At 57.4% G+C, this 56,239-nt stretch carries 56 protein-coding genes, 3 tRNA genes, 1 other RNA gene and 2 pseudogenes (2 of these 62 running past the window's edge); 16 read left to right on the top strand and 46 right to left on the bottom strand.

Features of this window, described 5'->3' with window-relative positions:
- Positions 1–22, bottom strand: the 5' end (the start) of a protein-coding gene (locus CKALI_RS03810; protein ID WP_156192035.1) for a hypothetical protein. It extends 191 nt beyond the left edge of the window; the window shows 22 of its 213 coding nt (coding positions 1–22); the start codon lies at positions 20–22; its stop codon lies off the left edge, out of view.
- A gap of 127 nt (positions 23–149) precedes the next feature.
- Here CKALI_RS03810 and CKALI_RS03805 point away from each other — a divergent pair, with 127 nt between their 5' ends.
- Positions 150–1,397, top strand: coding sequence for a galactokinase family protein (locus tag CKALI_RS03805; RefSeq protein ID WP_197079755.1), 1,248 nt, complete (start codon positions 150–152; stop codon positions 1,395–1,397).
- Here CKALI_RS03805 and CKALI_RS03800 read toward each other — a convergent pair.
- The 8 genes from CKALI_RS03800 to cobC form a co-directional block, all read right to left on the bottom strand.
- The gene (locus CKALI_RS03800) at positions 1,394–2,797 is read right to left on the bottom strand and encodes an RNB domain-containing ribonuclease (protein ID WP_156192033.1); all 1,404 of its coding nucleotides are present in this window, start codon (positions 2,795–2,797) and stop codon (positions 1,394–1,396) included. The genes CKALI_RS03805 and CKALI_RS03800 overlap by 4 nt on opposite strands.
- Positions 2,798–2,825: 28 nt before the next feature.
- Positions 2,826–3,221, bottom strand: an RNA gene (rnpB, locus tag CKALI_RS03795) — RNase P RNA component class A.
- Between the two features lie 96 nt (positions 3,222–3,317).
- Entirely contained in the window at positions 3,318–3,944 is a 627-nt protein-coding gene (locus CKALI_RS03790; protein WP_156192032.1) for an MBL fold metallo-hydrolase, read from the bottom strand.
- Positions 3,945–3,946: 2 nt separating this feature from the next.
- Positions 3,947–5,053: an S-(hydroxymethyl)mycothiol dehydrogenase gene (locus CKALI_RS03785; RefSeq protein ID WP_156192031.1), complete on the bottom strand. Its 1,107-nt coding sequence runs from the start codon at positions 5,051–5,053 to the stop codon at positions 3,947–3,949.
- A gap of 79 nt (positions 5,054–5,132) precedes the next feature.
- Positions 5,133–6,239, bottom strand: a complete 1,107-nt coding sequence (locus CKALI_RS03780) for a bifunctional RNase H/acid phosphatase (protein WP_156192030.1) — start codon at positions 6,237–6,239, stop codon at positions 5,133–5,135.
- Positions 6,236–6,943 carry a zinc ribbon domain-containing protein gene (locus tag CKALI_RS03775; RefSeq protein ID WP_156192029.1) on the bottom strand — a complete coding sequence of 236 codons (708 nt, stop codon included), beginning with the start codon at positions 6,941–6,943 and terminating at the stop codon, positions 6,236–6,238. Before CKALI_RS03775 ends, CKALI_RS03780 begins: the two co-directional genes overlap by 4 nt.
- 8 nt (positions 6,944–6,951) lie before the next feature.
- Complete coding sequence (locus tag CKALI_RS03770; protein ID WP_156192028.1) at positions 6,952–8,079, bottom strand: Nif3-like dinuclear metal center hexameric protein; 1,128 nt, start codon at positions 8,077–8,079, stop codon at positions 6,952–6,954.
- Entirely contained in the window at positions 8,080–9,093 is a 1,014-nt protein-coding gene (gene cobC / locus CKALI_RS03765) for an Rv2231c family pyridoxal phosphate-dependent protein CobC (protein ID WP_231580525.1), read from the bottom strand.
- Positions 9,094–9,127: 34 nt separating this feature from the next.
- Here cobC and CKALI_RS03760 point away from each other — a divergent pair, with 34 nt between their 5' ends.
- The 3 genes from CKALI_RS03760 to CKALI_RS03750 are packed head-to-tail and all read left to right on the top strand — an operon-like array spanning position 9,128 to position 11,151.
- The gene (locus CKALI_RS03760; protein WP_156192026.1) at positions 9,128–9,781 is read left to right on the top strand and encodes an HAD-IA family hydrolase; all 654 of its coding nucleotides are present in this window, start codon (positions 9,128–9,130) and stop codon (positions 9,779–9,781) included.
- Positions 9,759–10,289 carry a low molecular weight protein-tyrosine-phosphatase gene (locus tag CKALI_RS03755; RefSeq protein ID WP_156192025.1) on the top strand — a complete coding sequence of 177 codons (531 nt, stop codon included), beginning with the start codon at positions 9,759–9,761 and terminating at the stop codon, positions 10,287–10,289. Before CKALI_RS03760 ends, CKALI_RS03755 begins: the two co-directional genes overlap by 23 nt.
- Before the next feature lie 16 nt (positions 10,290–10,305).
- The gene (locus CKALI_RS03750; protein WP_156192024.1) at positions 10,306–11,151 is read left to right on the top strand and encodes an SURF1 family cytochrome oxidase biogenesis protein; all 846 of its coding nucleotides are present in this window, start codon (positions 10,306–10,308) and stop codon (positions 11,149–11,151) included.
- Here the strand turns inward: CKALI_RS03750 and cbiB are convergent.
- Positions 11,065–12,009, bottom strand: coding sequence for an adenosylcobinamide-phosphate synthase CbiB (gene cbiB / locus CKALI_RS03745; protein ID WP_156192023.1), 945 nt, complete (start codon positions 12,007–12,009; stop codon positions 11,065–11,067). The genes CKALI_RS03750 and cbiB overlap by 87 nt on opposite strands.
- A 30-nt stretch (positions 12,010–12,039) precedes the next feature.
- Between cbiB and CKALI_RS03740 the strand changes: the two genes are divergently transcribed.
- Positions 12,040–12,909, top strand: coding sequence for a DUF1963 domain-containing protein (locus tag CKALI_RS03740; protein WP_156192022.1), 870 nt, complete (start codon positions 12,040–12,042; stop codon positions 12,907–12,909).
- A 59-nt stretch (positions 12,910–12,968) separates the two neighbouring features.
- Here CKALI_RS03740 and CKALI_RS03735 read toward each other — a convergent pair.
- Both CKALI_RS03735 and CKALI_RS03730 read right to left on the bottom strand, forming a co-directional pair.
- Positions 12,969–13,041 (bottom strand) — tRNA-Val (locus CKALI_RS03735).
- Positions 13,042–13,118: 77 nt separating this feature from the next.
- Positions 13,119–13,544, bottom strand: coding sequence for a DUF3052 domain-containing protein (locus tag CKALI_RS03730; protein WP_156192021.1), 426 nt, complete (start codon positions 13,542–13,544; stop codon positions 13,119–13,121).
- Between the two features lie 327 nt (positions 13,545–13,871).
- Between CKALI_RS03730 and aceE the strand changes: the two genes are divergently transcribed.
- On the top strand, positions 13,872–16,619 hold the full coding sequence (gene aceE / locus CKALI_RS03725) for a pyruvate dehydrogenase (acetyl-transferring), homodimeric type (RefSeq protein ID WP_156192020.1): 2,748 nt from the start codon (positions 13,872–13,874) through the stop codon (positions 16,617–16,619).
- 67 nt (positions 16,620–16,686) lie between these two features.
- On the opposite strand, the gene CKALI_RS03720 is transcribed toward aceE, so the two are convergent.
- On the bottom strand, positions 16,687–17,631 hold the full coding sequence (locus CKALI_RS03720; RefSeq protein WP_231580548.1) for an alpha/beta fold hydrolase: 945 nt from the start codon (positions 17,629–17,631) through the stop codon (positions 16,687–16,689).
- A 70-nt stretch (positions 17,632–17,701) separates the two neighbouring features.
- Here CKALI_RS03720 and CKALI_RS03715 point away from each other — a divergent pair, with 70 nt between their 5' ends.
- The gene (locus CKALI_RS03715; RefSeq protein WP_156192019.1) at positions 17,702–17,950 is read left to right on the top strand and encodes an acyl carrier protein; all 249 of its coding nucleotides are present in this window, start codon (positions 17,702–17,704) and stop codon (positions 17,948–17,950) included.
- Here CKALI_RS03715 and CKALI_RS03710 read toward each other — a convergent pair.
- The 3 genes from CKALI_RS03710 to CKALI_RS03700 form a co-directional block, all read right to left on the bottom strand.
- Entirely contained in the window at positions 17,947–18,267 is a 321-nt protein-coding gene (locus CKALI_RS03710; protein ID WP_156192018.1) for a hypothetical protein, read from the bottom strand. The two genes, CKALI_RS03715 and CKALI_RS03710, sit on opposite strands and share 4 nt — an antisense overlap.
- A gap of 154 nt (positions 18,268–18,421) precedes the next feature.
- Positions 18,422–19,219: a serine hydrolase domain-containing protein gene (locus CKALI_RS03705; RefSeq protein WP_156192017.1), complete on the bottom strand. Its 798-nt coding sequence runs from the start codon at positions 19,217–19,219 to the stop codon at positions 18,422–18,424.
- A gap of 18 nt (positions 19,220–19,237) precedes the next feature.
- Positions 19,238–20,518, bottom strand: coding sequence for a dicarboxylate/amino acid:cation symporter (locus CKALI_RS03700; protein ID WP_156192016.1), 1,281 nt, complete (start codon positions 20,516–20,518; stop codon positions 19,238–19,240).
- A 608-nt stretch (positions 20,519–21,126) separates the two neighbouring features.
- Here CKALI_RS03700 and CKALI_RS03695 point away from each other — a divergent pair.
- Positions 21,127–21,405 (top strand): hypothetical protein, encoded by a 279-nt coding sequence (locus CKALI_RS03695; RefSeq protein ID WP_156192015.1) that lies wholly within the window; start codon positions 21,127–21,129, stop codon positions 21,403–21,405.
- 242 nt (positions 21,406–21,647) lie between these two features.
- Here the strand turns inward: CKALI_RS03695 and CKALI_RS03690 are convergent, their stop codons facing one another.
- The 5 genes from CKALI_RS03690 to CKALI_RS03670 form a co-directional block, all read right to left on the bottom strand.
- A complete protein-coding gene (locus tag CKALI_RS03690) occupies positions 21,648–22,235 on the bottom strand; it encodes a cytochrome c-type biogenesis protein (RefSeq protein ID WP_156192014.1) in 588 nt (195 codons plus the stop codon).
- 308 nt (positions 22,236–22,543) lie between these two features.
- Positions 22,544–22,804, bottom strand: a complete 261-nt coding sequence (locus tag CKALI_RS03685) for a hypothetical protein (RefSeq protein ID WP_156192013.1) — start codon at positions 22,802–22,804, stop codon at positions 22,544–22,546.
- Between the two features lie 212 nt (positions 22,805–23,016).
- On the bottom strand, positions 23,017–23,214 hold the full coding sequence (locus CKALI_RS03680; protein ID WP_156192012.1) for a hypothetical protein: 198 nt from the start codon (positions 23,212–23,214) through the stop codon (positions 23,017–23,019).
- A 187-nt stretch (positions 23,215–23,401) separates the two neighbouring features.
- Positions 23,402–26,068, bottom strand: coding sequence for a DEAD/DEAH box helicase (locus CKALI_RS03675; RefSeq protein WP_156192011.1), 2,667 nt, complete (start codon positions 26,066–26,068; stop codon positions 23,402–23,404).
- On the bottom strand, positions 26,068–28,191 hold the full coding sequence (locus tag CKALI_RS03670) for a DNA methyltransferase (RefSeq protein WP_231580524.1): 2,124 nt from the start codon (positions 28,189–28,191) through the stop codon (positions 26,068–26,070). Before CKALI_RS03670 ends, CKALI_RS03675 begins: the two co-directional genes overlap by 1 nt.
- Positions 28,192–28,657: 466 nt before the next feature.
- On the opposite strand from CKALI_RS03670, the gene CKALI_RS03665 reads away from it, so the two are divergent.
- Complete coding sequence (locus CKALI_RS03665) at positions 28,658–29,689, top strand: protein NO VEIN domain-containing protein (protein WP_156192010.1); 1,032 nt, start codon at positions 28,658–28,660, stop codon at positions 29,687–29,689.
- Between the two features lie 356 nt (positions 29,690–30,045).
- Here the strand turns inward: CKALI_RS03665 and CKALI_RS03660 are convergent, their stop codons facing one another.
- From CKALI_RS03660 to CKALI_RS03625, 8 genes are all read right to left on the bottom strand, one after another.
- Entirely contained in the window at positions 30,046–32,709 is a 2,664-nt protein-coding gene (locus CKALI_RS03660) for a bifunctional DNA primase/polymerase (RefSeq protein ID WP_156192009.1), read from the bottom strand.
- 243 nt (positions 32,710–32,952) lie between these two features.
- Positions 32,953–33,147 carry a helix-turn-helix domain-containing protein gene (locus CKALI_RS03655; RefSeq protein WP_156192008.1) on the bottom strand — a complete coding sequence of 65 codons (195 nt, stop codon included), beginning with the start codon at positions 33,145–33,147 and terminating at the stop codon, positions 32,953–32,955.
- A 353-nt stretch (positions 33,148–33,500) separates the two neighbouring features.
- Positions 33,501–34,340, bottom strand: coding sequence for a hypothetical protein (locus CKALI_RS03650; protein WP_156192007.1), 840 nt, complete (start codon positions 34,338–34,340; stop codon positions 33,501–33,503).
- 3 nt (positions 34,341–34,343) lie between these two features.
- On the bottom strand, positions 34,344–34,799 hold the full coding sequence (locus tag CKALI_RS03645) for a helix-turn-helix transcriptional regulator (protein WP_156192006.1): 456 nt from the start codon (positions 34,797–34,799) through the stop codon (positions 34,344–34,346).
- Positions 34,800–35,019: 220 nt separating this feature from the next.
- Complete coding sequence (locus tag CKALI_RS03640) at positions 35,020–35,232, bottom strand: helix-turn-helix domain-containing protein (RefSeq protein WP_156192005.1); 213 nt, start codon at positions 35,230–35,232, stop codon at positions 35,020–35,022.
- A gap of 107 nt (positions 35,233–35,339) precedes the next feature.
- Positions 35,340–35,708 (bottom strand): hypothetical protein, encoded by a 369-nt coding sequence (locus CKALI_RS03635; protein ID WP_156192004.1) that lies wholly within the window; start codon positions 35,706–35,708, stop codon positions 35,340–35,342.
- On the bottom strand, positions 35,705–36,895 hold the full coding sequence (locus CKALI_RS03630; RefSeq protein ID WP_156192003.1) for a tyrosine-type recombinase/integrase: 1,191 nt from the start codon (positions 36,893–36,895) through the stop codon (positions 35,705–35,707). Before CKALI_RS03630 ends, CKALI_RS03635 begins: the two co-directional genes overlap by 4 nt.
- A 156-nt stretch (positions 36,896–37,051) precedes the next feature.
- A tRNA-Ile gene (locus tag CKALI_RS03625) sits at positions 37,052–37,125 on the bottom strand.
- A 141-nt stretch (positions 37,126–37,266) separates the two neighbouring features.
- Here CKALI_RS03625 and CKALI_RS03620 point away from each other — a divergent pair.
- A tRNA-Asn gene (locus CKALI_RS03620) sits at positions 37,267–37,339 on the top strand.
- Positions 37,340–37,512: 173 nt separating this feature from the next.
- On the opposite strand, the gene CKALI_RS03615 is transcribed toward CKALI_RS03620, so the two are convergent.
- Both CKALI_RS03615 and CKALI_RS03610 read right to left on the bottom strand, forming a co-directional pair.
- The gene (locus tag CKALI_RS03615) at positions 37,513–38,169 is read right to left on the bottom strand and encodes a CPBP family intramembrane glutamic endopeptidase (RefSeq protein WP_156192002.1); all 657 of its coding nucleotides are present in this window, start codon (positions 38,167–38,169) and stop codon (positions 37,513–37,515) included.
- On the bottom strand, positions 38,147–38,965 hold the full coding sequence (locus CKALI_RS03610) for a cytochrome c biogenesis CcdA family protein (RefSeq protein ID WP_156192001.1): 819 nt from the start codon (positions 38,963–38,965) through the stop codon (positions 38,147–38,149). The genes CKALI_RS03615 and CKALI_RS03610 overlap by 23 nt, the downstream gene beginning before the upstream one ends.
- Positions 38,966–39,044: 79 nt before the next feature.
- Between CKALI_RS03610 and CKALI_RS03605 the strand changes: the two genes are divergently transcribed.
- Positions 39,045–39,287: a hypothetical protein gene (locus tag CKALI_RS03605; protein WP_156192000.1), complete on the top strand. Its 243-nt coding sequence runs from the start codon at positions 39,045–39,047 to the stop codon at positions 39,285–39,287.
- On the opposite strand, the pseudogene CKALI_RS12355 reads toward CKALI_RS03605, so the two are convergent.
- Together CKALI_RS12355 and dnaG are read right to left on the bottom strand one after the other, a co-directional pair.
- Positions 39,288–39,767 (bottom strand): annotated as a pseudogene (locus CKALI_RS12355) (DNA primase); the annotation flags it as partial.
- Positions 39,768–39,827: 60 nt separating this feature from the next.
- Positions 39,828–41,165, bottom strand: a pseudogene (gene dnaG / locus CKALI_RS03600) (DNA primase); the annotation flags it as partial.
- Between the two features lie 38 nt (positions 41,166–41,203).
- Here dnaG and CKALI_RS03595 point away from each other — a divergent pair.
- A complete protein-coding gene (locus CKALI_RS03595; protein ID WP_156191998.1) occupies positions 41,204–41,677 on the top strand; it encodes a ribonuclease domain-containing protein in 474 nt (157 codons plus the stop codon).
- On the top strand, positions 41,667–41,906 hold the full coding sequence (locus CKALI_RS03590) for a hypothetical protein (RefSeq protein ID WP_156191997.1): 240 nt from the start codon (positions 41,667–41,669) through the stop codon (positions 41,904–41,906). Before CKALI_RS03595 ends, CKALI_RS03590 begins: the two co-directional genes overlap by 11 nt.
- Positions 41,907–41,909: 3 nt before the next feature.
- Here CKALI_RS03590 and CKALI_RS03585 read toward each other — a convergent pair whose 3' ends face one another.
- Positions 41,910–43,172 (bottom strand): deoxyguanosinetriphosphate triphosphohydrolase, encoded by a 1,263-nt coding sequence (locus CKALI_RS03585; RefSeq protein WP_156191996.1) that lies wholly within the window; start codon positions 43,170–43,172, stop codon positions 41,910–41,912.
- Positions 43,173–43,243: 71 nt separating this feature from the next.
- Between CKALI_RS03585 and CKALI_RS03580 the strand changes: the two genes are divergently transcribed.
- The gene (locus CKALI_RS03580; RefSeq protein WP_156191995.1) at positions 43,244–45,259 is read left to right on the top strand and encodes a TPM domain-containing protein; all 2,016 of its coding nucleotides are present in this window, start codon (positions 43,244–43,246) and stop codon (positions 45,257–45,259) included.
- A gap of 4 nt (positions 45,260–45,263) precedes the next feature.
- On the opposite strand, the gene CKALI_RS03575 is transcribed toward CKALI_RS03580, so the two are convergent.
- Genes CKALI_RS03575 through CKALI_RS03565 form a run of 3 tightly spaced genes read right to left on the bottom strand, consistent with a single transcriptional unit; the run spans position 45,264 to position 47,616 of the window.
- Positions 45,264–45,713 (bottom strand): hypothetical protein, encoded by a 450-nt coding sequence (locus CKALI_RS03575; RefSeq protein WP_156191994.1) that lies wholly within the window; start codon positions 45,711–45,713, stop codon positions 45,264–45,266.
- Positions 45,714–45,724: 11 nt separating this feature from the next.
- Positions 45,725–46,234: a hypothetical protein gene (locus CKALI_RS03570; protein ID WP_156191993.1), complete on the bottom strand. Its 510-nt coding sequence runs from the start codon at positions 46,232–46,234 to the stop codon at positions 45,725–45,727.
- Between the two features lie 2 nt (positions 46,235–46,236).
- Positions 46,237–47,616, bottom strand: coding sequence for a glycine--tRNA ligase (locus CKALI_RS03565; RefSeq protein ID WP_156191992.1), 1,380 nt, complete (start codon positions 47,614–47,616; stop codon positions 46,237–46,239).
- Between the two features lie 278 nt (positions 47,617–47,894).
- Here CKALI_RS03565 and CKALI_RS03560 point away from each other — a divergent pair, with 278 nt between their 5' ends.
- Positions 47,895–48,221, top strand: a complete 327-nt coding sequence (locus tag CKALI_RS03560) for an ArsR/SmtB family transcription factor (RefSeq protein WP_231580523.1) — start codon at positions 47,895–47,897, stop codon at positions 48,219–48,221.
- Positions 48,222–48,282: 61 nt separating this feature from the next.
- Entirely contained in the window at positions 48,283–48,702 is a 420-nt protein-coding gene (locus tag CKALI_RS03555; protein ID WP_156191991.1) for a Fur family transcriptional regulator, read from the top strand.
- Here CKALI_RS03555 and CKALI_RS03550 read toward each other — a convergent pair.
- The 9 genes in view from CKALI_RS03550 to dnaJ are tightly spaced (at most 39 nt apart) and all read right to left on the bottom strand, a layout consistent with a single transcriptional unit that may run on beyond the window.
- The gene (locus CKALI_RS03550) at positions 48,699–49,763 is read right to left on the bottom strand and encodes a VIT1/CCC1 transporter family protein (protein ID WP_156191990.1); all 1,065 of its coding nucleotides are present in this window, start codon (positions 49,761–49,763) and stop codon (positions 48,699–48,701) included. The genes CKALI_RS03555 and CKALI_RS03550 overlap by 4 nt on opposite strands.
- 1 nt (position 49,764) lies before the next feature.
- On the bottom strand, positions 49,765–50,499 hold the full coding sequence (locus CKALI_RS03545) for an isoprenyl transferase (protein ID WP_156191989.1): 735 nt from the start codon (positions 50,497–50,499) through the stop codon (positions 49,765–49,767).
- Between the two features lies 1 nt (position 50,500).
- Positions 50,501–51,238, bottom strand: a complete 738-nt coding sequence (gene recO, locus CKALI_RS03540) for a DNA repair protein RecO (protein WP_156191988.1) — start codon at positions 51,236–51,238, stop codon at positions 50,501–50,503.
- Positions 51,239–52,159, bottom strand: a complete 921-nt coding sequence (era, locus tag CKALI_RS03535; RefSeq protein ID WP_156191987.1) for a GTPase Era — start codon at positions 52,157–52,159, stop codon at positions 51,239–51,241.
- Positions 52,156–53,451 (bottom strand): hemolysin family protein, encoded by a 1,296-nt coding sequence (locus CKALI_RS03530; RefSeq protein ID WP_156191986.1) that lies wholly within the window; start codon positions 53,449–53,451, stop codon positions 52,156–52,158. The genes era and CKALI_RS03530 overlap by 4 nt, the downstream gene beginning before the upstream one ends.
- A complete protein-coding gene (ybeY, locus tag CKALI_RS03525; RefSeq protein WP_156191985.1) occupies positions 53,451–53,996 on the bottom strand; it encodes an rRNA maturation RNase YbeY in 546 nt (181 codons plus the stop codon). Before ybeY ends, CKALI_RS03530 begins: the two co-directional genes overlap by 1 nt.
- A complete protein-coding gene (locus CKALI_RS03520) occupies positions 53,993–54,982 on the bottom strand; it encodes a PhoH family protein (RefSeq protein WP_197079788.1) in 990 nt (329 codons plus the stop codon). Before CKALI_RS03520 ends, ybeY begins: the two co-directional genes overlap by 4 nt.
- 39 nt (positions 54,983–55,021) lie before the next feature.
- On the bottom strand, positions 55,022–55,777 hold the full coding sequence (locus tag CKALI_RS03515) for a 16S rRNA (uracil(1498)-N(3))-methyltransferase (protein ID WP_156191983.1): 756 nt from the start codon (positions 55,775–55,777) through the stop codon (positions 55,022–55,024).
- A protein-coding gene (dnaJ, locus tag CKALI_RS03510; RefSeq protein ID WP_156191982.1) for a molecular chaperone DnaJ crosses the window boundary here: on the bottom strand, positions 55,774–56,239 show its 3' end. 650 nt of this gene lie beyond the right edge of the window; the window shows 466 of its 1,116 coding nt (coding positions 651–1,116); its start codon lies beyond the right edge, outside the window; its stop codon occupies positions 55,774–55,776. Before dnaJ ends, CKALI_RS03515 begins: the two co-directional genes overlap by 4 nt.

The following is a 56,239-nucleotide window of genomic DNA, read 5'->3' as shown; positions in this document are numbered from 1 at the left end:
ACTTCAGATCTTCCTTATCCATGGTTTCCTCCTTTAGTGTGGGTACCTCCACGCTACTGGAACTTTTCCACCAAAACGGCGCTGAAAAAGGCTGGGTGGGTAAAGTAGATGCGACTGTTATAGAACCCGCTCAAGGAGTCTTGATTTTCATGCCGGTGTGGCTACACCCTGATGCCCAATTAATTGATCGCGTCGCCGAGTTACATCAGCAGTCTTACGATTCCACCGTGCCGAGGACTGCTGTTTCCCCTGCTACGTGGAATTTCTTGGGCGAGCACACCGATCACGTCGGTGGCTTAGTTATCAACGCGACGGCCCCACTACACGTCGCGGTGGCCGCGAGCCCGCGCGAAGATGACACCATCATGGTGACCACGCACGAGCTGGATGTCGACGGTGACGTTCAATCGTTCACCGACAGCGTCACCCTCTATGAGGTGTCCCAGTGCGCCGCGCAATTGCAGCACGGCGGCTCTGATGCCTCACCGTCACTGACGCTCGGTGGCCCTGGAGTTCGCCTCGCAGGTGTCGTCTGGTCGATGGTGAATCGTCAGTACTTGAGTCGTGATACCAAGGGCTTCAACATCACCGTTGTATCGGAGATTCCAGCGCGGGTCGGTTTGGGTGATGAAGTGGCCGCCGAGGTTGCCTTCGCGTCGATCCTTGCCGAAAGCTCCGAACACAAACTTGACGCTCCTCTCAAAGCGCGACTCGCCGAAATCTGCGCCAGCTCTGCGCAACTCTTTTCCGCGGTGCCGTCGTTCCGGGCGCGCTACACCGCGGCGCTGCGCGGGTCTGAGGATGCCTTCAACATCGTGGATTATGCTGACGGTTCTGTCACCCACGCGCCTATGCTTCGCGACGCCACCGACTACGCCAGCTTCCTCGTAGCACTACCCCACGACGAGCCGGTAACCGATATCGCCGAGCGCAAGCGGTTCGTCGACGAGGCTGCGGCTGCATTCGGTGTGGACTACCTGCGCCGACTTCCTGATGCTACGCAGCGCGTGACGCAGTGGCTGACGGCGATGCACAAGGCGAATGAGGCGGACGACTACCCCGGTCTTGAAGAGGCCCACCGCTGGCTTTCCTTCTTCGAGCGGGAGACGGAACGCGCAACTAAAGCATCAATGGTGCTGCGCGCCCGCAAGGCAAAGGAAGCGTTGTCGCTGGTCGGGGATTCACAGCGAGATCTAGAATCCTTGTATCAGGTGGTGCCGGAAAAGGAAACTGCGCTGGCGAACCTGTGTCTTGCGCGGGGCGCTTTGGCAGTACGCAGCGCAGCGGCCCGCCTGGCCGGCGCGGTCATCGTGCACGCTGAGGCCAAGAAGTCTACTAATCTGATCTCCGATTTGGCGGCCGACGGCTTCACCGTGGTCCCCCTGCGCGGCTGCTAGGCGGGCCAGGTAAAGGTTACGGTCCGCTTTTCAATGTCAGCATCTTCCAGACGCACCGTGACCTCGATGGCTTCCTCCGGGCTGCCAGCACAACCGCACAGCATCGGTGGCTCACTGATGAAGATGCGGGACTTATTCTGCTCCGGCATGGACGCGAGCACGATCGCTGGAAAAGTGTCGCCGACATAAGGGGTAAGCACTGTTGCCTCGGTGAGCCGCAGGCATGCACGATCGACATTGCTGGCAAGCGCAGTGGTGCGTCGCATGGATTCCGCGATGTCGTCGAACCGGGAGCTCGCCCATTCCGGCACAGGCGTGCCCGCTGCGATGGCGAGGCAGGTTTCGGTGGCGAATCGGTCCACTAGGCGTCGCAGGGGTGCGGTGACGTGCGCATAGAAACCGCCGACTCCCGCGTGAACGTCGTCTTTCGAAGGAGCACCGGCAAGGACGTCGTAGTCAGCTCCGCGGAGCAGCTTTTGAGCTTCCCGCATCACCGCCATGCCGGGCAGCGTGGTGACATCTAGGCTCGCGATAAACTCACCCACTGGTTGACGACCGGGTTTAAAGTTGAAGCCCAGCGCCTGCGCCTCTATCGCAAATTCCTTGAGAGCTTTAGGCATCGCCGGCCCCAGGGTGCGCAGCACACCAATACCCGCCGCAGCCATCATCTGCCCCGCGACCATGCCCGTGAGTAAAGAAATCTCCGAGTTCCACTCCATAACGTCCAGGCGAGGCTCGAGTTCCAGCTCATAACGACCATCATCGCGTCGGTCAACCCGCTGGCTCGGCAGGCGCAGGTTCACCGCGCTGCGCCTCAGTGCGCTCGCCTGACGCAGCTTGCCGACGTCCGGAAGCAAGCTCACCGATGGGTGCAACCTGCCCGCCTCCAGGTCAGCCTGCACGCCGTCATAGTCGAGGCGGGCCCGACTGCGCACGACGACGCGTTCTACGGACGAATCCGTCACTTCGCCGTTGGCATCGAGGTCGAAGGTCCACAGGACTGCGGGGCGATCGACGTCGGGAAGCAAGCTGGCGCGTCCTTCCGAGATCTCCTCGGGGTGCAGGCGTGCGGGCTCGTCGGGAAGGTAGATCGTTTGGCCGCGTTTGAAGGATTCGGCTTCTAGGGCGGAACCCGGCGCGACGAAAGCTGCAACATCCGCGATCGCGTAAAAGACGCGGTAGCCACCATCGATCTTGGTGATGCACACTGCTTGGTCCAGATCCATCGAACCTACGGGATCGATGGTGACGAATTCGATGTCTCGGCGATCAACTCTGCCCTCCGCAAATCGATCCTGCGCGTTGGCTGCCTCCTCGTGCACCTGGGCGGTGAAATCCGTGGGCACGGAGTATTCTTCGGCGATCGGCCGGAAGTTGAGGGCGGCGGCGTAGAGTTTCATGTTTTCCCATTGTAGGGAAGATGTGGGGCGAACGAGCCAACCTATGAGCCGGATTATGTTCCCTTGCGGGTGGTAATCATCTATCTGGACGCATCGTTGCCCATGCGCCTCAAGCAGCTACCCGTGGGTTATTGGACGAGCAGCCCAACCCACGCAGCCACACCAAGCGGTGCGGCCTCTTGCCTTGCTCCCAGTGGGGTTTACCTGGCCGGCGTAGTCACCTACGTCGCCGGTGCGCTCTTACCGCACCCTTTCACCCTTACCTTCCCGGAAGAAGGCGGTCTACTCTCTGTTGCACTGTTCCCTCAGGTCGCCCTGGGTTGCCGTTAGCAACCACCGTGCTCTGTGGAGTCCGGACTTTCCTCGACGCAGGTCAGCACCTAACAAGGCCGATACATGCAGCCGCGATTACCCAGTCGGCTCGTTCGCGTCTTCCCAGTATACACTGCGGAATTCGGCTCCCGAAACGGACTTTGTCTGAGCTCTACATCCGCCTGCGGGGCCGTTTCCGGCCGTGTAACTAGTGGCCGCGCTTGATCCACTCTTCCAGGTGTGGTGCCTCAGAACCGATGGTGGTGTGGTCGCCGTGTCCGGTGCGCACGATCGCCTCCGCAGGCAATGTCAGGATAGATTTCTGGAGAGAATCGATGATCGTGTCGAAGGAGCTGTATGAGCGTCCCGTCGCTCCGGGTCCGCCCTGGAAGAGGGTGTCGCCCGAGAACAACTCGCCAGCTTCTGGCACGTACAGGCAGCAGGAGCCTGGGCTGTGTCCCGGGGTGTTCAGCACCTGGATGTCAGTGCCGGCAATCTGGAATGTTTGCAGGTTTTCCAGGTTCTCGTGGGCCAGCGAACCGTGGGTCTCCTCCCACAACATCTGATCGCCTGGGTGGACGAAGATCGGTGCGTCCAGCTTTTCGGAGAGTTCGGGAGCCACGGTGATGTGATCGTTGTGGGCGTGGGTGCAGAGGATGCCCTTCACCTTGCGGCCGCCCACTGCTTCAATGATCGGCGCGGCATTGTGAGCTGCGTCGATGACATAGCACTCGGAATCGTCGCCGACGATCCAAATGTTGTTGTCTACTTCCCACTCGCCACCGTCGAGCGCGAAAATTCCGTTGGTTACTACGTGATCAATGCGAAGAGTCATAGCTACAGCACTACCACTGATCGGAGGACCTTGCCGGTCTTCATTGTGTCAAAGGCAGCTTCGACCTCGTCCAATCCGATGCGCTCGGAGACGAAATCACCCAGTGGGAATTGACCCTGCAAGTGCAGGTCAACGTACATCGGGAAGTCTCGCTCAGGGAGGCAGTCACCGTACCAGGAGGACTTCAGGGCGCCGCCGCGACCAAAGACATCGATGGCTGGGACGTCGATACGCGAGGTTGGGTTCGGCACACCAACCAGCACCACGGTTCCGGCGAGGTCACGGGCGTAGAACGCTTGCGTCCACGTCTCCGGGCGGCCGACAGCATCGATGGCCACGTCCACGCCGAAACCGCCGGTGTACTCCCGGATCTGGGCGACGGTGGAATCGGAATCGCCAGTGCCAGTGGCGCCAGAGGAATTGATGGTGTGGGTGGCACCGAATTGGCGAGCCAGCTCGAGCTTGTCATCGGAAAGGTCCACAGCGATGATGGTCGTCGCGCCCGCGAGCTTGGCGCCTGCGATGGCCGCCATGCCGACGCCACCGACACCGAACACCGCTACGGAATCACCCCGGCCGACTTCTCCGGTATTCACTGCAGCGCCGAGTCCTGCCATGACGCCACAGCCGAGCAGTCCGGCCACCGCGGGATCCTCCTCCGGATTGACCTTGGTGCACTGTCCCTCGTGTACCAGGGTCTTTTCTGCGAAAGCACCAATGCCGAGCGCCGGCTTAAGTTCAGTACCATCCTCCAGTGTCATTTTCTGGGAGGCGTTGTGGGTGGCGAAACAGTACTTCGGCTCGCCCTTTCGGCAGGCGCGACACTCACCACACACGGCGCGCCAGTTGAGCACCACAAAGTCGCCCTCGGCGACATGGGTGACGGACTCTCCGACAGTCTCAACGATGCCAGCGGCCTCATGGCCGAGCAGGAACGGGAAGGCATCCTCGATATCGCCGTCTCGGTAGGCGAGGTCGGTGTGGCAGACTCCGCAGGCCTGGATCTTCACCACCACATCGTGCGGCCCCGGTTCCGGAATCACGATGGATACCTTTTCTACCGGGGCTCCCTTGGTGCGGGCGATGATTGCTGAAACGGTCTGAGTCATGAAAAGTCTCCGATTGTGTCGTGGCTAAGGCACCACCACCCTACCGAAGAACCTGGGCGCTGAATTTAGCGCCGGAATGCTACCCGTTGATCAACTTCACTGTGGTCGGACCGTCGGCGTAAAACTCCGCGATCGAAAGGGATGCCAGGTCCAAGTGAATCTTGTTGACAATCGATGTCGGGGCATCGAGCGCGGCCCGCAGCAGGAGTTTGATCGGGGTGACATGGCTGACTACCAGCACGTTTCCTTGGGGGTACTGTTCGCGCAGCTTGTCTAGTGCGCGTTTCACCCTTCGGTTGACCGCCTGGACTGATTCTCCGCCTGGCGCAGCGATGGACGTGTCTGCCAGCCATTTCTGGTGCAGCTCAGCATCCTGCGCGATGACCTCCGCGAAGGTTTTACCTTCCCAGTCACCAAAATCCAGCTCAACCAATTCATCCATGACTTGCACGTCCAACCCCAGCGCATCAGCGCAGAACTGGGCCGTCTGGCGCGCGCGACCAAGCGGCGAGCACACGATCGCGTCGATACCACCACGTGAGGCAATGCGCGCAGCCACCTGCTGGGACATTTCTTCACCGCGCGGGGTCAAGGCTGGGTCAGAGGAACCGCTGTATTGCTTCGCGACGCTCATCGCCGTCTCCCCATGTCGAAGCAGCAGCAAGCGCAGTGGCCGGCTTACTGCCCCGTTCCACTTCGGGTCCGGCTTTGACTCTGCAACGGGCTCCGAAACAGGCTCCGCCTTGGGCTCCGATTCCGATGCCAATATTCCGACTGGGTTGCCCGCCGCGCAGGCATCCATCGCCACGTTGGACAGAGCGTCGGCTTTTTTGTTCTTCTCGCGCGGGATCCAGGTGTAACTGATCGAATCAAATCCGCGGGCGATCTGCTGCGCCTGAAGTGCCAGCTCCTTCATGTCGGGGTGCTTGATTTTCCAGCGCCCTGACATTTGCTCGACCACGAGCTTGGAGTCCAGGTAGACCGCTACTTCGGTAGCTCCCAGCTCAGCGGCTGCTTCCAACCCGCGCAGCAACCCGTGGTACTCGGCTACGTTGTTGGAGGCTTTACCCACCACGTAGGCGATTTCCCGCAGGATTTCGCGCGAGGCGGAGTACACAACTGTGCCGGAGCCAGCGATGCCAGGGTTTCCTCTGGACCCGCCGTCGGCTTCAATGATCAGCTTCATAGGCGCACCAGGAACGTGCCGCAGTCAGGGCAGCGTGGCATCTCGTCGGCAGCGGTCCCACGGATTTCGGACAGCGCAGCAGGTGGGAGCACAATGTGGCAGCCACCGCAGGAACGTCCCCGGAAGCCGGCCGCCCCGACGCCGAAGATGCCGCGCTGATCGTCGTACTCGGCCAGGATCTCGTTAGACAGGTGCCCGCGCAGCTCGGTGACACGTGTGGAGGCGTCCTGCGCGGAATGCGCGTCCTCGGCAGCGGTTGCCGCGCGTGCGGCAGATTCGACTTTGCGCTCGAGGTCGTCGAGAAGCGCGCCTTGGCGATCCACATTTGCGCGCATAGCGGCGATCTCGTCGTGGGCCTCTTTGAGCTCCTGCTGCAGGTCGGACATGCGGCGGGACGTGTTGGCAAGGTCGTGTTCGAGGTCGCGGCGCTGATCGACATCCGTGGCGGCACCGAGGCCCGCTTTGTCGGCATCGAAGCGGCGCTTGAGTTTGCCCATATCGTCCTGGATGCGGCGAATGTCCAGCTCAACGTCGGCAACGTTGAGCTGCGCGGACGCGGCGACTTCGCGTTGCCGGTCGCGTTCCTTCTCCAGCTTCTCCAGCTCGGTGCGTTCCGCAGATCCAGAGGTAAGGCCCAGGTCCAGGGTGCGCTCGAGGTCGGCGAGCTCCAGGAGGAGCTTTTGTTCTGCTTGAGTGATCTTCATGTTCTCTCCTACTGGGCGTGTGCGGACAGGGTCCACGGGTCGGTACGGATGTCGATTATTTCAGTGGCCACGCCGGTCGTCGCCACGATCTCGGCTGCTTGCGCACACCACGGGAATTCGCTGGCCCAGTGTGCAGTGTCGATCACGGCGGGTCCCCCGGCGCGCAGATACTCGTCCACGGGGTGATGACGCAGGTCAGAGGTGACGTACACATCAACGCCCAGCGAGGTGACGGCATCAAGGAAGCTGTCGCCGGAGCCAGAGGATACGGCCACCTTCTGCACCATTTGGTCTGGGTCCCCAGCGGCGCGCACTCCCCACTCCGTGACAGGCAGCGCGTTGGCTACCTGCTGGGTGAACTCACGCAAGGTGATTGGCTCAGGCAGCTCACCGACCCGCCCCAGGCCGCAGGCCGTGGAAAGGTCAGGAAAGGACTCCATGGTGACACAGTCGAACGCCGGTTCTTCATATGGGTGTGAGTCGAGCAGCGCTGCATGAATCTCCCTGCGCGCGGTCACCGGCGCGACGAACTCGACCCGCGTTTCTGCTACTTTTTCCAGCTCGCCCACGCTGCCGATAGTTGGGTTTGCATTGTTGTCAGGCCGGAATTGTCCTTCGCCGCTGAAGGAGAAAGCGCACTCGCTGTAGTCGCCGATGGCACCCGCTCCCGCAGCGAAGATCGCAGCCTTTACGGCTTCCACATCGGCAGTCGGCACCATCACTCCCCACTTGTCGGTGCCGGTGGCAGCCTTCGGCAGAATTGGTCGACCCGGGGTGATCCCGACCAACTCAGCCAATCGATCGTTGACACCTGGTCGCGCAGAATCGGCGTTCGTGTGCGCCGCGAACAGCGCTACTCCCCCAGTGAGCAAGGTGTGGATTACCTTGCCCTTCGGGGTATCGGCGGCCACTGAGGTCACGCCTTTGAGCAGCAGTGGATGGTGCACGACGAGCATCTGCACGCCCATCTCCACCGCCCGCTCAGCCACGGCCTGGGTGCAGTCCAGCGCGAAAGCCACCTTTGTCACGGTTGCCTCTGGAGAGCCGCAGATCAGCCCTACCTTGTCCCAAGATTCCGCTAGGTGCGGCGGGTAGGCCTGGTCCAACACGGCGCGAATATCGCCAACTGTGGTCACTTAAAGCTCCTTCAGCAGTTTTGCCACCTGATTGGCGGGGCGCACCGCCAATCGCCAATAACTCGAATCTAGTCCAGGGAAAGTATCGCATCGTCGGATCGCGATGCCGGCTTCCTTCAGTCGCTGCCGCAACCCCTCCGGATCGTCTCCCGGGGGCCTGACCAGCACATACGGCGCCTGGGTTGCGGACGCAATCTCGAACCCGGCGCGCCCCAGCGCCTCGGTCATGGTGACCCGTTCGGCTGCGATGATGCCCCGCTCTTTTTCCACCTCATCGGCGGCACTCATCGCGATCGCAGCCAGTGCCCGCAACTGCAAGGTGCCCAGCGGCCAGTGCGGACGCCCTTGAGCAAGCTTGGCGACGACCGTGGGATGCGCAATCACATAACCGCAGCGCAGCCCCGCGATGGCCCACGTCTTGGTAAAGCTGCGGAGCACGATGATGTCTTCTTGCTGGGCGGCGAGCTGGGTGAGGGTTTCCGACTCGTCGGAGACATCCAAGAACGCTTCGTCCACCACGAGGATCCGGCCAGCTCCGAGTTCCAGCAGGTCTTCTTTGGCGTGAACCACGCCGGTGGGGTTAGTCGGGTTCCCGATGACCACCATGTCCGCAGTGCCACGATCAACGAGCAAGTCCAGCTCGAACGGTGACGGCAAAATCCGATTGTGCACCGGAATCCCGGACTCTTCGAACACGACGTTGGGTTCGGTAAAACCCGGGTGGATGATGTCGACGCTGGCCGGGCGCAGCTTGGGCAGCAGGGCAAACCCCTCCGATGCGCCGGCAACCAGCAACACCGAGTCTTCGGGCACCTGGTGCAGATCGGCGATAGCTTTCCGGGCTAGCTTTTCATCGGTGGCTGATGGGTACTCGGCGAGGTCACCGATGGCGTCGATAAGCACGCGCTGGAGCCATTCAGGCGGTTTGCTGCCGCGCACGTTGACGGCGAAATCAACCTTGGCACCGATGGCTTCTTCATCGCCGTGGAATCGGTAGGGATCAAAGGCACTCACCCGCTCCACTCTATTGTCTGCCAGACTGGTGTGCGTGAATACACTCCTCATTGACGTCGACGGCACCCTCGTCGATTCCTTCCCTGGCATCCGCGCGAGCTTCATCTACGCCCTTGAGCAGGCCGACTGGCCGATTCCTTCGGAGGAGCGCATCTCCCAGATCGCGGGCCCGCCGATGATCGATACTCTGTTGTCGCTAGGTATGGAGCCGGGTCTCGCCTACATGACCCTGGCGCACTACCTGGACCACTACGGCCACACTGGCTGGAAGATGAGCTCACCATTTGCCGGCATGCACGAGTTTCTTTCCTGGGCTAAGGATCACGGCTACCGACTGTGCACCGCCACATCCAAGGGCGAGTATTTTGCGGAACAAGCCCTGCGGCACCACGGCTTTTGGGATTTCTTTGACTTCATGGGCGCAGCGCAAGAGGACGGGGAACGCAAGTCGAAGGCCGCAGTTATTGCGCACGTGTTGGACTCAATGCAGCTTCGCGGGCAGGAACAGGCTATCCTCATGGTCGGTGACCGTATCCACGACATCGACGGCGCACGAGAATTCGGAATCGGAACAGTGGCCGTTGCCTGGGGATACGGAACTGAATCTGAACGTACTCAGGCCGCTTTTGAGGCGGCCTCCCCAGCCCAGTTAGAGAGCATTGTTGATGAGTGGTCGCACAGCCATTAACTCCTTCGACACCGAACGCACCGAAAGCCTGTACGTCGTCTTTGTTTGCACAGGCAACATTTGTCGCTCCCCTATGGCTGAGGTGATCTTCCGCGACGCCATCGAGGATGCGGGGCTGACCAAGTACGTTCGCGTTCGATCCTGCGGCATTGGTGGCTGGCACATCGGCCAGGGCGCCGACCGTCGCGCCGTGGCTGAGCTGCGTAACGCCGGCCATGACGGCTCGATGCACCGCGCAGCACAGCTCAGCGATAACCACCGCTCGGCAGATCTGTTCGTCGCCCTCGATAACGGCCACGTCTCTGATCTCACCGCGCGCGGAGTTTTCCCCGAGCGAATTCGCTTGCTGCGTTCTTTCGATCCTGCTTCCCCGGAAGAGGCGGACGTGGAGGACCCTTACTACGGCGATCCAGAAGATTTCGCCACCACCCGCACGCAGATCGAGGCCGCTGTGCCAGGCATGCTGGCTTGGGTCAAGACCATGCTCGCGAGCGCATCTGCCCGCTGACTAGACTTGGGTAACTATGAAACCCAAAGTGTGGAAAACCTTCCTGCAACCAGGCTGGATTTTCACGTTCGTCATCATCATTGTCTTCACCTATCTGGCGATTAGCGTGTTGGCGCCGTGGCAGCTCAATAAGAACACCACCGTCAGCCACCGCAATGAGCTGATCGCGAAGCACTTCGACAGCGAACCAGCCCCGTTCGGCCAGGTCTTTGGACCTGGTGGTGAGCTCACACCCGACAACGAGTACCTGCGAGTGCGCATGAGCGGCCACTATCTCCCGGACTCTGAAGTGGTCATGCGCGTGCGTCCCGTGGAATCCGGCCCGGCCTACCACGCACTGACGCCTTTCCAACTGGATACTGGCGAAGTAGTGCTGGTCAACCGAGGCTGGGACCGACCTGACAACGGCAAACTGCCGGCTGATTTCCCAGCCGCCCCTACCGGCGAGGTCACGATCGTCGGCTACGCCCGCGTGGACGAAGCCACCCCGCACATCGCGCCTTCCTCTGAATCCGGCCGAGAGATGGTCACCGGCATCGACACCGAGGAGATCAGCAAACTCACTGGTCAGCCGTTGGCTAAGGACTACGTTCAGCTCGCATCTGATCAGCCCGGGGTTCTCACTGCCTTCCCGCTCCCCCAGCTAGATAACGGCCCGCACCTGTCCTATGGCATCCAGTGGTATGCATTCGGCATCCTTGTTCCTGTCGGACTGGCCTATTTCGTGTATGCGGAGCTGCGGGAGCGGCGTCGAGAAGCTGCCGAGCAGGCCGAGCTAGCGACGGATGAGGCGCCGCAGCGCAGTCGCTATGGGTCGGCGCACCAGGTGAAGTGGCAGCGCGACGACGAAGAGCGCTACTAGCCCTTGGGTGAGCTGTGCGAGCAGCACCGCTTCCCTGATCGTCTGGACGGTCGGCTGTGGCCCTGCGCCGAGGGTCGGTCGGTGTTCCACCCCGTAGCTGTAATGGGTCTCCCCGCCGAGCTGGACGCCCAGCGCCCCGGCCGCCGTGGCTTCCACCGGCCCAGCGTTCGGGCTCGGGTGCTTCGGGGCGTCACGTTTCCACGCGGTTATGGCCTGCCCACCACGGCTTCGCGACGCCGCGACCGCCACATGGGTCGCTGCCGTCAGGCGCGCGGGCAGGTATGCCAGCACGTCATCCAATTTGGCCGCCGCCCACCCAAAGTTCCGGTACCGCTCGCTCTGGTACCCCACCATGGCATCCAGCGTGTTTACGCAGCGATGGAACGCCACAGCTGGTGCCCCACCTAGAGCAGCCCACACGATGGGAGCAATCGCGGCGTCGGAGGTATTTTCCGCAATGGATTCGACAGCGGCACGGGCCATTCCGGCTTCATCCAACTGCTGTGGATCGCGGGAGCACAACCACGGGATCCAGGCCCTCGCAGCATCGGTGTTACCGCTGTCCAAGTCGTTGGCCAGGTTGATCCCTGTCTTCTCCAGTGTGCGCCCGCCCAGGGCGATCCACAGGGTGACTGCGGTGGTGAGGGTGGGAGCTTTCCGATACGCCAGGTAGGTGGCTGCCACCACCGGCGTCACCGTGAGGGCGACGAGACATGCACCAGCTGCCTTGGAATCGCGATAAAGCTTGCTTTCTGCCTGGCTCACGAAAGATCCGAAGTAGGCCACCGGATGATGGCGTTGCGGGTCTCCCACAACCCTGTCGAGGGCGAGACCGGCCAGTATTGCGAGGTTCTGCACGCATCTATCCTATGTCGCTAACTTGGAGTCATGTTTGAAAATGAATCTCAAGCACGCAGTTGCGCAGCAGACTACTTTCCGCCACATGCGATCGACCACGCGATGGCCCAACTCATCCCGGCAATCGGAATTCGGCCTGTTACGGACGATCGAATCGGTGGCACGCGGATTGACGGAGCTCCCGATGTCCCACCACATTTCGAATGGCCACGAGCTGACCTGTCGAAACACCCGAAGCTTGCCCCTTACGACCTTTCTCCTGAGGAACTCCCTGAAGGACCTTCTCCACTGTGGTTCCTCGCCCAAATTGATCTCGCAGAGGCGCACCGGCTGGGCCGCATCGCCGATCAATTGCCTGAGACCGGCCGACTATTGTTCTTTTTTGACCACCTGGCAGGTGCCTACCTCGAAGGTCCGGAAGCAGTACGCGTGGTGTGGGATCAACACGACACCTCCGAACTAGCTCCAGCTAATGTCCCCAAGGAACTGGCCGAGCGAGCGGATCACTTGACCTATCCTGCCAAGCCGAGCGCCCTCTTCGCTGGCGTAACGTTGCCGCAGCGCGGATCTATGTGTCCTGAGACCGAGCCCCTATTTGAACAAATGGATGCCGGCGAACATCCGTTGTCAGAGTTCGAAGAAGAATTTGATCAGTTCTGCGAAGAAGACGGCGCCTTCGTGGAGCCCGAATGGCGCCACCACCAAATCTTGGGCGTTCCGGTGCCGTGTCAGTCAGATCCACGAGGCTATATCGACCATGCCACGCCAGAAGATTGGGTAAACCTCTTGTGCTACGCCAATGTGGAGGATGGCGAAGGAGAGGTGTACTTCCTCATCAGGAAGAAGGACCTCGCCGTCCGGGACTTTTCAAAGGTCTCTGCGGTGTACATGCAGACCTAAGTATCGCGAATGCGCAAAGAAAAATGCTCCGGATCCACTGATCCGGAGCATTTCATCTGTGCGCCCTGACGGGCTCGAACCGCCGACCTGCTGGGTGTAAACCAGCTGCTCTTCCAGCTGAGCTAAAGGCGCATGTTTCGTCGCTGTGCGACTCGAAGAAGATTATCATGATGAAGATATTCTTCAAAATCGCCAGCTAACGGACAGTTTTACTTCTTGCCTGGCTGGACCAAGCAGGAGCCCTGCCAGCTGCCAACACGGGTCGCCGTGGTCTGGATCAGACCAGCAAGCTTCGCCGATTCGGCGATCTCGCCGGCCACGAGGTGGCCTGACTGGCCAGCGCCTGGGGTGAGCAGCCAAATACGACCGTTATCGGAGAGCGGACGAATGGCGTCGACGAGCCCGTCGACCAGGTCACCGTCATCTTCTCGCCACCACAGCAGCACAACGTCGCAGATTTCGTCAGTGTCCTCATCAAGCAGCTCTTCACCAATGCAGTCTTCTACTGCCTCGCTGATGGCTGGGTCACAATCATCATCCCAGCCGAGTTCTTGAACTACTTGACCTGCTTCGATGCCCAACACTTGAGCATAATCCTGGGCGCCTTGCTTGGTCGCGCCCGGAACGTGTGCCACTGTAATTTTCCTCCTGTAACAATGCCCGAATGCAATTGCTCCGGTACATAAACTGATGTCAATGGTCGAAAATACCAGCTCCGTAGCAAAAGCACAGACCAAACGGGGAATTTTAAGGCAACCACACACAACCCAACACAACCAAAAATGATGTGAAATGCGCCCATAACTATTGCAAAGTTTGTAAATTAACCCGCCGTTACCTGCCCAAACCTTGCAGTTATTCACGTCCATACCCCTAAACCCGTATCCTGGAACACAGACCGGCCCCCGTCTCCCGCGGGAAAAGTCGATGCAGAATGAAGCAAACAAAACGTAAGGAATGCCATGGCTGACGCAGCTGAATCAAAATTCGGTGGACATTCACCAGACGACACCAACTTCGCACTCATCCGTGACGGTGTGGCGTCCTACCTGAACGACTCTGACCCTGAAGAGACGCAGGAGTGGATGGACTCACTCGATGGGCTCCTGGAAGAGTCCAACCCAGAGCGCGCCCGCTACCTCATGCTGCGCCTGCTGGAACGCGCCACCGCCAAGCGTGTGGAATTGCCTTCCCTGACTTCCACCGACTACGTCAACACCATTCCGACGTCGCAAGAGCCAGAGTTTCCAGGCGACGAGTCCGTCGAAAAGCGCTACCGCCGCTGGATGCGCTGGAACGCTGCCATCATGGTGCACCGCGCTCAGCGCCCTGGCATTGGCGTCGGTGGCCACATTTCCACCTACGCAGGTGCTGCCCCACTGTACGAAGTAGGCTTCAACCACTTCTTCCGCGGCAAGGACCACCCAGGTGGCGGCGATCAAGTCTTCTTCCAGGGTCACGCTTCGCCAGGCATGTACGCTCGCGCATTCCTCGAAGGTCGCTTGACTGAGGACGACCTTGACGGCTTCCGCCAAGAAGTGTCCCGCCCTCAGGGCGGCATCCCGTCCTACCCACACCCACACGGCATGCCGGAGTTCTGGGAGTTCCCAACCGTGTCCATGGGCCTTGGCCCAATGGATGCCATCTACCAGGCACGCTTCAACCGCTACCTCCACAACCGCGGCATCAAGGACACCTCCCAGCAGCATGTTTGGGCGTTCCTTGGCGACGGCGAAATGGACGAGCCAGAGTCCCGTGGCCTGATCCAGATGGCCGCCCTGAACGGCCTCAATAACCTGACCTTCGTCATCAACTGCAACCTGCAGCGTCTCGACGGCCCGGTTCGTGGCAACACCCAGATCATCCAAGAGCTCGAGTCCTTCTTCCGCGGTGCCGGCTGGTCCGTCATCAAGGTTGTCTGGGGCCGCGAGTGGGATGCCCTGCTGGAAAAGGATCAGGACGGCGCCCTGGTTGAAATCATGAACAACACCCCAGACGGCGACTACCAGACCTTCAAGGCCAACGACGGCGCCTACGTACGCGAGCACTTCTTCGGTCGCGATCCTCGTACCGCCAAGCTGGTTGAGGACATGACCGACGAGGAGATCTGGAACCTGCCTCGCGGTGGCCACGATTACCGCAAGGTCTACGCAGCGTACAAGCGCGCCATGGAAGAAACTGATCGCCCAACCGTGATCCTGGCTCACACCATTAAGGGTTACGGTCTCGGCCACAACTTTGAGGGACGCAACGCGACCCACCAGATGAAGAAGCTGACGCTGGATGATCTCAAGCAGTTCCGCGACAAGCAGCAGATCCCAATCACTGACGAAGAATTGGAGAAGGATCCTTACCTTCCGCCATACTTCCACCCAGGTGCAGACGCGCCGGAGATCAAGTACTTGATTGAGCGTCGCAAGGAGCTCGGTGGCTTCGTACCAGAGCGTCGCGACACCTACGAACCTGTTCAGGCACCGTCGATCGACGAACTTAAGTCCCTGCGCAAGGGCTCCGGCAAGCAACAGGTTGCCACCACCATGGCTGTCGTGCGTACCTTCAAGGAACTCATGCGGGACAAGAACCTGGCTGAGCGTCTGGTTCCAATCATCCCGGATGAGGCGCGTACCTTCGGCATGGACTCCTGGTTCCCAACGCTGAAGATCTACAACCCACACGGCCAGAACTACACGCCTGTGGACCATGACCTCATGCTTTCCTACCGCGAGGCAGTGGACGGTCACATCCTGCACGAGGGCATCAACGAAGCTGGTTCGATGGCATCGTTCATGGCAGCTGGTACCTCCTATGCCACGCACGGCCACGCCATGATTCCGCTGTACATCTTCTACTCAATGTTCGGTTTCCAGCGCACCGGCGACTCCATTTGGGCAGCCGGCGACCAAATGGCCCGCGGTTTCCTCCTCGGTGCCACCGCAGGCCGCACCACCCTCACAGGTGAAGGTCTGCAGCACATGGATGGACACTCCCCTGTACTGGCTAGCACGAACCCAGCCGTTGTGACCTACGACCCAGCGTTCGCGTACGAAATCGCTCACCTGATTCGCGAAGGTATTGACCGCATGTACGGTCCTGGCCGAGGCGAGAACGTGATCTACTACCTCACCATCTACAACGAGCCAGTCTCCCAGCCTGCAGAGCCAGAGAATCTGGATGTCGAAGGCCTGCACAAGGGCATCTACAAGTACGCCGCTGGCGAAAGTTCGGGCCACGAGGCCAACATCCTCGCCTCCGGTATAGGCATGCAGCAGGCACTGCGCGCAGCTGAGATGCTTCGCGACGACTTCGGTGTCAAGGCCAACATCTTCTCTGTCACCTCCTGGAACGAGCTGGCTCGCGAGGGCCAGGCCCGTGATCTAGAGCAGCTGCGTGATCCTGCGGCCCCTGTGGAGCCTGCATTCGTCACCAAGCAGCTGGACGGCGTGTCCGGTCCATTCGTGGCCGTCACCGACTTCGCCACTGCCCTGCCAGAGCAGATCCGCAAGTGGGTACCAGGTGACTACACCGTGCTTGGTGCCGACGGTTTCGGATTCTCCGACACTCGCGCAGCTGCCCGCCGCTACTTCAACATCGACGCTGAGTCCGTCGTTGTCGCTGTGCTGGCAGGCCTGGCACGCGAGGGCAAGATCGACATGTCGGTCGCTGCTGAAGCTGCCAAGAAGTTCAACCTGACGGATCCAACCTCAGTGTAAGAAACTTCGATTAAGGCCCCTTATTGGGACGTTTACCTAGCGTAGACGTGCCAATAAGGGGCGTTTTTCATGCCAGCAATTCATCTAGAGCCTCGTTCACCAGCTCAGGCGCTTCGAGGATGATCATGTGGCCACACTTGTTGGTGTGCCGCAGCTCGGCGCGGGGCCAGAGCTCAAGAATCCGCTCGCTTTGTGAAAGCGGGGTGACGTGGTCGTCGTTGCCCACCAACACGAAACCGGGTAGCTGTGCCAGGCGTTCCGCGGCAGCGACTTCGGAATGTGTTTCGAGGTCGTCGAAGTAGCCGACAAACGTGGACAGCGGAGTGTTGTGGATCATGTCTGCATGGAATTTCACCAGGTTGTACGGCGTGCTAATCCGCTTGAATACCATTGCGGCGAGCGCCGGAGCGAGGAAGTCGGCAACGTCGTCGCGGAACTTTGTCACCACCTCGGGGGTGCCTTCCATGGCGTCGTAGACCTTGTCTGCCAGCTTGGTGGTGAGCAGTCGTGGCGCTCCTTGGGCGGAGAGCGAGTCGATGGACGTGGCAATCAGAATGACGCCGCGGATGCGTTGAAACACGGATTCGGAGCAGCGCCGAATGGTATTGAGCACGACATGTCCGCCGAGGGAATGGCCAACCAAGAGGATTTCTCCGGTCGGAACTAGCTGATCAATGACGGCGAGGACGTCGTCGGCGGAGCCTTCGATGGTGCATTCCTCGGGCGTGACTTCCCCGGTCTGCCCGTGTCCGCGCAGGTCGAGCAGCACGCTGCGCACGTTGGGATGGTTGTCCACCAGGTGTTGCACTTGGAGGAAATAGCATTCGGCGGCCAGGGTGAAGCCGTGGACGAAGACCACGGTAATGGGCGCGTCATCCGGCCCCGCGACGTAGGTTGCTACGGGCACGCTTGTCGACGCCACCTGCCCGCTCTGACACAGCCCTGCCAGACCTGGCGTATCGGAGCTGCTGGGGGTAAGTCCTTGCAGAAAGCGAACGACGAATTGGGGCACAGCCAAGGATATCTACTCTCTATGGGTATTCTTGAATGGTCAACATTTCGTCCGGATGAGGAGTTCTCACATGACTGAGTCTCAGAGTACATTTGCCATGCTTCGCGATATCATCGTCGAGAGCACTGGCTACGATGCTGAGGACATTACCCTCGAGTCGGACATCGTGTCCGACCTGGCCGTGGATTCGCTTTCCATTGTAGAGATTTCAGTGCGCGCCGAGGATGCGTTCGGTGTGCATATCAGCGATGCTGACGCTGCAAAGTTCCGTACTGTCGCCGACGTGGTGGCTTTCATCGACGCCAACAAGACCGACTAATCCACGAGCCTGAGCTCGGCGCTAAATCCCGTTGTGGCGCGGAGCTTGTCGAGGGCGGCGCCGAAGTCAGCAAGTTCGCTGTCCAGTCCCGTAATCACTTGTCGAGTGCTCACGGCGCCAGCTACATCTGCGCTGCGTTCCCAGCGGGTAAACCAGGTGGCCTCGAGCGGGTCGATGCCCGGGATTTCCAACTCGGAAGCGCTTGGAATGTACGCGTACATAAGCTCCTCCACCACTGGCCGGAGCCGGCGTGGGAGGTCGTCGATACGAAGCACCGCAGTGCAAGCAACGGGTGCGAGGTTAATAAACGTAGTCACGTGGTGTCCTTCAAGAAAGTGTTTGTGCGTTAAGACGAGAACGTCTTCCCCAACGGACTCGCGCAACAACTTGAAGCAACACCCGCATTGTTGCGCACCACACTTCACACCGGCAACCCTCAAGCTAGGGTTGACTCCCCCATTTATTGAAGCTTTAGTTCAGGGTTAACCAGAGCTTTTCGTTAAACTCCGACCACAACGGCTTGGCCCAATCACCGAACAGACGGTTGGTCAGCACCACACATGCTTGGCCGGTCACAGGGTGTGCCCACAGGAAAGTTCCTGCTTGACCGAAGTGTCCGACTAGGTCCTCCGGCATCGAAGGCCCAGTCCAGTGTGGAGATTTCTTCCCCTTGATTTCAAAACCGAGTCCCCACGGGCAAGGTACCTGTCGGCCATAGCCCGGCACGATGCCCGCTAGGTCCGGGTAATGAACACTGCAGGCGTCGTGAAGCGTCGTGGCGCTAATGAGGCGCGGTTCGAGGAGCTCGGCTGCGAATTTCTGCAGGTCTCGCACCGTAGAGCGCGCGCCGTGGCCCGCCCACTCGTGAAACTCCGTCGCGTCCATGCCGAGCGGTTCAAACACTGCCTCGCGCAGGTAGTCAGGAAATGGGATGCCTGCGAGCTTTTCGACGCCATCGGCAAGGATTTCAAATCCCGATGAAGAGTAGATTCGCCGATCCTCCGGGGCGCGCTCGGACTCGCGGGTCGCAAACCCAACGCCCGATGCATGGGCCAGGAGGTGTTCCACGGTGGCAGGCCCCATGGGGGTGTCGAGCTCAAAGACGCCTTCTTCCAGCGCGACCAGGAAGCCATAGGCGCTGAGCAGCTTGGTGACGCTGGCGAGCTCGTACACACGATCAATGTCACCGAAAGTCTCGTTGGACACGCCAACAAGGCCGGCAGAAACGTTGTCTACCGGCCACTGTTCCAAATCCGAAAGAAAACTCATGGTTTCCAGCTTAGAGGGTTAGCGAGCTGTCGCTGCCGAATCCTCGAACACTGCCCGCTCCCAGATGCCCTCACGCTTGGATACGATCAGAGGCACCAGCGCCTGACCAGTGACGTTGACTGCCGTGCGTCCCATGTCAATGATCGGATCCACTGCGAGCAGCAGGCCAACACCCTCCAGTGGCAGACCCAAGGTCGACAGCGTCAACGTGAGCATCACCGTGGCACCCGTAGTACCGGCAGTAGCAGCAGAGCCAATCACCGATACGAAAGCGATGAGGAGATAGTCCGTGGCGTGCAGCGGGATCCCGTAGAACTGGGACACAAAGATCGCAGCGATCGCCGGGTAGATCGAGGCGCAACCATCCATCTTTGTCGTGGCGCCGAGTGGCACGGCAAAGGAAGCATAAGCGCGTGGGACGCCGAGGGCCTGTTCAGTGACGCGTTGCGTGACCGGCATGACACCCATCGATGAGCGAGTAACGAAGCCAAGCGAGGTCACAGGCCAAACCTTGCGGAAGAACTGAACGATATTTATGCCGTGTGCCTTGAGAATAACCGGGTAGATCACGCCGATGACCAGCACGAGACCCAAGTAGATGGCGAAGACGAACTTGCCTAGAGATCCGATCGCATCCCAACCGTAAACCGCCACTGCCTTGCCGATCAGCGCTGCGGTACCAATCGGTGCCAGGCGAATGATCCACCACAGCACCTTCTGCACGATCTCCAGCACGCTTGCGGCTAGTTCCAACGCAGGTTCTGCCTTCTTCCCCACCTGAATAGCAGCGATGCCGAATACAATGGAGATCAGCAGCAGCTGCAGCACGTTGAAGTTGACGCTCGCAGCGCCACTCTCCTTCACCGTAACCCCCAAACCCATGATGTTGTTCGGGACCAAACCTTGCACGAACGCCCACCAAGAGCCCACAGTGCTCGGAGCCTTAGCTGCGGAGGCGTCCACCGTAGAACCCTGACCTGGGTTCACCAGTAGGCCGACGCCGATACCCGCTACAACGGAAGCGAACGCGGTGATCGCAAACCACAGGATGGTGCGCCACGCCAAGCGCGCCGCATTGGTCACCTGACGCAGGTTGGCGATCGAAGTTACTACAGCGGTAACGATGAGGGGCGGAATAAGGACCTTCAGCAGGCTGACATAAGCACTACCGACCTCAGTGAGAGCTGTAGTGAGCCAATTGCCTTCGCTCATGCCACGCGCAACGAACCCCAGCCCCAAGCCGATGACCAGGCCGTAACCGATCTGTGCCCCAAAACTTGTCCAGCGATTTTTAGCCATTGTAGACCTATCTGTCTATATTCTGTTTATTGAACGGAATTGAAGAATACGCAGGTCTACACTGTTTGACAAATCTCTCAATATACCACTTAGTCTATTATTGATGGGTAAAGAAAAAGTCCAGGCATTCCTACCTGGACTTTTCCGCCGCGTGGGGCCAGCGGGGCCCCATAGAAATTAACTCCGATGCTGGTAGTAGCGTTTTTGTTACTGTCTTCACATTTGATACGCAATTACAACGCAAAAACATACCAAAATGCCCCCGCGTCGGTGACTGCGAGGGCGAACTATGCCACCATTTTACCGCACAATCTGAAAACATGCGTTGACCTGCGGTTTTACAATTCGCCGGCAATGTTTGCCCAGCTCAGAGCCTGTTTTTAGGCAAAACCGTGAAAACCGAGCCTTTCTAAGGCGTTGAAGATCCTCAGGCAACCTACTAGACCCCTCCGAGCTGTTAGGCGCTTAGCCGATGCGCTGACCTACGCGCGTCGTACATACAGGATCACGATAGCTTCTTTTCCATCTTTCCAAAGTGGTAATAGACATCACTTTGTAGCGAATTGATTAGTTTTCTAGTTCTTCGGATGTAACAATTAGGTAACCTCGTGATGGATCAACAACGAAAGGGGAGCAAAATGATTTGCCCAAAGTGTGGAAGTGAAAACGTCAATATCGAACTTGTCCAAACGGGCGGACGCACCGCTCGCCACGGCACCGGCCTTGGTGGAAACTTCAATAATATGATGCGTGGAACAACGGCATTAATGACTTTCGGGACATCAAACCTGGTCTGGAAAAAGTCTCAGGGTACCCAGAAGGAAAAGATTAAGACCCAGAAGATGTGTCTCTGTCAGGGCTGTGGCAACACCTGGAAGATTAAGTAGTATTTCGAGCTCCGACCAAACATTTGCACATTGCCCCAGTGGCACGATTTTCGGCCAGTGCCCTGGGGCATGCATGACGTAAATTAAGCGTTGGTTAACCGGGTTAATGTTCGATTAACTATACTTAAGCCCGTTTTCCTCAACTGTCGCACGCGAAAAAGTGCAGCACCGAAGGACTGCGCGCGTGGGGGTGGGTAGGTGTCCCCCCCAGGGGTGCCAGAGACCGGGGGTCATGCACGGAGCTACCTGAGTCCGTCAATATAGGCAAGCACCTTTTCAGGTATCTGCACATTAAAGTCCGCATGTCCAGTTGAAACCACGAGTGAGAGTTGACGCGCGTTGACATTGCAGCGTTTCAAAGTTTCAATTAGCACTTCATCTTTCAGCAAGTAGGTCACTCGTTCACCAGGTGCCAGTGATTGCGGAAGCTCACAACCATACATAAATGAACTGGAATCAAAGTGAATGAACTTCTTAATCCCAGCTTGTCGATAAGGAAACTTTAATACATTGATCGTAGTTGTGAGCCGTCCCGCATTTTCGATTATTACCCCAACAGCATCGACCGAGTCATTTCGATCTGAAATAAATCCGGCACTAAGTCTAACCTTTAGCCTTGCCCCGCTGTTGCGCCACGAAATGATATTCCAGAGCAACGACAGACCGGCGACCAACAGAGCAAAGATAGAGATCCATAGCGACCAGTTAGTCCCCTGCTCAACCGCTGGTTGCTGAACAGGAACGAAAACCGGACTCGGAGTCTGCGTCACGGTTAGGGTCTCCGTGACGGTCTGCGTCACCGTGGTTGCTGCTTGAGCGAGAGTTATCACTTCTTCATTATCTCACTTAAACCTAAACCCACACTAAAGCAGTTTGTTGGATAATTCCGTAACATCCGTAAGACACTTACGGAATTACGGAAGTGGCCACTTTTAAGGACATAACCCCAGGTAAAAGGGGGTAAATCCACATCCGTAACTATTACGGAAGTCAACACCGCTGACTTACGGAAGTCAACCCTTCCACATCCGCACATCCGTAATATTACGGAAGTGGTATAACCCCAGGTAGATATATATATATATTTACCCCCACTTCCGTAACTCCGTAAGACACTCCCCAGAGTTACGGATGTCGATTACGGAAGTGACCACATCACCTTACGGTTGTCGTAAGATTTCTCAAGATCAAGATCCCGCGATGCTTTCTCTATTGCGCTCTCAGAGAATTTGCCGTTAGAGACCTTTAGGATCTCCTTCTTGAGCGTTGCGTCGTGTTCCTTGAGATAGTCCCTCAGCCAACCCTTAGCCGTCTCCTTCTCCCCGCTGGAATGGAACTTATTGCGCTGCTGGATCTCATCGGCGGTGAACTCCGAGCGGGAGCCAAGGGCGAACACCATAGCCGTGCCGGTGTTGCCATCATCGGCGGTGAACCGTTTTCTACGAGATCGAAGTTATACGCGGGCATGAACTTACCCAGGTTGTTCTTCGCCTGCGAGAGCACCCACTGGCCGGTCTCCTTGTCGTGGGCGGGCACTGCAATGCCACACCTGATTCGTGCTGCATGGGTAGTAGGCGGGGAGTCCACGTGGATAGTTCTCAGGTCGTAGAGTTACTTCTCCTTCGGAGGTATCTTTGAGATCAACCAGTCTGGGTACTTCGCCTCCAACTGAGGCACTTCAAAGTTTCTTTCATTGATACTCCACACTCTCACCACATGATCGGGATTCACCCATTCAGTATCGCTGAAGAAACCATGGCTCATGAAACGAAGCTTGAACAGCTTGCCTTCTGCTTTGGCTTCCTGCATAGGCTCCAAGATCTTGTGATCCAAATCAAATCTCGTGCGGGTTCCGAGAGGGTAAACCGTACCGTCACTGAGCTGCATCATATAGAACGGGTCACTAAAAAAATGCCATATTGGCTCCTTAAATAACGGTGTTTAGCTTTCATTTAGCTATTGGAATAAGCACCGAATACTAGGTTGAGTTTCCACGCTAAGTCGCGTACTTAAAGGATAGTCCTTCGTCTCGATAGAGTTCCTCCGCTGATTGCGCATTACGAATTGCGTCCCTCACCGTTTGTTTGGTTAAGTCGATTCCTCGGATATCCCCCTGCCCCAGATCCGTTAATGCTTCGACACGCCACCACGCTCCCGGGTCAATCTCATAGAATCTGACCAATCCGTGCAGCTTCGGCAGCGCATCAGCCAAGTGGTGACTATGCGGATCCACGATGCTCGCCCGGACTGCACCGCCCACCTCAGAAAAGAATAGGAAATCCGGATGCAAACTCGACCAATCGCCAACCGCATTACGGTAACCGATCGTAAACGATCCAGCACCTGATGAACGGTTCCGCAGCCACGCTACGCTCTCCTGCCGAGCCATTTCAGTTTCAACCACGGTGTTTTCCAAGTCGTTCAGAATTGCTGGATACAAATTGCGCTCATCGACGAGCACATGCCCCTCAAACAGCGGAATTGCAACTGGCTCCCCGACCGTTTTGCCGAAAGAATCAACCTGCGACATCATAGTTTCAGCCTGAGCATTGGCAGGCTTGCGCAGCACCATTCGCGTTGGCACATCAGTCTTTTCGAAAATCTCCTCATACTTGGCAAGTCGAGTCTCCGGGAGAATCTTCATTTCCACCCGGAACTGTTCCTGCCACTGATGAATAATCTCCGTAGCCTTACCCAATACCGCATCCCGAGTTTTCTCTACTCGAGCAAGAGCCGCGATACGCACCTGCGCTTCCTGGAATACCTCCACTAGATCACGACCACTGGCATCCTGCTGTTTTCGATAGCTGACGTACTTAGTGACTAACTCAGGGCTAAATGTCCGACCAGCCTTCTTTGCTGCCTCCCGAACGACGTTCGCATCGGCGCGATATGTGACCTCCTCGCCATGCTCTGCTGAGCGAACCTTCGTTTTCGAGTTTTCGTTCGCGATGCCTAGTCGGAATTGCAGATACTCAGCCTCCAAGTTCCAAATATCGTGCTCCACGTCCTTGACGAGATCTTCGTTATCCGCGTACTGATAATCCAAAGCTAGGCAGAGCGACTTGAAGGCTGTCTTTTTCGGATCTTCCACAATGCCATCGACGCCTAACTCATATGCCAGCTCTTGGAGGAGACGAATCGGATTCGAGGTGCCCTTCGGCACCGCATCAGTCGGCAAGGACTCAAAACACTCCCACACCCGATCGGCCACTTCACCTTCGATGGGATGGAGATCAACGGGGTTAATGAGCACCCTTCGCAGTTTCTCTGTTGTGGGATCGGATTCATCAAACGAGGTTCCACCATAAGCAACCTTGTTCGCCACCGCCACCGCGTTTGACCGGTCGAAGTACGGCAAGATACACAACGTCGAATTCAAAAAATCATTGCCGTCAATGCTCCGAGCCAAGGGCGTGCGCAGCATACGACCCAACAACTGCGTGATGTGCACCAAATCCTTAGCTGGCCTAAACGAGACCATCACTTCAGCACGTGGACAATCCCAACCCGTGGAAATCGCTTCCTTAGCAAAAACAACACGGATCTCGCGGGTGTCTTGGATACGCTCCGGCTCCACATAGTCAACGAGCACGCCCAAGGCAGGAATCGACCTCTTGTCACCCAACACATGAGCAAATGCACCCACCCCCAGCGCAGGCCAGGTATCCATAATAATGCTCATATACTGCTCAATCTGCAGATCAGTAACCTTGTTGGGCACCTGCACCACCATCAACGGGTCAACCGGCTTTTCATCCGGTTGGGACGCCACATAGCCACCCCAAGCATGATCAAACTGCATCAGCGACTTCGTACCCGAGCGCAGCAAGATTTCTTCGTAAACACCGTCTTCAGTCGGGATATGCAACGTAATGGTGTCCTTGACAAGACCCGATGCCTGCACCTTGTACGGATCCACCTCCACCGAGACAGCCACTCGCCCCGGAGACTGTGCAATAACGTCGTTAAATCGCTTGATAGTTGCAGAGATACCCAAAACAATCGGCATCGCGGGAGTTGCCTCCGCCAACGCGGTAGCAGGCGCACCCTTCATGAGGGTTTGCACGATAGTCGAACGTTCCTCCGAAGCCTTCTTCGTACTACTCATGCCACGGTGAGCCTCATCAATAATCAAATACACGGTCGTATCCGGGTCATCGATCGTGTTTCCGATCACCCGCCACAAATCCACCTCGCCGGAATCCGGTGCGGGCATCGAACCGAGCATCTGCTGTTGCGGATCAGCCACACGGTAGCGTTGCCGGGCAAGAGTCGAATTCTTACCGAGTTTCTGGACATTAAGGAAATACACTCTACCGCGTCGCAGCTTTGGTTCTCTAAAGCTGGTGGTGATGTTCTCCGTGAGTGCATCAAGTTCGCTAGAGGCTTGCATAATGCGCCATCGAGACTGCTCGTTCAGATCCTCCGAGTCGGAAACCCAGAGGAACACTGCGGAAGGGTCGGCTGGCTCATCGCCGGTACCTTTTAGGATTGCTTCGATCACGCTGGCTGCGATGACCGTTTTACCAGCACCCGTGATAGCTGCAAGTCCTACAGCGCCGACAGTGCCGTTCCTCCGATAGTTATCTGCAAAATCACTCAAGTGCTTAACGAGCTTTGTGGAGGCGTCTGCTTGGTAGTCCTTCAGGATGTAGCGCATTACTGGATCGCCCCCGCAGTGTTGATCTCGAAGTTGGACAAATATGACTCGTACAGTCGCACGGACTGCACACCGGATGGTAGGTCACGGCTGATGCGCTCGAAAGCTTGCGTGTCATCGGTGACGATGTACACCAGTTTTGCCACCGGAGTACCCGCAAGTGCGTCAATCAATTGTTTAGCCGTATCGGTGTCGAACACGATGCCGTAGGTGTCAGCTATTGCCCACCCAGCATCCGAAACCTGGCTAATGACAGGGCCGGTTTGCCCTGACTTCAGCCACAATAAGGGTGCGATTCTCTCGAAAGCTTCACCGTAGTGCACCATCGTCGGCTGCTCATATGTCATGGTGTAATACACCGCGTTAGCCTCAAAACCTTCGCTCATAGGAAACTCGTCCGTGAACTTGTAGTCACCCTTAATTGGATCACCGTCCGGAGTGCGTCCAGTGATCGCCGCTGTAACGCGAGGTTTAGTGACATAGTCGCAAATTCCGCATTCTTCCCATTCAGGATCTCCTGGTCGATAGCCAAGCGCTCGCAACTTCTCTTGTTCATCTGCACTGACCTCATTGTTTGTAATCATGATGGTCCTTCGACGGCCCCCATCTTGTTTATTTAGTCGCATTACTGCATGCGCGGTCGTCCCTGAGCCAGAAAAGAAGTCAAGCACAGTTGCATTGGGTTTGCTCTTGATAAAAAAGCGAAGCGCGTCCTCGACGGCATATAGTGACTTGGGATATGGAAAAGACCGCCTTGGCAGAGTCTCTTTCACAATTTCAGTTCCATATCGTTGAGCATCATGACTCTTAAAATTCCAATGAGTCGTGGGCATTTTGTCTTTTCCAGTCGGGTAATAAGCTATAACGCTCCCATTCTCGGCTCGACCCGAGATGATAGCTTTTCCGATTGCGAGATCTCGAACAATTCCTCCAGTGAGATAAGAGATGACATATCGTTGAGGTTCCTTTGGTTTTCGCTTTCCAGCTCGAAGGTGTCCTTCGGCCAGTCTCACTCGCGCTACGTCAGGTGTAATCCCCCAGTTCATTTCAGTGCCATCTGGACGAATTGGAAACACTGCTGTGCACCCTTCGACCTGAGGTGCGTTAGAAATATCCATATCCTCAGGAAGTGGCTCTCCGATACAGGCGATATTGCCCGAATCGTCGTTTACATAGATTGGATAAAACTGGTTTGGCCCGCATGCACCCTTGCCTTTCTTACCGCGAGCACCAGCTAAGCTTGAGCGCCGTAGGGTATCCCATACCACAGGAACATTCTCGACTTCTCGCTCCATGGGCAGCAACTTTGAATTCCCGAGTTGCACAAAATAAAGATATTCATCAGTTCTAGAGAAGTCAGCGGCTCGACCCGCCCCAGCTGGGTTAATTACTGTCGACACCATTTGAATGCGAGCTCCGGAGAAAAGCTGTTCTAGCAATAGACCAAGTCTCAAGAATTCTTTTTCGTCTATTGAACAAATCAAAACAGAATCTTCCGGATTTAACAGTTCTTTTGCCAAAAGCAGACGTTTTTCCATCATAGATAGCCATTTTGAATGCCTGTACTGGTCTTCGGCTTCCACGTAATCGTTGTTATATTTCCAATCTTTCGCGCCGGTATTATACGGAGGATCAATATAGACCGCGTCAATGGCATGACGATGTGAAAACGTGAGCATCTGCAATGCGTGGAAATTCTCAGCGTTAATAACCGCATGATATGGGTCCGAAACACTTCCATTTTCCACACGACCAGTTTCTACAAGCCCAGGGAAAATCGGGTCACGAAATTCCGCTACCGCGACGAGATCGTCGATAGCTTCACTGCGGGTTTCTGGCTCTCGGCCGAGCAGTTCTGTACTCCAGTCGCGACCGTTCGGCAAGACCTCTCCAAGTTCGGCAACTCCGGAGTCAATCGAAACTACTTGCCACAGCCTCTTGTCTGCTAAAGGAGTAACACTTCCACGCGGGGAGAGAATGTGCACTTTGGAACCGACCCGCACTTTTAGCGAAGGCAGCTCAACCGACTCTGGCTGATGACGTTCGAAAACGAGGCCGAAATTGCGCCGGTCCGCGAGATGTGCGATTTCCTTCTTGAGGTCTTGCCCCAGCTGCGGGTGCATTGTCGAAATCTGGGCGATTACCTCGTTTAGCCTGGACAAATACTTGCTCCGTCTGTGATTTATTAGCGTTTCATCCATTATGCGTTATCCAGACTTTGGAACAGGCACCGCATCGCCGGGATCAGCTCAGCGCTGCAACAACCTTCTGATGAGTTTGCCGAGCATTTGACGATTCAGCGAAGGCGCGTCTCAGGTTACCCAGTCGATTGACCTGCACATCGCCACTCAGGTGCGCAATTCCGCACCATCTGGGATACCGCCACAAAAGAATTCGACTAGTAGTGCATAGATGAGGAGGCCCTCTAGCCACCACTGTCATCAGCGATATGAAACTTCGGATACCCCAGAAATCTGAATACCCCACCCAGGTCTGGATGGTTGCTCACACCGACTGATCGAAGATTTTCAGATACTCTTAAGTTGCGTTAAGCCATAGAAAAGAACCGATACTTTGGGAGCACCCACCATGCCTCGCTTGTTCATCATCAACGCACCTTCAGCGAAGAACTCATCCGAAGACCGACGTAAGCTCAAAGATGTTGAGTTCGCGCTCAAGAATTCAACCTGGGGATCCCGAGTGCCATACACGAATCCCAAGAATGATGTCCGCGAAAAAGACATCCTCCTTGTCGGGTTAGGGTATTTCAATCCGGCAGGATCGACGAGTCCACGACAAGATGACAGCGCTCATGTCACAGCTGGTTTCCAAAAGTTCTTGATGTGCCGAGTGACATCGGATCCTCGCCAATCGAAGGCACCATTGTGGCCTGATGAGGTAAGCCAGAATTCCATCAACTACGTTACTCAGCTACCGTTTGAATTAATTGCCGACGGTGGTCAGCTTATGAATGCAGACTTCTCCAGCGAGTATGTCAACGCTGTCAAGGTTTCCCGCAATAGTTCCCTTCCAACGCTCGTCAACCTCTCTGATGCGGAAGCTAATCACATCGCCTCCGTTGTTGGCACAGAGAGCTGGGAGCACTTGATCGGACATCAGAAAGACACACCAGATATCGATGCCCTTTTCCCGCCAGAAGATGAGGATGCGAACGAGGATGACATCGAAACCTCAGCTGGACGTGAATCAGACCCAAAGGTGCGCCGGGCAATTGAACTTCGAGCAGTCCTACTCGCCCGCCAGTATTACGAGTCTCAAGGATGGACTGTTCGTGAGGAGGGCAAACCGTTCGACCTTGAATGCACAAGGGACAACGACTCACCCCTCCTCGTTGAAGTGAAGGGCAAGCGAGCAACCTCGCCCGGCAAAATCATCGTCACGCGCAACGAAATCAAGAGTGCACGGGGGAATCGTCAGGATCTGTTCATTGTCACGGCAATCTCAATCGAACGATCCGACGCAGATATCGTCGCGTCGGGCGGGGTGTGCAACCTCTTCAGTAACTGGACGCCACGGGACGAGGATCTCGAAGCCACCACGTTCGACTACACAATCCCGTGGAATAGCGCAGTCGAAGTTGACATCAACGAGCCATCGTAAGGCGAGTTGGACATAACTGCCTTTCTCCTGCCGAGGAGGACATGAAGCGGACAGCAGATAGACACCCACTAATTGTCCACCTCACACCCAACTTGAGCTGCACTTATGCGCCAATAGACAAGAAGGACAGCAATTTAGAGAAACACTCTTTCCTCCAAACTCTCCCATGGAAGGGAACCTCTAATCCCCTTTCTCCAAGACTTTTCGAGAAAAAGGTTGTCTTGCTTGTCCATTGAATGATTTTCCCAGCTCAGGAGGGGCAAGGGGTGGACACTTAGCAATTGTCCGCACCCGCTACCGAGAGTTGGATAATCCCTGTTCCAATGGATTTTTGAGTGGACACCCCTTAAGTGTCCCTAGATGTCCGCTCCCGATAAGTACTCAAAATCTGCCTCCGTCAAGGCGACCTCATCCAGATATTTTTTCCATTCGGCGCGAGTAAAGCCAGGAAACATTTCGTCGTAGATCTGCTCATCAGCCTCGCGCGAACGAAGACCCCAGTACGCGCTTACTTTCTTCCCCTCAATGATTGGACGACGTTTGCCTCCGCCGAGATCTTTGACTGCCTCTTCAATCTCGCTAAGCGAAATCCCCTTCAGATCCTGGTTCAAAGTACGCAGCGCGTCCCTCACTAACGTCGTAGGAACAACATCATCCCGGTTTGAAGTAAAGACATACTCCTCGGTTAACGCAGAACGCAACGGATTAGATGTCGCCATGAACTCGTCGATCTTGCTGACAATGCCCCTCGGGTACTCCGACTCTCTAAACTGAACCTTTTGAGAATCGAGGTAGCCTTTACGCAGCCACCTCAACATAGCCGCGATATTGACAGGCTGCACCATCCATGACTGGCCATGCCATCTGCGACTAATCTTCTGCATTTCGTGTGCGACATCCACATCATCAGCCTCAAACGGGATCACCAACAGTCGATCTCGCAAAGCCTCATCCGCTCCTGTGATTGTTGGCGCGTGATTGGTCTGCATCACCAGCGTGGTCCCATGGTGGGTTTCCGCCTGCATATACTTGTCCGCACTAGTCACCGGATCGTTGCCAGCAATCTCCTTCAATGCGGAGGCGTCACCCACTGTTCGCGAGCTCAACTCAGAAATGAACCCAATGGTCGAGCGGATCACCTGCACCTTTTCAGTGTTGGTCACTTCGCGAGAAGAAATCGCCTCTAGCGAGCCTGTGGCGCCATAATCACCCAGCCAATTGAGGAAAGCGTTCGCCAGAGTGCCCTTACCTCTGCCCTTTGCACCCCACCACACCAACAGCACGCGCTTGGGATTGTCTTTATACAGCGCATACCCCATCGCCATTTGCAACCACTGACGATACTCAGGATTCGGAATAACTACCTCTATGAGGTGATCAAAGTCGCTTTCGACACCTTGATTCAGTTGCTTCACGCCTTCAGTAAGTTGCTCAAAGGAGAAGCCCAACTGATTAGTGAGGAAATCTTTGCTAGTCCGACGCCGGACGCGGAAAACACCATCGGCCATCTCTAAAACATGCGTATTACCACGCAACGCACGAACACCTGGCTCAGCGTTAAACTCCGAAAAGTCCATCTTTCTCGGAATCGCAGCCAATGCCATTTTCGCCAGCCTCGTGATGTTGGTCGCGTTACCCATATAGGACTGCAGCATGTGTGCCTTCTTCATCGCAGCCTCGTAGTATTTGGCAGCATCCTCATCGTCAATATCGGGCACCGGGAGAGTCGCAGCCCATTTGCCGACGAGTTCGGGCACGACATCGTTATATAAGTTTACGAGATCACCTTCGCCTACCACCACACCCGCCACTGGGTCGTAAATGGCTTCGTCTTTTTTCCCATCAGGTTTCCGGATAATGCGGATGACCAATTCTGGTTTTGTCAGAGCGAGTAACTGCGCTGCTTGAAGATCCATGCCGCGCGTGAACTGAACGATATCTCCAACTGCTGCGATCGAAGTCTCGGAGGCCACGTAGACGACCTCTGCTCCGGAAAGGGTCGAGGCGTCGAGCCCCTTAAGCAACGCTGTCTTCTCAAGATACGTCTTCCGCCCCTTCTCAATCTCTGAGCGAACCTTATTCACCTCTCCAGTGATGGCACGCTGAAATTCGCCTTCCGTGGCATTGTGCGACTTAGGACGGTTGAAGAACTCACTACGTAAGATCTCGAGAGCCTTATTTAGGCCTGACTCACCTTCAAACACTGCGAGACGAATAGCCCAACGAGTCACTGCCACCATAGCGTCATGGCTATTATTGCTCTCCCAGATCTCCGAGGAGAATTTCTTCGGTTCGTCGCCGGTTAGCTCCGAGGTGAAGATGTCTCCGAGATCTCCGTCAAATTCAGGGGCGGAAGCCGTCAGCCACTGCATCGCCTTGCTGGTGCCGTATGACTCACCAGATTGAAGCTCAGGGTCACTGGCAATACCAGCGACCAGGTAATCAAACAGGGCGGAAGGCAGAGCCTGCGCCTTATCCAGTGAGAAGGTGGTCTCTTCGTCGCTGGTGCCTTTGTAGCACTTGTATTCCTTGCCATCCACGACGGAGCCGGGCGCGATCCCATATCTGTGACCCTTCTGGATAACGTCAACGTCAGCGCCACAGGAACGCTGGAATTTCTGTCCTGCTGTCACGGTGAAGTAGTAGTGACCGGAAGGATTATCGGAGTCTCTGCGAGAGACACGAATGGTCGAGTTGAGTACTTGGTCAGCGTCGAGTTTTAGCTCCCCACACACCCGCTTGAAGCTCTCATAGCCTTGCTTGCCGTCGTACTGGTCGATGTCGAGGATCAGTATCTCTTGCTCAGTTTCGGGAATCTGTTGCACTCTCACGCCGGTATTGCTGCCAGCGGGCGCGTCCTCCCAAAACTCCTTGATCTGCTCGAGGGTCAGGTCAGGGATGTTGCCGGTCGCATTCTTCACGGGCGGGTACTTTCGGCCTGCTGGTAGTGGAAACAGTGCTAGACCATTCTTAAGATGGGTAGTGACATCGGTCTCATTCTGTGCTAAAGTAGAGCTCATAGGTTATAGAACCTTCTTTCTGTGATTGTGTTGCTTGATTGACCCCTTCGTTTTGTGAGGCCCCCGGATCGTGCCGGGGGTTTTCGCTTGCTCTGGCCATCTGTCAAGACACCTGCTGCCGCTCACAGATAGCGTCGTCCAGATCGAACAAGTACTTTGCTAACGACCCGTTGGGAAACTCGTCTTGTGGGCGGTCCTGCTCGAGCAAGTATTTTTCAAACGAGCTCTTATCGAAAACCGGCATCAGGCGCTCACCTGCTCTTCACTCTGAGCGTCGAGCCACTGCTGAATGTGCTCAGGCTGGAAACGAATTTCCCGACCAATGCGGGTGATCTGCGGGCAACGGTTTTGTGAAATCCACTTATAAACGGTCTTAGGTTTTACCTGTACATAATCGGCAAACTGGGCCACGTTCAGCGGTCGAACCAAGCTGTTCATTCTCTTACCCCTTTCTTATCTTATAGGAATTGATGACACCTACTCTACCACTTTACTACCCCACGTCAAGGGTTTTTCTTGCAGTGGCGCATTGTTGCTGGTAAAATGGGCAATACTGACAGACCAAGCGGTCTATACGCTAAGCAAACTGCCAGTATTCATTTGAACGTTCAAATGCTTCACACCTGAAGTGATGACGTGCATGACAATTCACGATCCGGCCATAAGACTTTTCTGACAAAAGACCAGAACACCCTCATGGCCGGTTTTTCGTGCCCAGCTACTCCGTCGAGCAGTTATCGCGCCGGGGTTGACCTCATGGGCCAACAAGAAAATTCAACGCTGCAAATGAGCTATCTCTGCACGGCATCCGCTGGCGGAGTGACCGTCACCCACGACGTACCGCCAAGTACAGAGCCGGTCCCATAACCCCAGCCCTGGGAGCGGAGATAACGCTCGCTGGCTGCAACCTCATGCATCCCAGGGCCCAGCTCAAACTTAAGCTCTCCGTTGGGCTGCACCTGGGCCTGGTCGAGATAGCGAGCGTTAGGCAGAATCCGCTTCAGGGCATCCAGCGGAGTCGCTGCTGGCTTTGCTGCTGGCTTGGGGGCCTGCACATCGAATGCGACTAGCCGACTACCGTAGGCGCTGCGATCAACAAGACCGCTTGTTACATCTTCGACACGAAAGCCCGCCTTAGCGAGGATCTTCATCTGTCGCTGTAGCTCATATCTGTCAGCCTGCGATGCATCCGGGCGGATCGTTACCCGCATTGCGGAGCCCTGCATGTCATGGTTATCGAACAGCTGAGACGGCACAACGTCCTGGGCACTCAGAGCATTCATAGCCTGGGCGTAAACGGTGGCCTGCTGTGGCTCTGGCTTTGCCGTCCAGCGATCCGGCATGTTATAGACACCTTGGACAATTTGCGTGCTGCCATTATCGAGCTGGCGGTAGGTGATCTTGAGTCCCAGCTCTCTTGCATAGTCGCGGACCTTGGATGCGACATGCAGCGGAAATTGGGTAATTTCCGGCTCCGCCTTGGCTGCTGCTGCCTTGATAGCGTCGAAATCCACGCGGACCTGTTGAGCTTCCATGTCAACCGTGAAATGCTGCTCCGCTAGGGCCTTGACCTCTTGGCTCTTCATCGCGTCGAGGATCATATTTTCGATCTGTGTTTTGGTGTAGCGCATGTTCTACTTCATCTCCCTAATTAGCGTGTACGTCTCATACTGGTCGTGCTGCGGAAAGATCTCCCAGCCCTTTTCTCGCAACCGCTCAAAGTCGCGATACGTCTTAATAACCTCTTCCGGGTCTTCACCGCCGAGCGAGATCTCCGCGAATCCGTGCATGTCGATAGCGTCATTCCAGAGCTTGGAGCGATCCTCCCCCAGCTCCGCGCGGATAGCCTGAACCTTGGGCCCCGCGACAAACTGCACATCTCCACTGCCGTCGTTCAAGGGCACGAAATATGTTCCGAAATTGGAAATTACTTCTTCGGTTCCGTTCATGAACGCCTGCACAGCAGAGAGTCTGTAACGCACTTGACCCTCCAACTTGACGTGAGCTGGGCCTTTGCCATCTTTTCGCCACGAATACAGCGTCTGCTCCGTGACGTTGAGCAGGTCCGATACTTGTTTACATGTCAACATTTTATTGACTGTTGTACTGGTCACTTCTTACCTCCTATGTGATGTGGATTACTTCCAGGTGTATCGTACCATACCCCCTATTGACAGGCATTGATTAGTAATGTATGGCCTAAGTTTTCCCAGTTCGGGAACGTGCAAGAAATGAGAAAATCGACGCCAAAGATAACGTTTTAATAACGTTCATTGGCGTCGATTATGGGGCGGTTTTCGCGCGATGGCATTACATGGCTGCACCCATCGGGTACATGGCGGACTCAATTTCTGAGATCTTGAGACGAATTGGGCCACGACAACGGCCACCAATTCGGTATGCGGGGATCTGTTTTTGGGCAATCATCCGCCGTAGCAATTTATCTGAGACGGCAAAATGTTTGGATGCATGTTGCAGGGTCACATACGGTTCATTGTCGGCATGAGAAAAGCCAGTGGACATAGTTCACTCCTTCAAGTGAGCCGTCCTACTGGCTTAAATATTTTGGTCTCGTTTGACCGGGAATCTATTGGGTTATGCCCTCAAGATAGACAGAGCTGTACAGAATGTCAAGGCTTGCCGAAAAGTTTGTCTAGCGCGTCCTGTGGAATCGGTTCAACGGCCATCGCTCCCGCGTGTTGCATGGCCTGGCTGCCAGGGTAGACAGATCTCACGTCTTCTTGGCTCAGGTTGACGTTTTTAGGGTCGCTGTCAGTCCATCGCAACAGCCCCTTAATGTGCCCACACGAGACAGCTACCGGAACTGTCGGGTCACTCTCTAGCTGCCAGGCGTGCCCGTCATGGAAGGCTAGAGCCGGGATATTGTCGCCGGGCGCGCCTTCCACTTCGAGGATCACCACAAAACCGACAACACACCCACGCTTGCAACGGTACGTTGTTCGGGCGATCTTTCGGAGTTGCTTCTTATCCAGGGTCATATGAGTTTGTCCAATGCCTTAGCTGCCTGCACTTCGTATTCCTCTTCCGCGCGTACATACTCCATCAACTGCTCCACGGTCTCATGACCCATGAGCTGCCTAGCGTCTTCAAAAGGAATACCGGCCTTCTTAACAAGCATCGTGCCATAGAAGCGCCTGCAATCGTGGGGCGTGATCTCAGGCCTACCCGCTGCTTCTTTCGCGGTTGCAAAACGGCTTCTGAACGTCGTGTCCATCATCTGTTTTCCGGTCTCAGTGGTGATTACTAGCGCATCTTCTTCCGGGCCCATGTACTGCTTTGCGTGCGCGCGCAATTCCTTAGCGATCTTCGGCGGTAGCGTAACCGACCTGTTACCCGCGTCGGTCTTCGGCGTATCAATCGTAATCATCACCTGTTTCTTAGTCGCTTCGTCTTTCACCCGCTGCGCATTGCGAGAGATGTTGACGACAACCGCCCCCCGCCCGTTTAGCCCTTCGATATCGCTTCGGCGTAGTTCCAAAAGCTCTCCTAATCGGAGTCCAGCCCAGAGCATGAGTTGAACCCCAATCTTCAATCGTGGGGAGATGTTGGCTGCCAACAGTTTTGCTTGCGCGTCGCTAATCCTCTTGCGCTTGCGTAGATCTGGCTTCGGCAACTTCGTAGCGCCGGGAATCTTTACCGGGCTTTCCGAGATGTACTTCTTCGTTTCGACGGCAAAGCGGAACGCGGTAGACAGTCGCTTGTACGCCTGCACATTCGTGTTCTTCTGGCTCTTCCATGCGGGCACCGATTGAACCTGAGACCACCAATCGCGGATTCTGTCTTTATCGACTTCAACCACGGGCACATTAGCGAGAGAGTCAAAGCCTGGGAACGAATCGCACAGCACCCGCGCTTGTAGCTTTCGGGCGTGACTCTGTTTAGTGGACTCTTTCAGGTCGGCTTCACTCAGCCATTCTTCGCAGAGTTGCCGAACCGTCACCTTCGAGTTTTCTTTCTCCCTGGCTTCGGCTTCGGGATCTACCCAAGTTCCGTTGTCGATCTTTCGACGGACATCTGAGAGCCAGCCTTCGGCATCAATGATGGCTCCGAAAGTGTTCGGGGCTTTGTACACGATCCCGTCATGCTGGTAGCTCGCGAGGAACCGCCCGCTTGCTTCGCGGATGCGTCCCCATGATCTACGGGTGCGAGCCTTCTTCCTAGCCATGTTGCAATCTCCTAATTGCGCTACGCAATTACAACGCAATAACGCACGCTATTTTTGGGAATTTTCGGGCAATACCGTCCAATGCTCATGTTAGTGTTTTCGCTGGTAGAAAGAAGAAAACCCCTACTCACCGGGGGTGGTGAGTAAGGGTGACTGTGGGGCCAGCGGGGCTCGAACCCGCGACCAATGGATTATGAGTCCACGGCTCTAACCGACTGAGCTATAGCCCCCAGCTCACATGAGTATATCCACCCGGGTTTGTGGCAGAAAAATCGACCCCAAAATATCCGTTTACCTGCCGATTTGATTTCAATCAAGGCCCGCCTATATAGTTAGTTCTCGTTGCGAGGGCACCGCCCAGAACAACATATTCCTCCATAGCTCAGTTGGCAGAGCATGCGACTGTTAATCGCAGGGTCACTGGTTCGAGCCCAGTTGGAGGAGCAATTAAACCCGCTGCATGCAGCGGGTTTTTTCGTTTTCCCCACCGTGTGATGGTCCGAAATGCCACGTTTATGGCACGCATTGCGGGTGAAGAAAGAATTGGTTTGCCCTGTTTGCGTAACCGCGCGTCGACTAGAGCTCTACACCCGCACTCCATCACGGCATAGGGGCTCTCACGCCAGCATGAATCCCACACCGATCGCGTTACTTGCCATGTGGACGAGTATCGGAGCAAGAATTGTGCCAGTACGCCGATACAGCATGGTCATAACCAGGCTGTAGACAACAAACCCGGGTGCATGCCACAGCTGCGAGGGATCGCCGTGAACAAGCCATCCCACTCCCACGTGTTGGAAAGCGAAGCAGAGCGCGGTACCCACGTGCCCCACCGCCACATGAATACCGGAGAGCAGCCGGAATATACCGAAGCGGTAGAGCATTTCCTCAACTACTGGGCCAATTACGACGACGGCAAAACCCATTGCGAAAGGATGGTCCAGAAGCTGACCGCGAATAGACTCAGTGTTGGAATTGGTCGCTGCCCCGACGCTATTCGTTACTTGAAACCACAGCACCTCGAATGCGAAAGACACGAAGAGTCCAAGCAGGATGAACCCCCATAGTTTCCAACCACCCGAGCGAAGCCGCGAGACTGAGTTTCGAACAATCGCGGCAAGCGCTACTACCGCCATCAGGTATAGCAGTGGCCCAGGTACCACCGGCAATCCCAGGCCGTCGAGTGTTTGCCCCGCCATGTAGCACAAGCCAGCGCAAGCACTGACAAGGATTAACAAGCTTTTCGCTGGCTCAATCTCTCGTGCTTCGGACATACTTCCATACTGCCACCACCAGAGCGATGACCAATGCCCCCAAGAGCAGCGGAAGCTCGTTGCCAGCCATGAGTCCGTGCGCCCACTGCTGCGCCTCCAACTGCTTATCGACGGACATCAGCGCTGGCATACCTGTCAGCCCCTCCGTCTTGATGAACAGCAAGCCAATGAGGATGAAAAAGACTCCAGAGGCCATGGAGATCGTATTCAACGTCAGCCCCAAGAACTTCACGTCGCGGCCGCGGAGCCAACGGGCGTCGCCAAGCTGGCGCGAATCCCACGCCCAGGCGAGGAAAAACAGCGGCACCGTCATGCCCAACGCATACATTGCCATGATCAGGCCGCCGTAAAGAGAACTGGTGGAGAGCATTGCCGTGGTGAGTACAGCGCCGAGAAGCGGTCCAGCGCAGAATCCCGCGAATCCGTAGACGGCGCCGAGCGCGAACACCGCTAGCCACGAAGTGCCACGTACTCGATTATTCAGGCGTGACAGGAGTGGAATGTTGAAGCCACGGCCAAAGAAGGAAATCAGACCGAACAACACCATCGCCAGGCCACCGACCAGGATGAGGGTCGAGCGGTGGGACATCAACAGCTGTCCGAACCAGCCGACTCCGATTCCCAACGGAACCATCACCGCGCTCAGTCCGAGGAAGAAGGCAAGGGTGCGCGCAACGAGCTGCCGCTTGGAGCTGAACGCATAGGCAAAGAACGCCGGTAGCAACAATGCGGAACATGGACTGAGTAGCGAAAACACACCAGCTATGAACGCGCCGAACACTCCTACCGAAACCATGCATCTCACCATAGATCAAGTCACCCAGGTACAGTAGGTAACCACCAGTCCGCGATAACCGAAGGTGCTCGAAACACACATGATCCAGTTGATTGTTGGTGCAGCAGCCGGCTACGTCCTCGGAACCAAGGCAGGGCGTCGCCGCTTTGAACAGATCAAGAAGGGGTATGAGTTCGCAGTGAACTCCCCCGCCTCACAGGCAGCTATGACCGCCACCCGACGGGCGCTCGCTAACAAGCTCGATCCCGAGCCACGCATGAAGGAAGTTAAGAACCTGCGTCGCGAGGACGGCAGCAACGTCCTTGAGCCGGATCACGACTAATTATCGAAACGCCCGCGCTAGCAATTCCCGGCGAGCCTGCTCTAGCGCCAACAAGTCGGCGAACAGCGCGTTGTAGGCCTCTTCATCATCAGACGGTCGCATGCGCTGGAGCTGGCCCTTCAGCCGGGCAATTTGGTTGCCAACGCGGACTTCTTGTAGCCGAGACAAGACGCTGTCGGTGTATTTCTCCAGTTCCTCTTCTTCGCAGTTGATTTGCTCGACCGCCAGCTCGGACAGCAGCGATCGCCCCAGCAAATCGAGGTGTTCGGCGATGTTGGGCAGCCATTCGAAGCCCTGACTGGTGCCGGCAGCAGCGCCGCCGGTGGCCAGGATCGCTGCGTGTACCGCGCGGTAGGACTCCGCGGTGAAGCACTCGGTGGCGAGACCATCAAAGTAGTCACCGGCGAGCATCGGATACTGCAGCGCAAGTTTGAGAGTTTCCCGTTCAGGCCATAGGGATGGTTCCTTCGGATCCGGGAGGCCTGCCCGCGGGTCCGCAACTGGCTCGGCAGCGGCGCGGCCACGCGATGGCGACGCGGACTTCGGTTTACGCGTCTCTTCTGCAACCTTGCGCACGATCTCGGCTGGGTCCGCCCAACCGATCCAGCCGGCGAGCTGACGTGCGTACTCGTTGCGCAGGGTGGCATCCCGAATATCGGCGATGACCGGCACCGCCCGGCGCAGAGCCTGCAAGCGACCTTCCACGGTGTCCAAGTTGTACTCGGCGATCAGCGCGCGAATCACGAACTCGAACATTGGAATCCGGGAAGCAACCAGGTCCCGGACAGCGGCGTCACCACGGGCCAACCGCAGATCGCATGGGTCCATGCTCTCGGGGGCCACGGCCACGAAGGACTGTCCGGTGAATTTCTGGTCGCCTTCGAAGGCGCGCATGGCTGCCTTTTGCCCAGCTTCGTCGCCGTCGAAGGTATAGATGAGTTCGCCACGGAAGTAGCTGTCATCGAGCATGAGACGACGAAGCATCTGCAGGTGGTCTTCGCCGAAGGCAGTGCCACAGGAAGCAACGGCGGTGGTGACGCCAGCGGCGTGCATCGCCATCACGTCGGTGTAGCCTTCCACGACCACGGCCTGGTGCCCAGCAGCGATGTGCTTCTTCGCCTGATCCAGGCCGAACAGCACTTTCGACTTGTTGTACAACAAGGTATCGCGCGTGTTCATGTACTTGCCGAGCTTGTCGTCGTCGAAAAGCTTGCGAGCACCGAAACCGATCACGTCGCCAGAAGTGTTTTTGATCGGCCACAGCAGGCGGCGGTGGAACTGGTCGATGGGCCCGCGTTTGCCCATTTTGGACAGCCCCGCTGCCTCGAGTTCCTCAAAGGTAAAGCCCTTGCGCAGCATGTACTTGGTCATGGTGTCCCAGCCCGCCGGCGCGTAACCGCAACCAAACTGGTGGGCATGTTCGGCGGAAAAGCCCCGCTGGGTGAGGAAGTCGCGGGCTGGTGCCGCCTCGGGGGTTTCCAACTGGGCGCGGTAATACTCATGCGCGTGCCGGTTAGCCAAGATGAGTCGCTGCCGAGTGCCGGGCTCTTCCCTACGGCCTGATCCCCCGCCCTCGTAGTTGATCCGGTATCCGATTTTATCGGCGCAGATCTCGACGGCTTCCGGGAATGTAATGTGTTCCATCTTCATCAGGAAGGAGAACACGTCGCCACCCTCACCAGAGGAGAAGCAGTGGAAATATCCGCGGTTGGGGCGGACGTGAAAAGACGGAGTCTTTTCGTCCTTGAACGGTGACAGTCCCTTGAGCGAATCCGCACCTGCAGGCTTGAGCTGCACATATTCGCCGACGATCTCCTCAATGAGGGTTCGTTCGCGAATCGCTTCGATGTCGCTTTGGGGGATCCTGCCTTTGGCCATGACATACACCTTAGTTGCTATCTGACATGATGGTTCCTATGGCATCTCAACCTAAAGCCCTCGCCGGAGTGGGTGGCGTTCTTGTCGTACTGGCCGCCGCCTTCTTCGGGTTTGACCTGGGCCCGGGCCAGTCCAAGGACCCCCAGCCGACGACTGCAGCTACCGCGAAGCCGACGGCCCAGAATAAGCCGTCCGCGAAGAGCAAACCGAAGGACGGCCAGTGCCCCGTCGATACGCTCCCGAATCAGGTGGATCCGGTCATTGACGGCATTCTCGCTGGCCAGAAGCCGAAGTACCCGGAGAACGACGGCGTGCGCTTCGGTAACTACGAGGGCCGCCTGCCCAAACAGGACCGCAATTACTACCGCGAGTACACCGTGGACACCCCTGGCCTGAACCACCGCGGTGAGCGACGCATCATCGTCGGCGGCGGTTCCAAGACCGACCCCGACGTCTGGTACTACACCGACAATCACTACGAGAGTTTCTGCGAGATCCCCGATGCCGAATAGCACGCTACTTATCGACGCCCGCCGCGCGTCAACCCTTCCCGAGGCCTATGCCCTGATCGCCGGAAACCACCAGCCGACTCCACGGAATTTAGACGGTTTTGCCGACTACCTGCGAGAAGTCCAAGTGAAAGCCCTGGTGCTCAGGGGCTGCCGACTCCAGATTCGCGACTACACCTCGCTCGCTAATGTGTGCCGTGACCAGGGCGTGAAGATCTCTACCCTGGGCTGACAGTTACGAAAAGAACACCGACACCTCGGCCGAGTTCTTCGCCACTCTCTCCAGCCGAGTTTCCGTCATGGACGCGATCTGGTCAATGATCACGCGTTGGCGGGCAGCATCAGAGTCGGCCATGGCGTACCACGATTGGAACAGCGGATCTAGGGTGCCGGGAGCGCCCAGGCAGAGATAGTCATACACCCGATTGATGCGTTCACGCTGGCGGTCTTGGCGCGCCAAGTGCCCTGGATCGTCCATGACATAGAGGACTGCGATGGTCTTCAGCAGCTTGACTTCGTTGATCGCGGATTCCGGAACAATCAGATCACCGTACTGCCGACCAATTACTTCGTTACCAGCCCGCGTCGAAGCCACGGTGATGCCCACATACCGGCCGACCAGCTCGGATGTCATCGCTTTCAACGAGACGAGGGCAGACAGTGACGCATCGTATTCCGACGAAGCGCGAACGACGGCTAGTTGGCGTAGTCGGTCGGCGGCGTCGATAAGCGCCTCGGGCTCTCCACCAAAGGCGCGAGCACCTTTTTCGGCCAGGGCGGCGAGTTCGACCAAATCCCACAGGACGGACAAATCGATGCGACCGGAGACGATGCCGTCTTCGACATCGTGCACTGAATAGGCGATGTCATCGGACCAGTCCATCACCTGGGCTTCGATGGGTTTACGCAGGTCGTCGTGGCCGTCGCGCAGCCAGTCCAGCAGCTCCCGGTCTTCCTCGTAAGCACCATACTTTCGGGGATTGTGCTCGCGCGTCCACGGGTACTTACACGCGGCATCAAGGGAGGCGCGGGTGAGGTTGAGCCCCAGACTTTCCGTTCCCGACATGATCTTCGGTTCGAGACGACTGAGGATGCGCAGAGTTTGGGCATTGCCTTCAAATCCGCCGCACAGGTCGGCCAACTGATTGAGGGCGACCTCCCCGTTGTGCCCATAGGGCGGATGGCCGATGTCGTGCGAGAGCGCTGCGAGTTCACACAGGTCCTGATCGAGGCCGAGTCCCCCGCCGATGCCACGAGAAATCTGGGCGACTTCCAAAGAATGCGTCAGCCTGGTGCGCGGGGTATCGCCGTCGCGAGGACCAACAACCTGAGTTTTATCGGCGAGGCGTCGCAACGCCGCGGAGTGCAGCACTCGTGCGCGGTCACGGGAGAACGCGCCGCGGTGTTCGGGCTCGGAGCCAGGCATGGAGCTGCCCTTACTCGGCTCGACAAAGCGCCGCTCGACATCCGCCGCCGAGTATTCATACTGCGTAGTCACGGGTTCGATTGTGCCTGCTTTCCAGCACAATCAGTGCGCACCTCGCCGTGAGACAGGTAACCTTATGCAGTATGAACGGCCTTCGTAAATTCAGCGCTTTGTCCCTGTGCACCATCGGTCTCGGATTGGGCTGCGCCGGCCCCGCGTTTGCGGCCGAGCAGTTCGTCGCTCAGGCACCCGTGACTTACACCAAGACGGTGACGGATTCCGCCGACATCATCACGCCTGCGCAGGAGGCGGAGTTGGAGGCCAAAATCAAGCAGGTCCAGAAGGACACCCAGAAGAAGGTCTATGTGGTGTTCGCGAAGGACTTCGCCGGTATGACGGGTGATCAGTGGGCTACCCAGGCGCTCAAGAAGAATGAGGGCCCCAACGTGGTGGTCTTTGGTGTCTCCCCATCGACGAGAGACTACGGCATTTCCTACGGTGGCAGCTTTAGTTCTTCTGATCAGCAGCGCATTGACAAGGCCGCCTACGACAAGTTGGTGGATGAGGACTACAACGGCGCTGCCTTGGCGCTTGTCGACGCCGTTGATGCCAAAGCCAGCGGTGGCGGCGGCGCCATGGACAGCAGCGATATGGGCTGGTTGGGCGGTGGCGCTGCAGCTCTCGGTGGCCTAGGCATCGGCGCGTATGCGCTGAGTAAGCGCAAACGCAAGCAGACCAATACCGCCATGGTGGAGGACGCGCGCGCGATCGATCCGAAGAATGTGGGCGCGCTGCACTCCCTGCCCACTGAGGTATTGGAAGAACGAGCCCGTGAGGAACTGGTGAGCACCGACGAGTCGATTCGCCGTGGCCGCGAGGAACTGGATCTGGCGATCTCCGAATTCGGTGCGGAACGCGCCCGCCCGTTCACCAAGGCAATGAATAACTCCACGTCAACGCTGCAGCGCGCATTTGGGCTGAAGCAGAAGCTGGATGATTCGATTCCGGAGTCTGAGGCGGATCGACGCGCCATGCTGGTGGACATCATTTCTTCTTGTGGCCAGGCCGATGATGCTTTGGACAAGGAAGCTGCCGACTTTGCGGAAATGCGCAACCTGCTGATCAACGCCGATTCCAAGGTAGACGAGCTCACCCGCACGACTATTGACCTGCGTACTCGAATTCCTCGTTCGGTGGAGATTCTCGAGGGACTGAAAGGTCGCTATGATTCCACCGTCATCGCCGGTATTTCGGACAACGTCGAACTTGCTACCGCTGCGCTCGGCGAGGCGGAGAAATCCTTGGAGTCCGCACGCGCTGTAGTCCATCTCCCTGCCGGTGAACAGGGCCGACTCATCGAGGACATTCGACGGGCGGAAAACGCCACCCAGAAGGCAGACCAGCTCCTCTCCGGCATTGAGCACGCCGAGGAGAACATCGCTGTGGCCCGGGACCGCTTCCCTGCCCTGGTGCAGGAGGTTAACGCGGAGATCGCTGAAGCAGCTCAGCTCGAGCGTCAGGCAGCGAGCCAAGGTACGCAAGCCGATTGGGATGCGTTGCGGCGGGTGATTTCGGAGGCTCAGTCGGTGCTGCAAAGCTCCCAAAGTGCTGCGAACACCGACCCACTCGGGGCCTACAATGCCCTCGTTGAAGCTGACACGCACGTCGACGAGCAACTGGACAAGGTGCGCGCCTCCGCCGCTGATCAAGCGCGCACCCTTCAAGTCTTTGACAACACGCTGCGTTCAGCAAACAGCGCAATCCAGGCCGCCGAGGACTTGATTTCGACCCGAGGAAAGGTTGTCGGCGCGCAGGCACGCACGCAGCTTGCCGACGCCAAGAACCTCCAAGCCCAGGCACTAAATATTCGCACTTCCCGCACTCGCGAGGGCATCGAGTTTGCTCGTAAGTCCCTCACTGCCGCGCAGCGCGCCTCAAAATCGGCGCAAAACGACGTTGATGATTACCGCCGCAGGCACCAATCCAGTGGCGGATCCAACATGGGTGGCATCGTCACCGGCATGTTGATTAACGAAATGCTCAGTGGTGGCGGCGGCTGGGGCGGTGGCTTCGGCGGCGGCGGTGGCTTTGGTGGTGGCGGCGGTTTCGGTGGTGGCGGCGGCTTTGGAGGGGGCGGCGTCTCCGGCGGCAAGTTTTAGCCGGCTACACCCGTGGCCTGCGCACCGGAGAATCGACGAGGACGCAGGCCCAGCTCAGAAACACAGCATGCATATCCGGCAGTGTATCTGCTAGATCGGTGCCCACCATTTCGACTTTGCCGCTGATCATGGGGCGCACGTACGCCAGCGGACCCGACGCCCCTCTGATACAGCGTTCCTTCCGCCACACTGAGGTGCGTTCCAGGATGTAGGACGCGTTTCCGCAGGATGCGATCAGGGTACTGACGGTGAAGCCGCGTTGGCTCACCGTGAAGACTTCCCCATTAGTGGACGTCGCCCGAGCCCGGAAATGCAAGGGCCCGGGCGAACACTCGATCAGGAGCCTATCCCCGTCTACATCAATGACATCTGAGCGCACCGTCGCCAACAGCCGACCGGGCGAGTCAAACAACTCGTTTCCGATCCACGTCCAGCGAGGAGGCACGTCCGACATCGGTTCTCCGACTAGTTAAAGAAAACGAAAATGATGAACGGTGTCAGGATAAGCAGAATCAGCGTCAACATCCAGGTGGAAGAGACAAGTCGCTGCTCAAGGGCGATGCGGGACAGCCACGCGAGGAACACTTTCTGCTCCTCGCTGAGCTTGGCATCATCCTCGAATTCCACGGCTACATGGCGAACGCCACTGTTGGCACCGGTGAACTGACCGAGCTTCACGTCGTTTTCATCAATGATCCAGTCGGACTTTTGTTCATTGATGAAGTCGATGCTGCGCTCACCCACCTGTGCCACGAACCGCTTGGACTTCTTGAAGCCCTTTTCAGCCTCAGCCGACCAGGTCACCTCGCCATTGCTGGCGGAGGCGACGGTGTCATTCAAGGTGAAAGACCACTCTTGGCCGTCGATAAGCGCGGTTGAGCTGTCGTCTTTTATCTTGAAGTCGACGATCTTCTCACCATCTTCGGACAGGGAGATGACACCATTCTTGCGCTGGCCCCACTGCATCTCAGTCATGATTAGCAGCCCACGAGGCGTGCGGCGAGGTAAGCCTGCAGCTCGGAAACGGGAACGCGCTCCTGGCTCATGGTGTCGCGCTCGCGAACGGTGACAGCCTGGTCCTCGAGGGTGTCGAAGTCGACGGTGACACAGAACGGCGTACCGATCTCATCCTGACGGCGGTAACGACGACCGATCGCACCGGAGGTGTCGAAGTCGATGTTCCACAGCTGGCGGAGCTCCTTCGCGATCTCCTGCGCAGGGCCCGTCAGCTCTTCCTTCTTGGACAGCGGCAGCACCGCAACCTTGATTGGTGACAAGCGACGATCCAGCTTCAGAACCACGCGCTTATCGACGCCACCCTTGGCGTTAGGAGCCTCATCCTCGGTGTAGGCATCGATGAGGAATGCCATGAGGGAACGGGTCAGGCCGAAGGAAGGCTCGATCACATACGGATGGTACTTCTCGCCAGTGACCTGGTCGAAGTACTTCATGTCGTCCACGGAGTGCTCAGTGTGCTGGGACAGGTCGTAATCCGTGCGGTTGGCGACGCCCATGAGCTCGCCCCACTCGTTGCCACCGAAACCAAAGCGGTATTCGAAGTCGATGGTGCGATCGGAGTAGTGCGCGCGATCATCGGAAGGAACATCGAACTGACGAAGGTTCTCTGGATTGATGCCGAGGTCGATGAACCAGTTCCAGCACGCGTCGACCCATTCGTCGAACTTCGCTTCCACCTCAGATGGGTGTACGAAGTACTCGATCTCCATCTGTTCGAACTCGCGGGTACGGAAAATGAAGTTACCCGGGGTGATCTCGTTGCGGAAAGCCTTACCCATCTGGCCGATGCCGAATGGTGGCTTCATGCGAGCGGTGGTGGCAACGTTCTTGAAGTTGATGAAGATGCCCTGGGCAGTCTCCGGACGCAGGTAGGCCAAGCCTTCCTTGTCGTCTACCGCACCGAGGTAGGTCTTCATCAGACCGGAGAACATCTTTGGCTCGGTCCAGTTGCCTGGCTGGCCGGTTTCTGGGTCATTGATATCAGCCAGACCATTTGCTGGTGGGTGTCCGTGCTTTGCTTCATACGCTTCGATGAGGTGATCAGCGCGGTACCTCTTATGGGTGTGAAGTGACTCAACCAGTGGGTCGGTGAAGGTCTCAACGTGGCCGGAAGCTTCCCAGACCTGGCGGGGTAAAATGATGGAGGAATCCAGACCCACGACGTCATCGCGGCCTTGCACAAAGGTGCGCCACCACTGACGCTTGATGTTCTCCTTGAGCTCAACGCCAAGCGGACCGTAGTCCCAAGCAGAACGGGTACCGCCGTAAATCTCACCACATGGGTAGACCAAACCACGACGTTTTGCCAGGCTAACTACGGAATCGATTACTGAAGCCACGACACTCCTTGAGTGATCATCGTTCGCAGATCATCCGCCAGACCCTCGGTTCGCCATATTCCGGAGTGAACTGGCAATACCCGAGCCGCCCAGGGCTGCGACACAAAATAAGGTTTGACTCGACTGGCTGCCGAGCTTGACTTGTGCCCTCAAGTGTAACGAAGTGTGCCCAATGTCCCTCAACTAGGCCTTGACCAGCAGTTCCAAGGTGGGTTTAACTGGATACATAAGGCATTTTTTGCATATTTGACCTGGGCATAGTCAGGAAGTGAACCGCCGTGAACACGAAGGTCGAGACGCTCCTCGATCTTGATCGAGATTTCGCCGGAGCCGAAAAGATCATCCGCGCATTGGACTCGCAATTGAGGATGAAAATCCTCTACCTCCTCAAACCACAACCTCGTTGCGTTCATGAGTTAGTTGAGTACCTAGGCTCCAGCCAACCTCTGATCAGCCAGCATCTCAAAGTGCTGCGCAGCGCGGGGCTCGTCAGCAACGAACGTCGAGGCCGGGAAATGTACTATTCCCTCACTGAAATGGACGTTATCCCCATTTTGGAAGCTACGTTTGCGCGAGTTCGCGTATCTGACAGCGAAAAGTTGTAGACGTGGTAACTTAATTTTTGATAGGCACAATTGTTTAGGTCCGAAAGGCACTCGGTTCACGATGTCACCTCGAAGTGATTCACCAATACCCAAGCTTGGGCAACGAAGCACCCGCCAACGCGCAGCGGTCATCGAGGTCCTTCGTGATATCGATACCTTCTCTTCTGCCAAGGAAATCCACCAGGCGCTCACCGAACGCGAAGCGAAGGTGGGACTCACCACCGTTTACCGCACGCTTCAGTCGCTTGCCGATATCGACGCCGTGGATGTCCTCCACATGTCCGGTGGTGAAACGCTGTACCGCCACTGCGAATCCGACCACCATCACCACCACCTGGTGTGCACCAAATGTGGCACCACGGTAGAAATCGCCGGAAACGAAGTGGAAACGTGGGCCGACAAGGTTGCCAAAGACCACGGATTCCAGCTGGTGGGTCACACCGCCGAAATCTTCGGTCTGTGCAAAAACTGCGCAGCCTAAGTTACTGAAACTCCAAACACCCAGCCAAGACCATAGGTAATGGCTGCGGCTCCGAGTCCGATGGCCACTTGGCGCAACGCGCGCAAGAATGGCGGGGCTCCAGACAGCACACCGACCACGCCGCCTGTGATCATGAGCGCCAGTCCGACGAGCACGCACGCGATGACGGCAGCAACTGCAGTGGACAGCCCGAACAAGAACGGGATGATCGGAATCAGCGCGCCAGAGGCGAAGAACAGGAACGAAGAAATCGCGGCTGCCGTGCCACTTCCCACCACTTCCCCCTTGTCGTGGGTAGTGTCCAGCACAGCGGAGGCCGATGGGTGATGGATCGAGCGAATCACCAACTGTGCCCGTTTCTCTGCCTCGTCAATTGCTATGCCCCGGGCGCGGTACACCAGCGCCAATTCATTTGCGTCGACATCGAGGGCAGGGATCGCGGAGGTAGCGTCGGGATTCGGCTTGGAGGCGTCGAGAAGCTCGCGCTGAGATGACACCGAAACATACTCACCAGCACCCATGGACAGCGCACCAGCGAGCAAACCGGACACGCCGGTGAGCAGTACAAAGTGGTTGGAAACGCCGGATCCGACGATGCCCAGCACCAGTGCAAGATTGGACACCAGCCCGTCATTCATGCCAAAGACGGCGGCGCGAAAATTGCCCGACATTTGCTCGCGACCACGTTCGGCAAGACCTCGGACTACTTCGGCGTGGATGCGCTCGTCGGCATCCATTTGCTTCGTCGCATCGGCGTCGGTGGCATACGGGCTGCGGGATTCCGCAGACTGCATGAGTGCAAGGGCGAATACGGAACCGAAGTACCGGGCAAGAAAGCCATGCGCCACGGTGGAAAAGTCCGGGCGGGCCTTTTCATTGGCATGCTCACCGAGCAGCGAACGCCAATGATCTTGGTGACGGGACTCCGCCTCGGCCAGAGATAGGAGGATCTCCCGCTCTTCGCCCTCCTTGCGTTTGGCGATGTGCCGGTACACCGCAGCTTCAGCCCGTTCGTTGGCAAGGTAGCGCTGCCAACGCTTGATCTGCTGCTTATTAGGCACGCTACTTCACTCCTCCAAAGCGACGATCGCGCTGGGCGTACTCGAGGACTGCGTCGTACAGATCCTGCGGGGTGAAGTCTGGAAACAGCTTGTCCTGGTACACCATTTCGGCGTAGGCCGACTGCCAGATAAGGAAGTTGGAGGTGCGCTTCTCACCGGAAGGGCGCAGAAACAGGTCCACGTCCGGCATATCTGGCTCGTCCAAGAAGTTGGGGAAGGACTTCTCGGTAATGTCTTCGGGACGCAGCTGGCCTGCCGCTGCCCGGCGTGCGATCTCTCGAGTCGCGTCGACGATCTCAGCACGACCACCGTAGTTCACACACATGGCCAGTGTCATGCGAGTGTTGTCCTTCGTTAGTTCCTCGGCGGCCTCGAGCTCCTTGATCACCGCGCGCCATAGACGGGGACGGCGGCCCACCCAACGTACGCGCACGCCCTTCTCGTTCAGAGTGTCACGCTGACGGCGCAGTACATCGCGGTTGAAGCCCATAAGGAAGCGGACTTCATCAGTGCTGCGGCGCCAGTTCTCCGTAGAGAAGGCATAGGCAGACAGGTATGGGATTTCCATCTCGAGGCAGGCGTCAATGACATCCATGAGAACTGCCTCGCCGCGCTTATGGCCTTCGGTACGCTTCATCCCCCGCTGTTCGGCCCAGCGGCCGTTTCCATCCATCACTAGTGCGATGTGGTTGGGGCGAAACTCGTGCGGAATATTTGGTGCAGTCACTTGATCTATCTTAGTGGTTCCAGCCGGAGTCCACGAAGTTTAGCGACTTCACGCTGCGCTCCAGGTGCCACTGAAGATGAGCACGGGTCAGTTGATGAGCTGCCCCCAGTAGGTCAGAAAACTCAGCGTCGTGGGAGGCCGTCTCAACAGCATCCCAAGCATCATGCATAAACCACCACATCAGGCGCAACGCCTCAGTGGGGGGTGTGGCGCAGCCAGACAGGTGGCAATTTTCACACAACGCTCCCCCAGCTCCTGGGTGAAACGCGTAGTGTGGGCCCGGCGCACCGCAGTGGGCACAGTCAAACAGGCTGGGTGCCCATCCGGCAATATCCATAGCCTGCAGCAAGAAGGCATCCAACACCGCAGTGGGATGCGAGGCGTTTTGTATCCGGCGCAAGGCAGTCACAGTGAGCTCGAACAGTTCACCTTCGTGGTAGCTGAGCTGTTCGGCAGCCTCCAAAATTGCGCTGGCCGCGGTGTAATGCTCGTAGCTTTCGATAATGCCGGAGCCAAAGTACTCCACGGTGTCCGCGCCGGTGAGAGTATCCAGGTTCCGGCCGGGGTACAGCTGCACGTCGAGGAGCACGAAAGGTTGCACGCGGGATCCGAAGCGCGATTTCGCCCGCCGCACGCCCTTTGCGACGCCCCTGACCAGCCCACGTGGCGTGAGCAGCACCACGATTCGGTCGGCTTCCCCGAAGTCATAGGTGCGCACCACGAGGGCGCGCTCACGGTAGGACTGCATCTAGAATCCGAGGCGCCCCAAGGCCTTCGGGTCGGACTGCCAATCCTTCAGCACCTTGATGCGCAGGTCGAGGAACACTTTCTGGCCGATTAGCTTCATGATTTCCTGGCGAGAGTTGTGGATGATGCGTCCCATGCGGCGATTGTCTTTGCCCATGAGGATGGTCTTCTGTCCAGGGCGTTCCACATAAATGACGGCATGGATATCCAGCACGCCCTCACGTTCTTCGCTCGGCAGGATCTCGTCAATCTCCACTGCGACGGAGTGCGGCAGCTCCTCCTTGAGGCCGGAGAGCGCCGCTTCACGGATGAGTTCGGACATCCGCTTTTCGGTGTCGTCGTCGGTGATGTGATCGTCCGGATAGTACTTGGGTCCCTCAGGGAGTTGGGCGGCCATGACGTCGACGAGCACGTCGATCTGCTCGGACTCCTTGGCAGAGACCGGCACGACCTCGCACTCGCCACCGAGTAATTCATGCAAGGCCATGAGCTGAGCGCCGACTTCATCACGCTTGACCTTGTCAATCTTGGTCACTACGCCCATGACCGTGGTCTTGGGAGCAGCTTGGCGCACGGCATCGAGGATCCAGCGATCACCCGGGCCGATCTTCTCGTCGGCGGGGATGACCAAGCAAATCAGGTCAACGTCGGAGTAGGTTTCCTTGACCATTTCATTGAGACGCTCACCCAGCAAGGTGCGTGGTCGGTGCAGGCCCGGTGTGTCCACCACAATGATCTGCGCATTGTCTCGGTGTACGAGTCCGCGAATGGGATGGCGGGTGGTTTCCGGTTGGTTGGCAGTGATGGCGATCTTCTCGCCTACCAGCGCGTTGGTCAGGGTCGATTTACCGGTGTTCGGCCGGCCTACGAAGCTAACGAAGCCGGAGCGGAAGCCATCTTCGGTAAATCCAAGTTCTGTCATGAAACGAGTGTATCAACCACATCGACAATCGCCGATGTCACGCGCATGCGACCTCGACGATCTCGGCTGCCCTCGGTGGTCAATTTCAGTCCCGCGACCTCTACCTGGGCACCCGGCAGGGGAACTCGGCCGAGTTCGTAAGCAATGAGGCCACCGACAGTGTCAACTTGTTCGGAGAACTCCTCAAAGTCCACCTCCACGTCGAGTTCTTCATCGATGAGTTGAGCCAGGTCATCCAGAGAAAGTCGCGACACAACCCGGAATTGGTGCTCCCCAAGCCGCTCCACCGGGGCGACCTCGGTGTGGTCGTATTCGTCGGCAATCTCGCCGACAATTTCTTCCAGAATGTCCTCGATGGACACCAGGCCGGCGATGCCACCGTATTCGTCAACCAGCATGGCAATGTGATTGCGGTGCAGCTGCATGTCATGGAGCAGGCTATCCAGTGACTTAGAGTCCGGCACGAAAGTAGCGCCCCGCATCACCTCGTCCACTCGCACGGACTTGCCACCATCGGGCAGATGGTAGGTCTTTTGCACCAGATCTTTCAGGTACACCACGCCCACGATGTCATCAACGTTCTCGCCGATCACAGGAATACGAGAGTGGCCCGAGCGTACACACAGCGCAGTAGCTTGACCTGCGGTCTTATCCCGTTCGATCCAAATCATCTCCGGGCGCGGCACCATGACAGAACGCGCGGTGGTGGACGCAAGGTCGAAGACATTTTGGATCATCCGGCGCTCTTCGACTTCCACCACGCCATGTTCCTGCGCGATGTCCACCATTTCTCGCAGTTCGATTTCAGTGGCGTATGGGCCATCGCGGAAACCAGAGCCAGGCGCAAGTCGGTTACCCAACCAAATGAGCACCTTCGGGATTGGCCCCAACACGTAGGACATCGAGGTTAGAAATATCGACGAATTGAGCGAGACCGTATACGGATTCTGACGGCCAGCAGTGCGCGAAAACACACCGATGACGGCGAAAGTCACCAAGGTTAGCGCCACTACAGCCACGGTGATGGCCAACGGCCGGGAATCGAAAAACTCGATGCACAGTGTCACGGTGAAGACCGCGGCGACGGCGTCGAGAAGCGTGCGGAGCAGCACGAGCAGGTTAATGTGCTCGGCGCGCTTTGTCACAACCTTGAGCAGGGCTTCCGCGCCCGGTCGTTCCTCTTTGACCAGTTCTTCCACCCGCGCGCGCGAAATGGAAGAGACGGCTGATTCAACCGTCGTGAGTGCGCCCGAGATAACGAGCGCGAGGAGCAGCAGTATCGCGCTCGTCATCAGCCCAATTGCTCCCGATCTGCAGCACTTGGGAAGGCACCTGGGCCGCTCGGCTTAGGCTGATACGTGACGCCGCGCTTCTGGACATCCTCATACCAGTCAGCCAGCAGCTCATTTTGCAGAGAGAACATCTCTTGCTCCTCTGCTGGGGTGACATGGTCGTATCCGAGCAGATGCAAGCAGCCATGGACGGTGAGTAGGCACAGCTCGTGGCCCAAATCATGGCCCGCGCGCTCGGCCTGATCCTTGGCAAATTCTGGGCAGAGCACGATGTCTCCGAGCATGGCCGGCCCCATCGGAGCAGCATCGGGACGACCAGAGCCTGGGGTGAGCTCGTCCATGGGGAAGCTCATCACGTCGGTCGGACCTTCGAGGTCCAGCCAGCGCAGATGCAGGTCCGCGATCGTGTCCAAGTCGACGATGTGAATGCTCATCTCCGCAGCTGAATGCACATCCATGCGAGTCAGGGCGTAGGAGGCGACGTCAATGAGCATTTCCTCGTTGACTCCGTCGTAGCCCGATTCGTTGAAAACCTCGATGCTCATAGGAAGTCCTCTCCACGCTGTGCTTCGTAATCATCGTATGCGTCCACAATACGTCCAACCAATGAGTGCCGGACTACGTCTTCGCTGCGAAGTTCTGCGAAATGAACATCCTCCACCCCGCGAAGGATGTCACGCACCACGCGCAGGCCGGACTTTTGGCCACCCGGCAAGTCCACCTGCGTGGTATCGCCCGTGACCACCATCTTCGATCCGAAGCCGAGACGGGTCAAAAACATCTTCATCTGCGCCGGTGTCGTGTTCTGAGCCTCGTCCAGAATGATAAAAGAATCGCTCAAGGTGCGGCCACGCATGTACGCCAGCGGCGCAACCTCGACGATCCCGGACTCCATCAGCTTCGGGATCATCTCCGGTTCCACCATATCGCGCAGCGCATCATGCAGCGGACGCAGATAAGGGTCAATCTTTTCGTTCAAAGTGCCTGGTAGGAAGCCAAGCTTCTCCCCTGCTTCCACAGCAGGACGAGTCAGGATGATACGGCTGACTTGACGGGCGTGCAGCGCCTGCACTGCCTTTGCCATGGCCAGATAGGTCTTACCCGAACCGGCCGGACCGAGCCCAAACACGATCGTATTCTCATCAATCGCATCCACATACTGCTTTTGGCCCAGCGTCTTAGGCCGAATGACTTTGCCCTTGCGCGCGATAATGTCGGCAGCCAACACCTCCCGCACCGACTTCGGCGCGTCCTGGGTGACAATGCTAACTGCGTTTTTCACGGTATCGGTGCTGATCACATGACCGCGCCGAGCGATGGCCTGCAATTCATCCAGCACCTTCTTCACCCGCGCAACCTCGTGATCTGGACCGGTAAGGGTCATCTCGGTCCCACGAACAAAAATGTCCACCGGGATGAGGTTTTCCAGCACTCGCAAGTTGTCATCGGCGATGCCTAGGACCGTGCTCGCGTGGGTTTCATCCAACACGTAACCTTGCGTGATGATGTCTTCGCGCTTGTAGATCGCCAAATTATGCCTTTTCTTCGCGGACTGCCAATGCGTCACACTCTACCAACGTGCCAGCGCGCCATGCGCAGCCAGTGTCACGAGCCCGGCGCTCGCCGTACGTAGCACCTCCGGCCCGAGCAATGCGGTCACGGCTCCGGCTTCCTGGAATTTCACTACCTCGTCCGGCGCTAGACCGCCTTCGGGGCCCACGACGAACAGCACCTCGTTGTCGCCAAACTCCAGCGAGGTAAAGGGTACCGCGGACTCTTCGTGCAGTAGTACGGCCAGTCCGCCGCGAGCAGTCAGCTCCGCAATCCGCTCTATAACCGCGCCGGTTTCAGCCAACCCAGTGATTTCTGGAATGTGCATGCGACGGGACTGCTTCGATGCTGACACTGCCATTGACCGCCACTTCGCCACCGCCTTGTCGGCCTTTGCGCCCCACTTCGCGATCGACCGCGCTGCCTGCCACGGCACGATCACATCCACGCCACCTTGCGTCATGAGGTCCACCGCGAGTTCGGAGCGCTCCGATTTTGGCAGCGCCTGCACGATCGTCACCGCCGGGCGCGCCGGAAAAGACACGCGCTTATCGACGTCAAAGGTCACCGCACTCTTGGTGGTCGCGGTCGCGATCACTTCGATTCCGGAGCCGTGGCCGTCGATAAGCAGCATGCGCTCCCCGACCTCGATCCGCTTGACGGTGGCGGCGTGCTTACCTTCGGCCCCGTCAAGGACACCAGAATCCGCAGGCAGCTCGGGGCGACCTCCTGCGAGGACGGTGTCCAGATCGTAGACGAAGGTGGGCAGACTCATCGGCGGAAGCGGTTCTTCAATCGGCCGAAGACAGAGTCGTCCTCATCTTCGCTGTGGATCTCGGAGGAATCACTGCGGTGATCGCGCAGCTTTTCCAGGGTCTCGCGGGTGTGGCTATCCAGGTTGGTCGGGATCTGGACGTCCACGTGGGCGATGAGGTCACCGTGGGTAGCTTCGGCGCGCAGGATCGGCATGCCAGCGCCGGTGACGCGCAGTTGCTGTCCTGGCTGGGAACCCGCAGGCACCGTGATGGTCAGTGGCTTGCCGTCGAGGCTGTCGAGGGACAGCTCGGTGCCGAGGGCTGCGTCGAGCATTGGCACCTTGGCGGTGACGTGCAGGTTGTCACCTTCGCGAATGAACATTGGGTGCGGGGAGACGGAGATCTCGACGTACAGGTCGCCTGCTGGTCCGCCACCTGGGCCAACTTCGCCGCGACCGGCCATGCGAATGCGCATGCCGTCG

Origin of the sequence: Corynebacterium kalinowskii (assembly GCF_009734385.1) — a bacterium.
Classification (GTDB): Bacteria; Actinomycetota; Actinomycetes; order Mycobacteriales; family Mycobacteriaceae; genus Corynebacterium; species Corynebacterium kalinowskii.
This window is presented reverse-complemented; position numbering and strand designations above follow the sequence as displayed.

Excerpts from the sequence above, each read along its gene's own strand:
- CKALI_RS03605 (WP_156192000.1), top strand. The coding sequence starts at position 39,045 with ATGATCCAGTTGATTGTTGGTGCAGCAGCCGGCTACGTCCTCGGAACC.
- CKALI_RS03610 (WP_156192001.1), bottom strand. The coding sequence starts at position 38,965 with ATGGTTTCGGTAGGAGTGTTCGGCGCGTTCATAGCTGGTGTGTTTTCG.
- CKALI_RS03595 (WP_156191998.1), top strand. The coding sequence starts at position 41,204 with ATGGCATCTCAACCTAAAGCCCTCGCCGGAGTGGGTGGCGTTCTTGTC.
- CKALI_RS03590 (WP_156191997.1), top strand. The coding sequence starts at position 41,667 with ATGCCGAATAGCACGCTACTTATCGACGCCCGCCGCGCGTCAACCCTT.
- CKALI_RS03575 (WP_156191994.1), bottom strand. The coding sequence starts at position 45,713 with ATGTCGGACGTGCCTCCTCGCTGGACGTGGATCGGAAACGAGTTGTTT.
- CKALI_RS03675 (WP_156192011.1), bottom strand. The coding sequence starts at position 26,068 with ATGCGCTACATCCTGAAGGACTACCAAGCAGACGCCTCCACAAAGCTC.
- CKALI_RS03790 (WP_156192032.1), bottom strand. The coding sequence starts at position 3,944 with ATGACTCTTCGCATTGATCACGTAGTAACCAACGGAATTTTCGCGCTC.
- CKALI_RS03740 (WP_156192022.1), top strand. The coding sequence starts at position 12,040 with ATGTTTGAAAATGAATCTCAAGCACGCAGTTGCGCAGCAGACTACTTT.
- CKALI_RS03805 (WP_197079755.1), top strand. The coding sequence starts at position 150 with ATGCCGGTGTGGCTACACCCTGATGCCCAATTAATTGATCGCGTCGCC.
- CKALI_RS03615 (WP_156192002.1), bottom strand. The coding sequence starts at position 38,169 with ATGTCCGAAGCACGAGAGATTGAGCCAGCGAAAAGCTTGTTAATCCTT.
- CKALI_RS03715 (WP_156192019.1), top strand. The coding sequence starts at position 17,702 with ATGACTGAGTCTCAGAGTACATTTGCCATGCTTCGCGATATCATCGTC.
- CKALI_RS03755 (WP_156192025.1), top strand. The coding sequence starts at position 9,759 with ATGAGTGGTCGCACAGCCATTAACTCCTTCGACACCGAACGCACCGAA.
- recO (WP_156191988.1), bottom strand. The coding sequence starts at position 51,238 with ATGCAGTCCTACCGTGAGCGCGCCCTCGTGGTGCGCACCTATGACTTC.
- CKALI_RS03650 (WP_156192007.1), bottom strand. The coding sequence starts at position 34,340 with ATGCGCTACACCAAAACACAGATCGAAAATATGATCCTCGACGCGATG.
- CKALI_RS03530 (WP_156191986.1), bottom strand. The coding sequence starts at position 53,451 with ATGACGAGCGCGATACTGCTGCTCCTCGCGCTCGTTATCTCGGGCGCA.
- CKALI_RS03555 (WP_156191991.1), top strand. The coding sequence starts at position 48,283 with ATGTCACCTCGAAGTGATTCACCAATACCCAAGCTTGGGCAACGAAGC.
- CKALI_RS03670 (WP_231580524.1), bottom strand. The coding sequence starts at position 28,191 with ATGCACCCGCAGCTGGGGCAAGACCTCAAGAAGGAAATCGCACATCTC.
- CKALI_RS03785 (WP_156192031.1), bottom strand. The coding sequence starts at position 5,053 with ATGACTCAGACCGTTTCAGCAATCATCGCCCGCACCAAGGGAGCCCCG.
- CKALI_RS03680 (WP_156192012.1), bottom strand. The coding sequence starts at position 23,214 with ATGCAGGAAGCCAAAGCAGAAGGCAAGCTGTTCAAGCTTCGTTTCATG.
- CKALI_RS03640 (WP_156192005.1), bottom strand. The coding sequence starts at position 35,232 with ATGTCCACTGGCTTTTCTCATGCCGACAATGAACCGTATGTGACCCTG.
- CKALI_RS03515 (WP_156191983.1), bottom strand. The coding sequence starts at position 55,777 with ATGAGTCTGCCCACCTTCGTCTACGATCTGGACACCGTCCTCGCAGGA.
- CKALI_RS03660 (WP_156192009.1), bottom strand. The coding sequence starts at position 32,709 with ATGAGCTCTACTTTAGCACAGAATGAGACCGATGTCACTACCCATCTT.
- CKALI_RS03580 (WP_156191995.1), top strand. The coding sequence starts at position 43,244 with ATGAACGGCCTTCGTAAATTCAGCGCTTTGTCCCTGTGCACCATCGGT.
- era (WP_156191987.1), bottom strand. The coding sequence starts at position 52,159 with ATGACAGAACTTGGATTTACCGAAGATGGCTTCCGCTCCGGCTTCGTT.
- CKALI_RS03645 (WP_156192006.1), bottom strand. The coding sequence starts at position 34,799 with ATGTTGACATGTAAACAAGTATCGGACCTGCTCAACGTCACGGAGCAG.
- CKALI_RS03685 (WP_156192013.1), bottom strand. The coding sequence starts at position 22,804 with ATGGTGTTCGCCCTTGGCTCCCGCTCGGAGTTCACCGCCGATGAGATC.
- CKALI_RS03665 (WP_156192010.1), top strand. The coding sequence starts at position 28,658 with ATGCCTCGCTTGTTCATCATCAACGCACCTTCAGCGAAGAACTCATCC.
- CKALI_RS03750 (WP_156192024.1), top strand. The coding sequence starts at position 10,306 with ATGAAACCCAAAGTGTGGAAAACCTTCCTGCAACCAGGCTGGATTTTC.
- CKALI_RS03630 (WP_156192003.1), bottom strand. The coding sequence starts at position 36,895 with ATGGCTAGGAAGAAGGCTCGCACCCGTAGATCATGGGGACGCATCCGC.
- aceE (WP_156192020.1), top strand. The coding sequence starts at position 13,872 with ATGGCTGACGCAGCTGAATCAAAATTCGGTGGACATTCACCAGACGAC.
- CKALI_RS03635 (WP_156192004.1), bottom strand. The coding sequence starts at position 35,708 with ATGACCCTGGATAAGAAGCAACTCCGAAAGATCGCCCGAACAACGTAC.
- CKALI_RS03700 (WP_156192016.1), bottom strand. The coding sequence starts at position 20,518 with ATGGCTAAAAATCGCTGGACAAGTTTTGGGGCACAGATCGGTTACGGC.
- CKALI_RS03655 (WP_156192008.1), bottom strand. The coding sequence starts at position 33,147 with ATGAACAGCTTGGTTCGACCGCTGAACGTGGCCCAGTTTGCCGATTAT.
- CKALI_RS03775 (WP_156192029.1), bottom strand. The coding sequence starts at position 6,943 with ATGAAGATCACTCAAGCAGAACAAAAGCTCCTCCTGGAGCTCGCCGAC.
- CKALI_RS03705 (WP_156192017.1), bottom strand. The coding sequence starts at position 19,219 with ATGAGTTTTCTTTCGGATTTGGAACAGTGGCCGGTAGACAACGTTTCT.
- CKALI_RS03570 (WP_156191993.1), bottom strand. The coding sequence starts at position 46,234 with ATGACTGAGATGCAGTGGGGCCAGCGCAAGAATGGTGTCATCTCCCTG.
- CKALI_RS03780 (WP_156192030.1), bottom strand. The coding sequence starts at position 6,239 with ATGAAGCTGATCATTGAAGCCGACGGCGGGTCCAGAGGAAACCCTGGC.
- CKALI_RS03800 (WP_156192033.1), bottom strand. The coding sequence starts at position 2,797 with ATGAAACTCTACGCCGCCGCCCTCAACTTCCGGCCGATCGCCGAAGAA.
- ybeY (WP_156191985.1), bottom strand. The coding sequence starts at position 53,996 with ATGAGCATCGAGGTTTTCAACGAATCGGGCTACGACGGAGTCAACGAG.